The 57,231-nt window shown below is 46.9% G+C and carries 56 protein-coding genes (2 of these 56 cut by a window edge); 34 read left to right on the top strand and 22 right to left on the bottom strand.

Translation table 11 applies throughout. The features are described 5' to 3' along the window. A protein-coding gene (locus ACMQ5W_RS07080; protein WP_419024493.1) for an HD domain-containing phosphohydrolase crosses the window boundary here: on the top strand, positions 1-1,124 show its end. It extends 1,387 nt beyond the left edge of the window; only the last 1,124 of its 2,511 coding nucleotides appear in the window; the start codon falls outside the window, past its left edge; it ends in the stop codon at positions 1,122-1,124. A gap of 113 nt (positions 1,125-1,237) precedes the next feature. On the opposite strand, the gene ACMQ5W_RS07075 is transcribed toward ACMQ5W_RS07080, so the two are convergent. Then, complete coding sequence (locus ACMQ5W_RS07075; RefSeq protein WP_419024491.1) at positions 1,238-1,657, bottom strand: DUF4430 domain-containing protein; 420 nt, start codon at positions 1,655-1,657, stop codon at positions 1,238-1,240. A 60-nt stretch (positions 1,658-1,717) separates the two neighbouring features. Beyond that, positions 1,718-3,109 (bottom strand): amidohydrolase family protein, encoded by a 1,392-nt coding sequence (locus ACMQ5W_RS07070; RefSeq protein ID WP_419024489.1) that lies wholly within the window; start codon positions 3,107-3,109, stop codon positions 1,718-1,720. A 66-nt stretch (positions 3,110-3,175) separates the two neighbouring features. Here ACMQ5W_RS07070 and ACMQ5W_RS07065 point away from each other — a divergent pair, with 66 nt between their 5' ends. Continuing rightward, positions 3,176-3,697 carry a DUF2284 domain-containing protein gene (locus ACMQ5W_RS07065; protein WP_419024487.1) on the top strand — a complete coding sequence of 174 codons (522 nt, stop codon included), beginning with the start codon at positions 3,176-3,178 and terminating at the stop codon, positions 3,695-3,697. Here ACMQ5W_RS07065 and ACMQ5W_RS07060 read toward each other — a convergent pair. Beyond that, a complete protein-coding gene (locus tag ACMQ5W_RS07060) occupies positions 3,694-4,467 on the bottom strand; it encodes an HAD-IIA family hydrolase (protein WP_419024485.1) in 774 nt (257 codons plus the stop codon). The genes ACMQ5W_RS07065 and ACMQ5W_RS07060 overlap by 4 nt on opposite strands. Positions 4,468-4,693: 226 nt before the next feature. Here ACMQ5W_RS07060 and nhaC point away from each other — a divergent pair, with 226 nt between their 5' ends. Together nhaC and ACMQ5W_RS07050 are read left to right on the top strand one after the other, a co-directional pair. Continuing rightward, complete coding sequence (gene nhaC / locus ACMQ5W_RS07055; protein ID WP_419024483.1) at positions 4,694-6,214, top strand: Na+/H+ antiporter NhaC; 1,521 nt, start codon at positions 4,694-4,696, stop codon at positions 6,212-6,214. A 6-nt stretch (positions 6,215-6,220) separates the two neighbouring features. Next, positions 6,221-6,724: a hypothetical protein gene (locus ACMQ5W_RS07050; RefSeq protein WP_419024481.1), complete on the top strand. Its 504-nt coding sequence runs from the start codon at positions 6,221-6,223 to the stop codon at positions 6,722-6,724. 29 nt (positions 6,725-6,753) lie between these two features. Here the strand turns inward: ACMQ5W_RS07050 and ACMQ5W_RS07045 are convergent, their stop codons facing one another. From ACMQ5W_RS07045 to ACMQ5W_RS07020, 6 genes are all read right to left on the bottom strand, one after another. Further along, positions 6,754-7,218, bottom strand: a complete 465-nt coding sequence (locus tag ACMQ5W_RS07045; RefSeq protein ID WP_419024479.1) for a hypothetical protein — start codon at positions 7,216-7,218, stop codon at positions 6,754-6,756. After that, positions 7,203-7,658, bottom strand: coding sequence for a hypothetical protein (locus ACMQ5W_RS07040; RefSeq protein WP_419024477.1), 456 nt, complete (start codon positions 7,656-7,658; stop codon positions 7,203-7,205). Before ACMQ5W_RS07040 ends, ACMQ5W_RS07045 begins: the two co-directional genes overlap by 16 nt. A 182-nt stretch (positions 7,659-7,840) precedes the next feature. Continuing rightward, the gene (locus tag ACMQ5W_RS07035; protein ID WP_419024475.1) at positions 7,841-8,422 is read right to left on the bottom strand and encodes a 2-oxoacid:acceptor oxidoreductase family protein; all 582 of its coding nucleotides are present in this window, start codon (positions 8,420-8,422) and stop codon (positions 7,841-7,843) included. Further along, positions 8,422-9,243 carry a thiamine pyrophosphate-dependent enzyme gene (locus ACMQ5W_RS07030; protein ID WP_148490570.1) on the bottom strand — a complete coding sequence of 274 codons (822 nt, stop codon included), beginning with the start codon at positions 9,241-9,243 and terminating at the stop codon, positions 8,422-8,424. Before ACMQ5W_RS07030 ends, ACMQ5W_RS07035 begins: the two co-directional genes overlap by 1 nt. A 1-nt stretch (position 9,244) precedes the next feature. Beyond that, positions 9,245-10,387, bottom strand: a complete 1,143-nt coding sequence (locus tag ACMQ5W_RS07025) for a 2-oxoacid:acceptor oxidoreductase subunit alpha (RefSeq protein ID WP_148490571.1) — start codon at positions 10,385-10,387, stop codon at positions 9,245-9,247. 1 nt (position 10,388) lies between these two features. Further along, positions 10,389-10,589: a 4Fe-4S dicluster domain-containing protein gene (locus ACMQ5W_RS07020; RefSeq protein ID WP_148490572.1), complete on the bottom strand. Its 201-nt coding sequence runs from the start codon at positions 10,587-10,589 to the stop codon at positions 10,389-10,391. Between the two features lie 550 nt (positions 10,590-11,139). On the opposite strand from ACMQ5W_RS07020, the gene ACMQ5W_RS07015 reads away from it, so the two are divergent. The 20 genes from ACMQ5W_RS07015 (at position 11,140) to ACMQ5W_RS06920 (ending at position 32,195) form a co-directional block, all read left to right on the top strand. Then, positions 11,140-11,340, top strand: coding sequence for a 4Fe-4S binding protein (locus ACMQ5W_RS07015; RefSeq protein WP_419024473.1), 201 nt, complete (start codon positions 11,140-11,142; stop codon positions 11,338-11,340). A gap of 18 nt (positions 11,341-11,358) precedes the next feature. Beyond that, a complete protein-coding gene (locus ACMQ5W_RS07010; RefSeq protein ID WP_148490574.1) occupies positions 11,359-12,408 on the top strand; it encodes a 3-methyl-2-oxobutanoate dehydrogenase subunit beta in 1,050 nt (349 codons plus the stop codon). Further along, positions 12,409-13,146: a thiamine pyrophosphate-dependent enzyme gene (locus ACMQ5W_RS07005; RefSeq protein WP_419024471.1), complete on the top strand. Its 738-nt coding sequence runs from the start codon at positions 12,409-12,411 to the stop codon at positions 13,144-13,146. It abuts the gene before it with no gap. A gap of 2 nt (positions 13,147-13,148) precedes the next feature. Next, positions 13,149-13,679 carry a 2-oxoacid:acceptor oxidoreductase family protein gene (locus tag ACMQ5W_RS07000; RefSeq protein WP_148490575.1) on the top strand — a complete coding sequence of 177 codons (531 nt, stop codon included), beginning with the start codon at positions 13,149-13,151 and terminating at the stop codon, positions 13,677-13,679. 27 nt (positions 13,680-13,706) lie between these two features. Continuing rightward, on the top strand, positions 13,707-15,806 hold the full coding sequence (locus tag ACMQ5W_RS06995; protein ID WP_419024469.1) for an acetate--CoA ligase family protein: 2,100 nt from the start codon (positions 13,707-13,709) through the stop codon (positions 15,804-15,806). A gap of 11 nt (positions 15,807-15,817) precedes the next feature. Then, the gene (locus ACMQ5W_RS06990; protein WP_419024467.1) at positions 15,818-17,071 is read left to right on the top strand and encodes a pyridoxal phosphate-dependent aminotransferase; all 1,254 of its coding nucleotides are present in this window, start codon (positions 15,818-15,820) and stop codon (positions 17,069-17,071) included. A 66-nt stretch (positions 17,072-17,137) separates the two neighbouring features. Further along, positions 17,138-18,568 (top strand): sodium:solute symporter family protein, encoded by a 1,431-nt coding sequence (locus ACMQ5W_RS06985; RefSeq protein ID WP_419024465.1) that lies wholly within the window; start codon positions 17,138-17,140, stop codon positions 18,566-18,568. Between the two features lie 94 nt (positions 18,569-18,662). Continuing rightward, positions 18,663-19,892 (top strand): MFS transporter, encoded by a 1,230-nt coding sequence (locus ACMQ5W_RS06980; RefSeq protein ID WP_419024463.1) that lies wholly within the window; start codon positions 18,663-18,665, stop codon positions 19,890-19,892. An 11-nt stretch (positions 19,893-19,903) separates the two neighbouring features. After that, a complete protein-coding gene (gene hpdB, locus ACMQ5W_RS06975; protein WP_419024461.1) occupies positions 19,904-22,537 on the top strand; it encodes a 4-hydroxyphenylacetate decarboxylase large subunit in 2,634 nt (877 codons plus the stop codon). A 4-nt stretch (positions 22,538-22,541) separates the two neighbouring features. Next, positions 22,542-22,811: a 4-hydroxyphenylacetate decarboxylase small subunit gene (hpdC, locus tag ACMQ5W_RS06970; RefSeq protein ID WP_419024459.1), complete on the top strand. Its 270-nt coding sequence runs from the start codon at positions 22,542-22,544 to the stop codon at positions 22,809-22,811. After that, positions 22,804-23,742, top strand: a complete 939-nt coding sequence (hpdA, locus tag ACMQ5W_RS06965) for a 4-hydroxyphenylacetate decarboxylase activase (protein ID WP_419024457.1) — start codon at positions 22,804-22,806, stop codon at positions 23,740-23,742. The genes hpdC and hpdA overlap by 8 nt, the downstream gene beginning before the upstream one ends. Positions 23,743-23,759: 17 nt before the next feature. Then, positions 23,760-24,599, top strand: coding sequence for a MurR/RpiR family transcriptional regulator (locus tag ACMQ5W_RS06960; RefSeq protein ID WP_148490583.1), 840 nt, complete (start codon positions 23,760-23,762; stop codon positions 24,597-24,599). Positions 24,600-24,611: 12 nt separating this feature from the next. Then, positions 24,612-25,445, top strand: a complete 834-nt coding sequence (locus tag ACMQ5W_RS06955; RefSeq protein WP_419024455.1) for a MerR family transcriptional regulator — start codon at positions 24,612-24,614, stop codon at positions 25,443-25,445. 207 nt (positions 25,446-25,652) lie between these two features. After that, the gene (locus ACMQ5W_RS06950; RefSeq protein ID WP_148490585.1) at positions 25,653-26,354 is read left to right on the top strand and encodes a DUF5058 family protein; all 702 of its coding nucleotides are present in this window, start codon (positions 25,653-25,655) and stop codon (positions 26,352-26,354) included. A 20-nt stretch (positions 26,355-26,374) separates the two neighbouring features. Beyond that, complete coding sequence (locus tag ACMQ5W_RS06945) at positions 26,375-27,127, top strand: hypothetical protein (RefSeq protein ID WP_148490586.1); 753 nt, start codon at positions 26,375-26,377, stop codon at positions 27,125-27,127. Next, on the top strand, positions 27,117-28,292 hold the full coding sequence (locus tag ACMQ5W_RS06940; protein WP_419024453.1) for a M20 family metallopeptidase: 1,176 nt from the start codon (positions 27,117-27,119) through the stop codon (positions 28,290-28,292). The genes ACMQ5W_RS06945 and ACMQ5W_RS06940 overlap by 11 nt, the downstream gene beginning before the upstream one ends. A gap of 279 nt (positions 28,293-28,571) precedes the next feature. Further along, a complete protein-coding gene (locus ACMQ5W_RS06935) occupies positions 28,572-29,405 on the top strand; it encodes a MerR family transcriptional regulator (RefSeq protein WP_419024451.1) in 834 nt (277 codons plus the stop codon). A 118-nt stretch (positions 29,406-29,523) separates the two neighbouring features. Next, the gene (locus ACMQ5W_RS06930) at positions 29,524-30,225 is read left to right on the top strand and encodes a DUF5058 family protein (protein ID WP_148490589.1); all 702 of its coding nucleotides are present in this window, start codon (positions 29,524-29,526) and stop codon (positions 30,223-30,225) included. Between the two features lie 18 nt (positions 30,226-30,243). Then, positions 30,244-30,987: a hypothetical protein gene (locus ACMQ5W_RS06925; protein WP_067534200.1), complete on the top strand. Its 744-nt coding sequence runs from the start codon at positions 30,244-30,246 to the stop codon at positions 30,985-30,987. Further along, entirely contained in the window at positions 30,987-32,195 is a 1,209-nt protein-coding gene (locus ACMQ5W_RS06920) for a M20 family metallopeptidase (RefSeq protein WP_148490590.1), read from the top strand. Before ACMQ5W_RS06925 ends, ACMQ5W_RS06920 begins: the two co-directional genes overlap by 1 nt. Before the next feature lie 429 nt (positions 32,196-32,624). On the opposite strand, the gene ACMQ5W_RS06915 is transcribed toward ACMQ5W_RS06920, so the two are convergent. Beyond that, positions 32,625-32,891, bottom strand: a complete 267-nt coding sequence (locus tag ACMQ5W_RS06915; protein WP_419024449.1) for a Txe/YoeB family addiction module toxin — start codon at positions 32,889-32,891, stop codon at positions 32,625-32,627. Further along, positions 32,885-33,145 (bottom strand): type II toxin-antitoxin system Phd/YefM family antitoxin, encoded by a 261-nt coding sequence (locus ACMQ5W_RS06910; protein WP_419024447.1) that lies wholly within the window; start codon positions 33,143-33,145, stop codon positions 32,885-32,887. Before ACMQ5W_RS06910 ends, ACMQ5W_RS06915 begins: the two co-directional genes overlap by 7 nt. 207 nt (positions 33,146-33,352) lie before the next feature. Between ACMQ5W_RS06910 and ACMQ5W_RS06905 the strand changes: the two genes are divergently transcribed. Together ACMQ5W_RS06905 and ACMQ5W_RS06900 are read left to right on the top strand one after the other, a co-directional pair. After that, the gene (locus ACMQ5W_RS06905; RefSeq protein WP_148490592.1) at positions 33,353-34,060 is read left to right on the top strand and encodes a response regulator transcription factor; all 708 of its coding nucleotides are present in this window, start codon (positions 33,353-33,355) and stop codon (positions 34,058-34,060) included. A gap of 55 nt (positions 34,061-34,115) precedes the next feature. Continuing rightward, the gene (locus ACMQ5W_RS06900) at positions 34,116-35,357 is read left to right on the top strand and encodes a sensor histidine kinase (RefSeq protein WP_419024445.1); all 1,242 of its coding nucleotides are present in this window, start codon (positions 34,116-34,118) and stop codon (positions 35,355-35,357) included. On the opposite strand, the gene ACMQ5W_RS06895 is transcribed toward ACMQ5W_RS06900, so the two are convergent. Both ACMQ5W_RS06895 and ACMQ5W_RS06890 read right to left on the bottom strand, forming a co-directional pair. Further along, on the bottom strand, positions 35,338-35,526 hold the full coding sequence (locus tag ACMQ5W_RS06895) for a type II toxin-antitoxin system YafQ family toxin (protein ID WP_419024443.1): 189 nt from the start codon (positions 35,524-35,526) through the stop codon (positions 35,338-35,340). The genes ACMQ5W_RS06900 and ACMQ5W_RS06895 overlap by 20 nt on opposite strands. Before the next feature lie 48 nt (positions 35,527-35,574). Beyond that, on the bottom strand, positions 35,575-36,174 hold the full coding sequence (locus ACMQ5W_RS06890; protein ID WP_419024763.1) for an SOS response-associated peptidase: 600 nt from the start codon (positions 36,172-36,174) through the stop codon (positions 35,575-35,577). A 311-nt stretch (positions 36,175-36,485) separates the two neighbouring features. Between ACMQ5W_RS06890 and ACMQ5W_RS06885 the strand changes: the two genes are divergently transcribed. From ACMQ5W_RS06885 to ACMQ5W_RS06875, 3 genes are read left to right on the top strand one after another with little or no spacing between them, the layout of a single operon-like run. Beyond that, a complete protein-coding gene (locus tag ACMQ5W_RS06885; RefSeq protein WP_419024441.1) occupies positions 36,486-38,936 on the top strand; it encodes a YfhO family protein in 2,451 nt (816 codons plus the stop codon). Further along, positions 38,933-39,331, top strand: coding sequence for a GtrA family protein (locus ACMQ5W_RS06880; RefSeq protein WP_419024439.1), 399 nt, complete (start codon positions 38,933-38,935; stop codon positions 39,329-39,331). The genes ACMQ5W_RS06885 and ACMQ5W_RS06880 overlap by 4 nt, the downstream gene beginning before the upstream one ends. Next, entirely contained in the window at positions 39,324-40,265 is a 942-nt protein-coding gene (locus ACMQ5W_RS06875) for a glycosyltransferase family 2 protein (protein WP_419024437.1), read from the top strand. Before ACMQ5W_RS06880 ends, ACMQ5W_RS06875 begins: the two co-directional genes overlap by 8 nt. Here ACMQ5W_RS06875 and ACMQ5W_RS06870 read toward each other — a convergent pair. Next, positions 40,236-42,239 (bottom strand): thioredoxin domain-containing protein, encoded by a 2,004-nt coding sequence (locus tag ACMQ5W_RS06870; RefSeq protein WP_419024435.1) that lies wholly within the window; start codon positions 42,237-42,239, stop codon positions 40,236-40,238. The genes ACMQ5W_RS06875 and ACMQ5W_RS06870 overlap by 30 nt on opposite strands. A 293-nt stretch (positions 42,240-42,532) precedes the next feature. Here ACMQ5W_RS06870 and ACMQ5W_RS06865 point away from each other — a divergent pair, with 293 nt between their 5' ends. Together ACMQ5W_RS06865 and ACMQ5W_RS06860 are read left to right on the top strand one after the other, a co-directional pair. Beyond that, positions 42,533-42,655: a hypothetical protein gene (locus ACMQ5W_RS06865; protein WP_419024433.1), complete on the top strand. Its 123-nt coding sequence runs from the start codon at positions 42,533-42,535 to the stop codon at positions 42,653-42,655. A gap of 543 nt (positions 42,656-43,198) precedes the next feature. Then, positions 43,199-44,392, top strand: a complete 1,194-nt coding sequence (locus tag ACMQ5W_RS06860) for an MFS transporter (RefSeq protein WP_419024431.1) — start codon at positions 43,199-43,201, stop codon at positions 44,390-44,392. Positions 44,393-44,441: 49 nt separating this feature from the next. On the opposite strand, the gene ACMQ5W_RS06855 is transcribed toward ACMQ5W_RS06860, so the two are convergent. Beyond that, the gene (locus tag ACMQ5W_RS06855) at positions 44,442-45,812 is read right to left on the bottom strand and encodes an NCS2 family permease (protein ID WP_419024429.1); all 1,371 of its coding nucleotides are present in this window, start codon (positions 45,810-45,812) and stop codon (positions 44,442-44,444) included. Between the two features lie 244 nt (positions 45,813-46,056). Between ACMQ5W_RS06855 and ACMQ5W_RS06850 the strand changes: the two genes are divergently transcribed. Then, positions 46,057-46,782: a TIGR01906 family membrane protein gene (locus ACMQ5W_RS06850; RefSeq protein ID WP_419024427.1), complete on the top strand. Its 726-nt coding sequence runs from the start codon at positions 46,057-46,059 to the stop codon at positions 46,780-46,782. A 1-nt stretch (position 46,783) separates the two neighbouring features. Here ACMQ5W_RS06850 and ACMQ5W_RS06845 read toward each other — a convergent pair whose 3' ends face one another. Beyond that, positions 46,784-48,142, bottom strand: a complete 1,359-nt coding sequence (locus ACMQ5W_RS06845) for an NCS2 family permease (protein ID WP_148490606.1) — start codon at positions 48,140-48,142, stop codon at positions 46,784-46,786. Between the two features lie 237 nt (positions 48,143-48,379). Continuing rightward, positions 48,380-49,561, bottom strand: a complete 1,182-nt coding sequence (locus tag ACMQ5W_RS06840; RefSeq protein WP_419024425.1) for an iron-containing alcohol dehydrogenase — start codon at positions 49,559-49,561, stop codon at positions 48,380-48,382. A gap of 160 nt (positions 49,562-49,721) precedes the next feature. Here ACMQ5W_RS06840 and ACMQ5W_RS06835 point away from each other — a divergent pair, with 160 nt between their 5' ends. Beyond that, positions 49,722-50,186: a hypothetical protein gene (locus ACMQ5W_RS06835; RefSeq protein WP_419024423.1), complete on the top strand. Its 465-nt coding sequence runs from the start codon at positions 49,722-49,724 to the stop codon at positions 50,184-50,186. 226 nt (positions 50,187-50,412) lie between these two features. Here ACMQ5W_RS06835 and alr read toward each other — a convergent pair whose 3' ends face one another. From alr to purB, 3 genes are all read right to left on the bottom strand, one after another. After that, on the bottom strand, positions 50,413-51,552 hold the full coding sequence (gene alr, locus ACMQ5W_RS06830) for an alanine racemase (protein WP_419024421.1): 1,140 nt from the start codon (positions 51,550-51,552) through the stop codon (positions 50,413-50,415). Between the two features lie 28 nt (positions 51,553-51,580). Continuing rightward, the gene (locus tag ACMQ5W_RS06825; RefSeq protein WP_419024419.1) at positions 51,581-52,870 is read right to left on the bottom strand and encodes an adenylosuccinate synthase; all 1,290 of its coding nucleotides are present in this window, start codon (positions 52,868-52,870) and stop codon (positions 51,581-51,583) included. Between the two features lie 144 nt (positions 52,871-53,014). Beyond that, positions 53,015-54,448 (bottom strand): adenylosuccinate lyase, encoded by a 1,434-nt coding sequence (gene purB / locus ACMQ5W_RS06820; protein WP_419024417.1) that lies wholly within the window; start codon positions 54,446-54,448, stop codon positions 53,015-53,017. Positions 54,449-54,602: 154 nt separating this feature from the next. On the opposite strand from purB, the gene ACMQ5W_RS06815 reads away from it, so the two are divergent. Then, positions 54,603-55,475 carry a hypothetical protein gene (locus ACMQ5W_RS06815; protein WP_419024416.1) on the top strand — a complete coding sequence of 291 codons (873 nt, stop codon included), beginning with the start codon at positions 54,603-54,605 and terminating at the stop codon, positions 55,473-55,475. Between the two features lie 208 nt (positions 55,476-55,683). Here the strand turns inward: ACMQ5W_RS06815 and ACMQ5W_RS06810 are convergent, their stop codons facing one another. Then, the gene (locus ACMQ5W_RS06810; protein WP_419024414.1) at positions 55,684-57,123 is read right to left on the bottom strand and encodes a Na+/H+ antiporter NhaC family protein; all 1,440 of its coding nucleotides are present in this window, start codon (positions 57,121-57,123) and stop codon (positions 55,684-55,686) included. Between the two features lie 22 nt (positions 57,124-57,145). Beyond that, positions 57,146-57,231: the final stretch of a hypothetical protein gene (locus ACMQ5W_RS06805; protein WP_419024412.1), read on the bottom strand. The gene runs 637 nt beyond the window's last position; 86 of the gene's 723 nt are visible here — the last part of the coding sequence; its start codon lies beyond the right edge, outside the window — the gene reads right to left on this strand; the stop codon is at positions 57,146-57,148.

Raw genomic sequence — 57,231 nt, 5'->3', positions numbered from 1 at the left:
GAAAGGATTATCTGACAGGGGTTGCTAACCGTAAATGTTTCTATGAGACGATGCAGTCCTGCTGCTCGCAGGGAAATTATGCTTTCGGAACACTGCTGGTGATCAACGTAGATGATTTTAAGCTGTACAACCAGCTTTACGGCGATGAAGCCGGAGATGAAGCGCTGAGAAAAATTGCGCGGATTATACAGACGGAGATTACTGGGGAGTGTGTTATCGCCCGGTTCAGTGGAAAGGAGTTTGCCGTTCTTTTGCCGGAGCGTACTACCGATGAGGTAAAAGCCTTAGCGGAGGATATTTCCTTAAAAATAAGAGAGATGAATCACACCGCAGATAAAGCAGGAGAATATGCGCTGAAAGCGTTGACCGTCAGTTGTGGCATCGCGACGGGAGTGTGCCCCCTGGACGATTATCACGAACTGATCAACCACGCCAATATGGCGGTATATTATGCAAAACAGGCTGGGAAGAACAGAGTGATGGTTTACAAGGAAGGACAGAACGGCAGCGAGGATAAATCCTTTGAGATGACTTATCAGCCGGGGATTTATTCGGAATATTCTACGACAATCTATGCTCTCACTGCCGCGATTGACGCCAAGGACCACTATACGTTCAGCCATTCTGAAAATGTGGCTTATTATTCGCGAGAGCTGGCAAAGGCGTACGGCATGAATGAAGAAGGGATTAATGTTGTCTATGAAGCAGGGCTCTTGCACGATATTGGTAAAATCGGCATCAACGAAGAAATTCTCAACAAACCAGGCAAGCTGACAGAGGAAGAGTACGAGGTTATGAAGACGCATGTGAGTCTTTCTATCGGCATTATCCGCCATCTGCCATCCTTGGATTACGTAATTCCTGCTGTCATCGGGCATCACGAGCGATATGACGGTCAGGGATATCCCAGAGGCATCGGAGGCAAAGATATCCCGCTTATGGCAAGGATTCTTTGCATTGCAGATTCTTTCGACGCCATGGTATCGAAGAGAAGCTATAAAGAGGAAATGGCTGTGGACAGAGCACTGCATATTATCACAAATGAAGCTGGCCGCCAGTTTGATCCCCAGTTGGCACCGATTTTTGTAAACCTCATCAAGAATAAAACCATAGAAGTGAGATAGAACCGCTGCTATAAAAATACAGAGCCGATAACTGACAGTTAGAACTGTAGTTACCGGCTCTGTATTTTTGAACTCTTATGATCATTCATGAAGATTCGTTGACAACGGAAGGGCTACTTTTTGAAGACCCATTCCAAGGTATCCCCATCCTTCAATATTTTTTCGTTTTCTGGGGTTTTGCACAATTCGCCGTTGATCTTATACTGCCAGTGCCTCTTGGCGGCATAATCTCCGTTGGTTACGCCGTTGATGCCCTGAATAGAAGCATCGGTTGTTTCAACTGTTACAGGGAGCTCGTTGACATTGCAGTAAAGCTGGATTGCGTCCAGCACCGTAGAGTCTTCCTCGATTTTAAAATCAGCTTCTTCCACGTCCTCAATTCCAGCCTTTGCTGGATAATCTATACTGAGGGTTATTCTGATTGGATGTACGATTGGTGTCTCTTCCTTTTCCTTTCCACAGCCCGTGATGAGGAAAATAGAAGAGATCAATAACATGCATATTATTAAATTGGTCAAAATTTTCTTTTTCATGTCCGTCTCCTCGCGCTCGGTTAGAAATATTTATACTAGTATAACATAAAACGAAGAAGATTATAACCGCATAGATAAAAGTAGATCACACATTTCTTCCATGCATTCTTCATCTACATCATAAGCGATTTGACTGTCGATTACTGTCAAAGCAGCGTGCATCTTTGAAAAATTTTCTAAATTACTGTCAAATGGGTTTTCTTCAAAGACGGTGAAATCTGCAATCTTCCCCTGCTCAATGCTGCCAAACTCGTCACTTCTGCCGAGGATTTCGGCAGCTTTTGTGGTCAGTTGATCGATGGCATCGCTGACGCTGTGGCAATGGGCAAAAACGGATTCGTTGAGATAATCGGTAGGCCAAGTGGTAATGTAAGGCGCATCTTCTTCTGCAGATTGATCGCAGGCGATGATCAAAGTATTGTGCTTGCATCCTTTTGAGCGAACATAACCAAAGCTGTCTGCTGCTTTGTCAAAGGACTCCTGGTCCAACGCGTCCAGATGAATGTGATAGCCTTTTTCAGCGGCAGCCAGACAGATCGTATCCAGTGCCTCCTGAGAGAAATACGCTTGTTCTTCGTCCTGGTTCACTTCTAATTTCAGATGATCGAAGGTAATCAGACCGCCTAGTTCTGTACAGTTGGTTTTTCCTGTGGAGAGTTTATGTAAGATGAGTTCAGGATTGAGCGGTCTGTTTACGTAGAGGCTGCCTGCAAAACGCTGTTTTATGGAGATGCTTTCGCCGATCATGGCAACCAGGCAATCCTGATAGAGCATGCTGAGATAGTCAGGGACGCAGAGATTCATCACAGATGTAATGCCTTTGTCCGCAAGATCTTCTTCGTTTTGTAGGACAGCTTTTTCAACCTCCTCAAAGTCAAAGGGTGAGAGAAAGTTGAGAATATAATCTGCAGAGATATATTCCAGCCCTTCATCTTCGGCAGCCTCCGTGACCATGTCACTAGCCAGCGTATTGATCCAACAATGGACGCCGCTGATTCCCAGCAGCACAACTGGGCGGTCATGGACTGCTTCGTCCAAAAGTCTGTGAGCGTCCTCGGGATCGTCATAGTCAGAGAGGATATTTTCGTTGTAACCATAGGCAAAGATGACTTCGTTCTCGCAGGCTTCTGCATAGTCGGAAACCGCTTCTAAAACTGTGTCCAGGTCCCAGACCGGATCGATGGAGAGATACTTGTCCTCAAAGACCTTGAGGACTGGTGTTCCGTGAACGTCGATAAATCCCGGGAACACATATTTTTCTTCCAAATCATAGACGACAGTGTCCTCCGAGATAATCTCGTCCATGCCATCAAAATCTCCTACGGCCAAAACTCTGCCCTCTCGGCAGGCGACGGCTGAAGCCCACGGAAAGGCTGGATCCTGCGTGTAAATGTGTCCGTTGATATATATGATATCTGCTGTATTCTTTTTCTTGAAAATGCCAAAAGCCATGACATACCTCCTGCTCATTTGATAAAACTATTTTACCACAAAAACGTTTTGTGGTAAACTTGGTATATGAAGATTGAAACATTTGAAAAGACCATAAAGGTCGACGAATTTGTCGAAGGTTATGTCAATGTGGAGGAGTTTTTAGAATGCTGCAAGGCATGCGAAAACTACGAACAGGTGTGGTCCTGCCCCACATATGACTTTGACCCGGTAGACTTTTGGAGAGGGTTCGAGAATCTCTATGTCGTGGGAAAAAAGATGATCCTGGAGGAGGAAGAAAAAGAAAACTGGGAAACTCTCATGACGCAGGTCAAAGAGGATTTGACAGAAACCCTCTACGTTTTAGAAGGACAATATCCCCACAGACAATCCTTAAGCGCTGGCAACTGCAAGATCTGCGGTGAGGGAAACTGCACACGAAAAACTGGCGAACCTTGCAGGTACCCAGAAAAAATGAGATATTCTATCGAATCCCTGGGAGGGAACGTTGGATTGACCGCCAGTAAGCTGTTGGGAATCGACTTGCAGTGGATTGCCGAAGGGCAGATTCCCGATTACTTCGTGCTGGTAGGCGGTCTCCTGTACTAGTCGGCAATTTCGCCGATGTTGTTCAGCACCAGTCGCGGCCGGTAAGGGAATTGGTCGATTTCGTCCCGGCTGGTAACGCCTGAGAGTACGAGAATCGGGTCCAGACCACTCTCAACACCGCCGATAATATCTGTATCCATACGATCACCGATCATAGCAGCCTCTTCAGAATGTACACCCAAAAGGCGGAGTCCTGTTCTCATCATCAGAGGATTTGGTTTCCCGATGAAGTAGGCCTGCTTTCCTGTTGCCATTTCGATAGGAGATATCAATGCCCGGCAGGCAGGAATGATACCTCTGCTGGAAGGTCCCGTCAGATCAGAATTGGTACCTATTAGTTTTGCGCCTCCCCGGACCAACGCGACAGCCTTGCAGATGGCCTCGTAGTTATAGTTGGGACTTTCGCCGACGATGACATAATCAGGTTCTTTATCTGTAATCGCTACACCGCACTGATAGAGCGCACCCACCAGTCCCGGCTCTCCGATGACATACGCGCTGCAGTGATGGGTCTGCTCGCTGACGAATTTTGCTGTAGCCAGCGCACTGGTGTAAAAGTGCTGCTCATCGATATCCAGCCCCATCGTCTTTAATTTCAGACGCAGTTCTAAGGGCGTCTGCCCGCTGTTGTTGGTCAGGAATAGAAACTCCTTATTTTCTCTATACAGCCAGTCTACAAATTCTTTTACGCCTGGCAGCAATCGTCCTCCCCAATAGATGACACCATCCATATCACAGATAAATCCTTTTTTTGCTCTTAATTCCTCCATAGCGCCTCCTTTCATTACTCCTATTATAAACCATTAAGGTTAAATTTAGTATCTTGTTTTTGTTAAGACCTTGTATCTTGTGCAAAATATTGTCGAATTTTGTAATTATAATGACAATACCAGTTTACATGGAAATAATCATAAAAGACCTCGAAGGTTTGGATTACAATAAAACTGGAAGCGAGTACTTCGCGCCGAGCGTTTATTTTATTATAGGAGGTAGATTATGACAGAAGCAAAAAAACCGCGTCTTCCCAATAAGTTTGAGGCGTGTATTCCAATCATCGTACTGCTGGGTTTGATGATTTGCAATTACTTATTAGACTGGGGTCAGGACCCCCATATACCGGTATTATTAGCGGCCTGTGCCGCCTGCTTTGTGGGCAAGTTCTGCGGACAAAATTTTAAGTCCATGTTAGCAGCAGGCATCGACTCCATCAGCCAGTCTATGGAAGCATTTTTGATTCTGCTTTTTGTAGGATGTCTGGTAGGTTCCTTTGAATGGTGCGGAACCATTCCAGCTCTTGTGTTTTACGGATTAAAGCTGCTTACCCCGGTTATCTTTTTGCCAGCAGTATGTCTGCTATGCGCCATTGTCGGTTTGTCCCTGGGATCAGCATACACGGTATCTGCGACTCTGGGCATCGCCTTTATGACCATCGGTCAGACTATGGGCATCAATCCGGCATTGATTGCTGGTGCAATTCTTTCTGGTGCCTGCACAGGAGATAAGTTCTCACCATTATCAGACTCCACCAACTTGGCAGCAGCATCTGCACAGACAGGACTGTTTGACCACGTAAGAGCCATGACCATGACCACCTTCCCTGCGTTCATTCTGGCACTGATTGGATTTACGGCAGTCGCCATTTTCGGGGAAGCCGGCGAATACGATCCTACCATGGTAAACGGGCTGGCAGATGCCATTGAAGGGAATTTTAAGTACATGAGCCCTGTCCTGCTCCTGCCTATTCTGGTCATCATCCTCGTAGCCGTGATGAAGATGCCGGCTGTCCCGGGCGTGCTGCTGGTATCGGCGGTAGGCTGTGTATTTGCAGTGCTGTTCCAGGGTGCATCCTTTAATGACTGCATCACCATGGTCCACTATGGATATACGGCAGAGACAGGTAATGAACTGGCTGATACCCTTCTCAACAGAGGCGGGATGGATTCGATGCTGTGGACGATCAATGTAGCTCTGATTGCCATCGGCTTTGGCGGTATCTACAGTCAGATTGGCGCGGTAGAATCTTTACTGGGAAGATTTATCAGGAGAGTGCATACACCGTTCCAGATGGTGCTTACCACGATTCTGACGGCGATGTTCTGTATTGCGACCATGTGCGACCAGTATCTGGGTCTGATTGTACCAGCGGCTATGTACAAAGAAAAATATGACGACTTGGGCCTTTCCAGAAATCTGCTTTCCAGATCCATGGAAGACGGCGGGACTCTGTGGTCACCGATGATCCCTTGGTCATCCTGTGGCGCATACCACTCCAGCATGCTGGGTGTAAGCACGCTGTCCTACATACCGTTCTGCTTTACAAATATACTAAATCCAATCATTTCTATTGTTACAACAGCATGGGGCGGCAATATCCTATATGCTGATGGAACGTTTACCAACTTCTTTGGCAAACTGAAAAAGGGCAGTCCAGCTGCGGCCCCTGAAGAGGCCCATGAGACGGCGATGGAAAACCTTGCTGAACTGCGGAAAAACGGAACTTATAAATCCCTGGAGTAATTCGTTATGATATATAAAGGCATAATACAGTCGCGTTCACTGTATAGACGAATTTTGATACTGATTGCATGCGCAGTACTGTTATATCTTGAATTCGTGAGAGGACAGTATCTTTATATCGTGCTGACTCTGCTTCTGGTATTGGCGGTATTTCATCATAAGGAACACATTGTGTCAGAAGAAGGGGTGGACATCAAGTATAACCTCTTCGGCTTTACGACGACCAACAGGTGGACCTGGGATCAGATTACGGCGGTCCAGCCCGATTATATCAAAGAGCGTCCCAATGCAAGGGTTCTGTTTGAAAAAGATGCAGTAATTCGATCCTTTCTGTTTACTGCCGCAGATTGTCAAGCTGTGATGAAATTGGCAGCAAAGATGAATCCGGAGGCATTCGTCGATGATTATACAGCAGAAGAACAGGAACAGATGGCAGAAGAAAAGCGCAAGAAGCAGGAGCAGCTGCGTGCGCAGAGAGTCAAGGCTAGAAAAGCTAAGAAGAAAAAGTAAATAGGCGTTACATAGAGAGAGGGCAGATTTTAATCTGCCCTCTCTAATATATTGCGTGCCTGTTCAATTATATTCTTATCACATTTTGTCAGTCTGATAATTTCTGCTTCGCTGATGCCATTTTCCAACATGTTTTTGATGACTTCGGTCACACCTTGTTCTATGCCCAGCTGACGCCCGGTTTCCAATCCATTATTAAAGGATTCCTTGGCCGCGTCCTTGGCGCGGATTTCTGCAAACTGTTCCCATGTGATTTCTTCAAACAACATATTTCCCACCTCCTGGCTGTATTTCCGTAAAAATTCAGCGTTGAAGTTTTCTGTGATGCAGCGCTTGATCGCAAGATTGATGGAGTCATGCAGGCTGAGACATGCTTTCAAGTTATCCCTGGTGTAAAAGATGAGCCTGCTGTAGCCCTCCAGCGTTCTGCTGCGCTTCAATATCTCATTATCTTTATTATACTGCAAATTGATGATTTTTACCACCAGTTCCATGGAATTTTCCGGTGGCACAGCTTTGAAACTGTCGGAGAGGCGTAGGATTTTTGCGTTCCATTCTGCTTGCCTGTATATAGGACGAAGAATTCAGGAACGGGGATATCCTGCCTTGTCTGGCTGTAAATGGCTGAAGTAAGAATCAGGTGCTCCAGGGTTCTCCCCATATAGACTGTTTGTCTGACGGGCATGTTGGGATTGATAGAAGCCTGATGTTCCGCCAGAACCACGAAGCGGTCGTCAATAAGGAAACCCAGATCATTTTTCCGGTCTATGTAGGCCACATCTTCCAGAGTGGTGATTTCTACAGGGGTGTCGGGTCCATAATGGGAGTTTTCCAAAGCGTTATACAGCTCAATGATCTTGTCTTTTGTAGAGAACAGTTTGCGGAACAGAGAATCCTGATAGACCCTGTTAGGCAGAGTGTTGTTTGTCGTCATGATTTTACCTCCTAGCTTATCATGGCATATAAAAAGCGCAGCAGCCTGACACGAATTTATGCCAGGCTGCTGCGCGGAACCAAAAAAGAGAATGGCAGATGCCATTCTCCATAAATGCAGGCGAAGTCCATTTCGCCTTTACCATAATTATACAGGGCAACGTTCCCTATTGCAACGGCTATTTATGCATGGGCCTTTTTCCCTTCACCTTTTTTGTCTTCTTCTCGGGCTTGCTTTACCAATTCGGCTCCCAGGTGCATCGCTTTGATATTCAGCGCTTCCGTTCCCTTCGGAATGTGGTTGAGCACCGCTTCCTCCAGGGATTTGACAGATGCAATCCGCAGGGCTTCGTTGACAGCGCCGACAGCGATGATATTGGCAGCCATCGGGTTTTTGATCACTTCTCTTGCGGAGCTGAGAATCGGCAGGGACAATACCTCGTGCTTTGCCCGCAGTCTCAGCGGCACGTCAATCTCCTCGTCTACAATGATGACGGTGTCCGAACCAATTTTCTTGGAATATTTGTTAAAAGAAATCTGCGTCAGCGATAAGAGCAGAGAAGGAATTTCCACCTTCGTGTAGTTGATTTTCTTTTCGTCTATGATTGTCTCAGCTTTGCACATGCCGCCTCTGGCCTCCGGTCCGTAGGATTGAGATTGGACGACCTTTTTCCCGTCGAGGAATGCGGCCTCTGCGATGATGATGGTGCCGAGGATGACCCCTTGACCACCGGAACCTGTGAATCTGAGTTGTTCTTTAGCCATTATTTTGCACCTCCAGCTTTGCGAATGATTTCGTCATAGAGTTCTGTATATTCAGGGCGAACCGTGTGGGACATTTCGCCGATGAGGATTTTGCCTTTTAATTCATCAGGCGTCATCTTTTCCGCCTTCTTTATGTCTATGCAGTTCTGCTCCTGCCAGTGCATCATCTGCACTGCGCTGCCTTTCTTGTTTTTACGGCCGTAGTAAGTCGGACAGATGCTGACGCCTTCAATGATTGAAAAGCCTTTGTTCTTGATGCCGTTTTCAATTAGTTTGATCATCTGCGGGACATGATAGCAGTCGCCTCTGGCCGTATAAGTGGCACCAGCGGCTTCTGCCAGCTTTGGAATATCAAAATCTCCGTCGATGTTTCCGTACGGAGCTGTTGTCCCTTTCTCACCTGTCGGTGTTGTCGGCGAATACTGCCCGCCGGTCATACCGTAGATGCTGTTGTTGAATACGACTACAGTTAAATCTATATTTCTTCTGGCTGCGTGGATCAGGTGATTGCCTCCGATGGCAGTCGCATCGCCGTCACCAGTGATGACGATGACGTGCATATCTGGCTGCGCCATTTTGATTCCGGTAGCAAAAGCAATGGGCCTGCCGTGGGTGGTATGGAGCGTATTGTAATCCATGTATCCGGCGGCCCGTGATGAGCAGCCGATGCCGCTGACGATGCTGACCTTTTCTCTTTCTAGACCCAGGTTTTCAATTGCCTGGCAGACATCTCTCATCAAAATGCCATGTCCGCATCCCGGACACCAGATGTGAGGAAGTCTCTTTGTTCGCATTGTGTTTTGTACTAGTTGGCTTGGCATGTTATTCTTCCTCCTCTACTATTTTTCTGAAGATTTCTTTCGGGGAAATGGTAGTGCCGTTGACCTTGCCGATGAATTCAACCTTCGTATCGCCTTTGATAATTCCCTCCACAGTGAGTAAGACCTGACCGTAGTTGTGTTCTACGACGATGAGCCTTTTCAGCTGTTTTGCACGTTCTACCAGCTCGTGCTCTGGGAAAGGCCAAAGGGTGACCGGACGGAACATGCCGACTTTGTAGCCTTCTTCTCTCGCCATTTCGATTGCACCCTGGACGGCTCTGGTCGTACCGCCGTAGCAGACGATGCCGATTTCAGCGTCTTCCATCTCTTCTTCTTCAAACTCCAGAATGCCGCTGTATTTATAAACTTTGATCTTTTCCATCAGTCTTGAACCTTCTTCGCCAGCGATTTTGTTATCGTTGGTCGGAAAGCCTGCCGCATCGTGGAACAGCCCTGTGATGTTGTAGAGGTTGCCTTTGCCGAAGGAAGTCATATGAGGCACATACTGTCCCTCGCCGAAGGCATAAGGCATGGAACTGATCATGTTGGTATTTCTGTTGTGAATCTCCAGTTCCTCTGTCGGAATCAATTCGCAGCCCTCTCTCATGTGACCGACGATTTCATCCATCAGCAGGATAACCGGAGTTCTGAACCGTTCAGCCAGGTTAAAGGCTCTGACCGTCTGGTTGTATGTATCTTGAACGGAACAAGGACAGATTGCAATGACAGGATGGTCACCGTGCGTACCCCATTTTGCCTGCATTACGTCGCCCTGAGAGGGGGATGTTGGCAGCCCTGTAGAAGGACCGGACCGCATGACGTCGACGATAACGATGGGAATTTCGGCAATGGTTGCATAGCCGATATTTTCCTGTTTGAGAGAGAATCCCGGACCGGAAGTAGCAGTCATCGCCTTCATCCCTGCCACTGATGCACCGAGGGCAGCAGCAATTCCTGCAATTTCATCTTCCATCTGCATAAATTTACCGCCTACCTGAGGAAGTCTTACTGCGCTTCTCTCTGCAATTTCGGTGGAGGGTGTGATTGGATATCCGGAATAAAATCTCATGCCGGCAGCGATGGCGCCTTCAACACAGGCTTCGTTGCCTTGGAGCAATTGAAATCTCTTCTGTTCGTTTGCCATGTTACATCGCCTCCTTTTCTACCCAGATCGCGTAGTCAGGACAGCGCTGCTCACATAAACCGCAGCAGATGCAGCCTTCAGGGTTTTTTACTACAATTTTTTCATGCTCTAATACCAGTACTTTCTTTGGACAGAACTCGACGCAGTATCCGCAGCCTTTGCACCATGCGGGTTCCACGACGAGTCTTTTACCATTCGCCATTTCTTTCACCTCTTAGTTCGTTTTCATTTATAAATATACCTTCAGAGGAAGGTGTTCATGTATGAATATAGCACAAATTCTTGAGAAATAGAGGAAAAAACATTTTCTGTACGATTATACATTATACGAAATTTGTGACGGTTTTTCACCACACAAGGAAAGGTCTGGCGCGGGTAGACAACGAGAAAAGACTTATGGCAGATTTTCGTCGGAAAAAAATTGTGCACGGTGACATATTTATAGGGACTTAATTCATAAAATAGCAGAAAAAGAACTTTCTGATAATTTTGTATAGTGAAAATATTTTTTCTGAAAAATTAAATATGGGTAATGTATTCTCTTTAAAAACATAACAATTGCAATGTATCCGGAATATAACAGAAAATTTATAAAATAATGAAAACTTCTCTTTTTTGCTTGACAATTATCAAAATGAAGCATAGAATGAACTTGAAATTAATATTTCTAAAATATATTATTTTTGAAATTTTTTTAACACAATTTCGAAATGTAATAATCACATAATTTAAGATTGCGGGAGGAAAAAACTATGGCGACATTGAACTTGAACGTCGAAAGGTGCAAGAGCTGCAGTTACTGCATCATCTCTTGCCCGAAAAAAGCGCTGCAACTTTCCGGCTCACTGAACAAGGAAGGTTACGACTACGTTATTGTTGAAGATGACAAATGCATTCGGTGCGGAATCTGCTATACAGTCTGTCCGGATAATGTATTTGAAATCGCTGAGTAGGTGTTGGAGGTGAACGACATGAAAAAAATGTGGAAAGGCAATCACGCCATTGCCGAGGCAGCGCTGAGAGCGGGCTGCCAGTTTTATGCAGGATACCCTATCACACCGCAGACAGAAGTGGGAGAATATCTATCCAGCAGAATGCCTGAACTTGGACGGACGTTCCTGCAGGCTGAAAATGAGATGTCCGCAGTCTATATGATCTTCGGTTCTTATGCCTGCGGCATGCGATCCATGACCAGCTCATCTGGTCCGGGATTTTCCCTGAAACAAGAAGGTATCGCATATATGTGTGCCAACAATTATCCGGCAGTATTTGCCAACGTTCAGCGCTGGGGTCCGGGACTTGGGACGCTTGATTCTGCGCAGACAGATTATCTGAGAGATACGAGAGGCGGAGGCAACGGCGATTACAGAGTCATCGTCTATGCACCGAACAGTATCCAGGAAACCGTAGATTTGATGTACAACGCATTTGACGTTGCAGAAAAATATAGGAACCCAGTAGAAATCATGTCAGAAGCGGCACTCGGGCAGATGATGGAACCAGTCGCATTCCCTGAATTTAAAGAGAGAACGGAGGATCTGGGCTGGACCTTTGACGGCACCAACAGACCGCATGGGAGAATTGAGAATCCAGAGAAGCCAGGCTTTGTAAGAAACAAGATCAAGACCATGGAAGAAAATGAGCAGCAGTGGGAGAGCTATATGGTAGAGGATGCAGAGTACATATTTGTAGCTTTCGGATTGCCATCAAGAACGACGAGAAACGCAGTAGAGCAGCTGAGAGCAAAGGGCGAGAAAGTGGGACTGATCAGACCAATTACCGTCTGGCCGTTCCCGGCAAAGGCCTTTGCAGAAGCTAAGGGAGATATCAAAGGTCTGATATCCGTAGAATCCACTGACGCAGGGCAGCTAATTGAAGACGTAGCTCTGACAGCAAAGAAGACGGGGCACGGAAATGCACCTGTATATGGATTATTCTCAGGCCAGAATATTCCAAAGACAAAAGAAATCATTGAATACTTTGAAGGAATCAAAGCAGGACAGATCAAGGAGGTGTTCTAAGTGGCAGTATTAACAACACCAAAAATGGTGAGCATTCCGAACTCATTTTGTGCAGGATGCGGGCATGGCCTCCTGAATCGTCTGATTGCGGAGGTAATTGAAGAGAACGGGTACGAGGACAAAACCATTGTTACTCTCGGCGTAGGCTGTTCTTGCAATATGAACCACAGCTGGAACGGAGACAAAATACAGACGGCGCACGGCAGAGGGGCCAGCACGGCAACGGGTATCAAGGTGGCAAGGCCAGACATTTTATCCATTGCCTATCAGGGCGATGGCGACGCCTATGTTATCGGTCTCGCTGAAACACTGAACGCAGCTTATAGAAATACCAACATTACCGTTTTTGTCGTCAACAACAACAACTTCGCCATGACTGGCGGCCAGATGTCCTGGACCACCATGCCGGGACAGAAGACTACCACCAGCGAAGCAGGCAGAGACCCACAGACGACAGGTTTTCCAATCAAAGTGCCTGAAATTGTTGCCGGCTTTGACCAAGTGGCTTATGTAGCCAGAGGGTCTGTACATAGTGCAAAGGAAATAAACAATCTGAAAAAATATGTCAAGAACGCAATCGAAGCGCAGCTGCAGAACGAAGGATATTCACTAGTAGAGGTGCTGGCACCATGTCCGACCAACTGGGGCATGAACTTGGAAAAATCCATCGCCTGGATGGAAAAGGAAGTTCTTCCGTATTATCAGGTTGGAGAATTGAGAGAAAGGACAGGGAAATAAGTATGGAAATAGTATTTGCAGGTTTCGGAGGACAGGGAGTTCTCACTTCCGGATTAATCGTTTCAGAAATGGCCCTGCAGGAGGGTATGAATGTTACCTGGATGCCTGCTTATGGACCTACCATGCGAGGCGGCAAGGCATACAGCGTTGTAAAATATTCAGACGGTCCTCTGGGCGGTCCTGATATGGAAGACATGGATATTCTCGTAGCTATGAACCAGCCATCTCTGGAATACATGAAATACATGAAGGACGGCGGCTTAGTCATTATAAACAGTGACAATGTGGCAGATGATGTGGAAATCGATGATAAATATGATTCCGTCAGGATTCCGTGCATGACATTGGCGCTCAAGGTGAATAACCCGAAAGCGGCAAACATCGTCGCCATCGGGGCCATGATTAAAAAATGCGGGTTATTTGAGGAGGAAAAGGCAAAAGCTGCTCTGAAAAAAATCTTTGAAGAAAAAGGAAAAGGCAAATTCACGGCAGCAAATGAAGCAGCCTTTATGGAAGGCTATCACGGCCTGTAAGCAGGGGCTTTGACGGAGGAACGAAAAATGAATTTAGAAAAGCTAATCAAGCCAAAAAGCATTGCCGTTGTGGGAGTCAATGATAAGCCGGGCTTTGGCAGCGGAGCAGCAAAAGGTGCATTGGGAAGCCGCAATGCAGATCGTGCCTATTTTGTCCATCCAAAAAGAGAGGAACTGTTTGGCAAGAAATGTTATCCGTCCCTTTCTGATCTGCCAGAGGTTGTGGATTGTGCCGTACTCTGTACGCCCGCAAAGACCGTCAACGCTCTGGTAGAGGAAGCCGGCAGGTGCGGTATCGGCGCGGCCGTGGTCTTTGCCAGCGGTTTTTCAGAAGAAGGCACAGCGGAAGGAAAGCAGATGGAGGAAGAGCTGAAAGCAATCGCTCGCAAATATGATATCTGCGTTCTGGGACCCAACTGTTTCGGCATGCTCAACAACGTGGATAAAGTCAACATGTGGGGCGGCCATACTTTCTGGGACTTGGACGACGATTCCCATGGCATTGCCATCATCGCCCAGAGCGGATTTATTTCAGCAGAGATTCTGAACACTGACTTTTTCAACGTCTCCTATGCAATCTCCTCTGGAAATGGAAATATCGTGACATTGGAAGACTTCATGGAATTTGTCATAGAAGACGAAAGTGTATCAGTGGTGGCCATTTATCTGGAAGGCGTGAGAGACGCTGAGCGGTTTATCTCTTCCCTGAAAAGGGCGGCAGAAATCAGAAAACCGGTCATCATCCTCAAATCGGGAAGGTCAGTCAAGGGAGCCATCTCAGCAGCCTCTCATACAGGCAGCATGGCTGGTTCCAACAAATCCTACATGAGTATCTTTGAGAAATACGGTGTGATTGTGGCGGATACTTTGGAGGAATTCATGTGTCTGGCACAGACCGTCAGCGTACTGGACGGCACCTTTCCGACCAAAAAAGAATACGCAGTCATCAGTTTCTCTGGCGGTGAAAGCACGCTCAGCGCAGATATTGCCGAGGAAATGGGCGTAGAGTTGGCAGAAATTTCGGAAGAGACCAAAGCGGAAATGCAGAAATATATTCCGGATTTTGCCCAGGCAAAGAATCCATTGGATGCGACTACTTCTCTCTTCCGCGATGACGAGAAGACCATCGGCCTGTTGAAGGCCCTCAACGACGACCCGGCTGTCGGCGCCATTACCGTCGGCACCAACATCAAAAAGGACTTCGATGATACGACAGCTTCCCTGTGCGGCGCTATTGCCAAGGCAAAAGCGAGAGGTGTAAAGAAACCGGTACTGGCGATTCCTTCCTTAGAGGGTTACCGTTTCCGTGAGTCGAGAAAGATTTTGGAAGATGCAGGCGTACCGCTGATGTCCTCCATGGGAACCTCTTTCCAGGCCCTTGCCAAGCTGGCGAAATTCTCAGAATATGACTACAAAGCAAGAACCTTAGAAAGTGCAGTACCGGCCGTTCACGGTGAAAAGACAATGGCTCTGTCGGAATTCGACTCCAAGGCGGAAATGAAGGCCAACGGTGTTCCTGTTCCCGCACAGGCAATTGCCAGGACGGATGAAGAACTGATTGATGCAGTGAAAGTGATGAATTTTCCGCTGGTCATGAAGATCAATTCCTCGGAAATTCTTCATAAGACCGACGCCGGCGGTGTAAAACTCAACATTATGAGTGAGGAAGAGGCGTTGGCAGCAAGCAAGGAGATTTACGCCAATGTTGCAAAGTCGATGCCAGGTGCTTCCACGGACGGAATTCTGGTTCAGGAAATGGCACCTGCTGGCGTAGAAATCATCATCGGTGTGACCAACGACAAGCAGTTTGGCCCGATGCTCCTGGTGGGCCTGGGCGGCGTGTTTGTAGAAGTATTCAAGGATGCAGCACTTTATCCGGCACCATTATCCAAGAACGAGGCGCTGAATATGCTCAAGGAGCTGAAATCCTTCAAGATGCTCACTGGTTATCGCGGATCAAAGCCGTGCGACATTGATGCCTTGACAGATATGATGGTAAAAATTGCAGACTACGCATACAAGCATAAGGATGAAGTCAAAGAGATGGACCTTAACCCTGTATTCGTATACCCAGAGGGTGAGGGCGTCTGCGCAGTAGACGCTTTGATCGTAAAATACACCGATTAGGAGGGTGAAAAATGGCAGTAAAGACAATGACCGCTTCCCACGCAACCGGGAAAGGTAAACCGGATGCCAGCTTCAGTTCCGCTGGCAAAGGAAAAGTGGCAATCGCAAAATATGGAAAAGAAAAAGTAGTGGACGCCACCTTGGGCGTCTTGAAAGATGACAATGGCGACTTTCTAACGCTGAAGGGCGTAGAAAAGATCTATCGGAATCTTCCCGGCAACGAGCTGATGGATTACGCGCCCATAGAAGGACTGCGCGAATTCCTCGATGCTGCAACAGAATGCATCTTTCAGGGACATCAGCCGGAGCGCACTTTTACTTCTGCCGTGGCGACACCGGGAGGAACAGGCGGCATTCACCATATGATCTTCAATTATGTAGAAAAGGGAGAGACCTTTCTGATTCCGGAATGGCATTGGGGTCCTTATAGGGAAATTGCAACTGAGGTCGAAAAAAAGTGGGAACTCTATCAGATGTTCGATGAAAAGGGAGATTTTACTCTGAAGGACTTGAAAGAGAAAGCGAGGAAACTTCTCGAAACCCAGGACAGCATCATGACCATTTTCAACACACCTGCCCATAACCCGTCCGGTTATACCATGACTGACGAAGACTGGCAGGAAATCATGGACTTTTATAAAGAGTGCGCCAAAGACGAGCGTAAAAGGATCATCGTCATTTGGGATATGGCCTATATAGACTACGCCGGAGATCCCGACGAGCTGCGGACCTTTATGAAGGCTTTCGAGGATATGCCGGAGAACATTCTCGTCGCCATCGCTTACAGTATGTCAAAGTCCTTCCTGATTTACGGAATGCGGTCAGGCGCCCTGGCGTGTCTGACTTCAGCAAAGCACATTGCCGATGAGTTCGAACAGGTGAATACCTATTCCAATAGGGCGACCTGGTCAAACGGCTCACGGGGCGCACAGCGGTTACTTGCAGAAATTGTAAAGGACCCGGCGCTGAAAAAAGAAATTGATGAAGAACGCCTGCAGTACAAGGTAATGCTCGAAAAACGAGCGGCTATCTTTGTAAAAGAGGCTGCGGAGGTCGGACTTAACATTCTGCCTTACAAATCTGGTTTCTTCATCACATTACCGGCAAAGGATTCAGCAGCACTTGCTGAAAAACTTGCAGAAGACAACATCTTTGTTATCCCCCTTGCGAAAGCAATCCGTTTTGCCATCAGTGCAGTACCGACTTTCCAGGTGCCGGGTTTAGCAAAGAGGGTCAAGGACGTATTTGCAGGGCACGAGGTGTAGTCCAGCAAATAGGTTTTAGAACAGAGAATCAAAGCAGTTATTGTTATGATACGAGAGGAGAAGAAAATGGAACATAAAAATTACATACTCGTAGTAGCTGCAATTTATCTGTTAGTGCTTCTTGGAATCGGTTTCTGGGCAAAAAGAAGAGCAAAAAAAGTAAATGACTATCTAGTAGCTGGTAGAAAATTAGGACTACTGATGACAGCCTGCACAATTGCAGCAGTACAAATTGGATCAGGTGTAGTTGTCGGAGGCGCCACTACAGGTGCGGACTCTGGCGTATGGCCGGGCATGTATTATGCGCTGGGATGCGGTCTGGGATGCATTTTCTCAGGTCTGTTTATCGCAGCAAAGATGAGGGCGGCAGAAGCAGTCGTTCCGATGGATTATTTTGAACTTCGTTATGGCAACAAAAAACTGGTCCGCGCATGGGCGTGGTTCAGCAACGTCCCTTCCATGCTGGGAATCTTTGTAGCACAGCTCCTCGCATGCGGAAGTATTTTATCCGCCTTCGGCATTCCGTTCTGGTTAGGCGTCGTTGTATGCGCAGGGGTCATCCTGATTTACAGCTCCATGGGCGGTATGTGGTCCGTCGTGGTGGGCGATACCGTACAGGTCATCATCATGATGGTCGGCGTGCCAGTCGCCGCAATTACGGCCTTAGTGGCACTGACCAAAGCCGGTGTTTCACCGTTTGAAGCGGTCTACGTGACCCCGTTCATTCCGAGCGGAATGTTTACCAAGTTCGTTTACATGATTTCACCGATGTTAGTATCTATCGCAGTATCTTATGATGCATTCTTAAGATACCAGTCGTCAAAAGATTGGCAGACCGCAAAATGGGGCTGCGTCTGGGGCGGCGTTATCACCATCGTCATCGGCACGCTTGCTTCGACTGTGGGAGCTGCAGGACGTATTCTGTTCCCGAACGTTGGAAGCGACGGAATCTTTGCCTATACCGTAGGCGAAATTCTCGGCCCGATTATGGGTGCGATTGTCATCACTGCTGTTTTGGCAGCGGCAATGTCATCAGGCAACTGCCTGCTGTTGAGCATGGGCGCATCCTTTTCAAAGGACTTGTACAACAAGGTGCTCCATCCGGAGTCAAAGCTGGAGGATCTTCCACACAGCAAAACCATTGCAACGTGGACGATTATCATCGCCAGTATTCTAGGTGTACTGATCACCTTTAAACTGACGAATATCTTGGACGCAATCATTCTATTCAACTATCCGTATATGGGCAGTGTGATTATTCCGCTATACTGTGCGGTGCTGTCCAAAGGGGCAACGCCAAAAGGCTGTTATGCCGGCATGATTACTGGTGCTATCGTGGGAATCATCTGCTTCCTGGCCGGATTGGGCATCTTCGGTTTCAATGCTGACATGGGATTGTTCGCAGCCTATGTAGTATCAGGTGTCACCATAGCTGCATTCAGTGCGAGGGATAAGAACAAATTCCCGATGGTACAGCAGGATCAACACGTTGCTTAGAGAATGCAAATAAAAATTATAGTGAAGATGAACAGTGTCTGGCATTGCAAATACAGCGGTGCCAGACACTATATGCTAGTAGATAGGAAACGTTATGAAGAATAAAAAAGTATTCTATGGCTGGCTGCTCTGCGGCGCAAGCCTTCTGATGCTCATGGGCGGCACAGGCATCGTGATCAATTCGGCGAGCCAGTTTCTAAAACCAGTGACAGAAGCCTTGGGTGTGACCCGCGGGCAGTTTTCCCTATACATCACTTTTGTTTCCGTATCCTCCATGGCCCTCAGCCCCTTCGTCGGTAAGATCTATACCAAGTTCAGTCCGCGAATCGTCACCCTGGGCGGAGCGGTATTCATGGCTCTTGGCTGGATCTGCCTGTCCTGGGCCAAAAGTATTACCTTGTTTTATGTACTGGGATTGGGTATCGGTATCGGTTCTACTTTATCCGGCATGATTGCCGTCAGTGTCATCATGAACAACTGGTTCCACCTGAGCAAGGGAACTGCCATTGGCATCGCCTCTACCGGCTCGGGCGTCGGCAGCATGTTGTTTAACCCTATTGCCAGCAAGCTGATCGTGGCACTTGGGTATCAGGCGGCATACCGCTGGCTAGGCCTTTTCTCCATTTTATGCCTGCTGCCGATGATCTTTTTGTACAGATATAAACCGGAAGACATTGGAATGAGAGCGCTTGGATCTGAACTGGCGGCAGAGGAGGGCGATGCAGTCAGCTACGCAGAGCCAGAGGGCATCATGCGAAGCGAGGCTGTAAAAACGCCAACGCTGTGGGGTGTATGTTTTATCGCTTTTGCTCTGAGCGCCAGCTGTCAAGGCGTTTTTTCCCAGGCGCAGGCCTATTTTACAGATATCGGCTACAGCCCGGGAAAGGCAGCGGTATTTGTCAGTCTGATCAGTCTGTCCATGGCTCTCTGCAAGGTGCTCTTTGGATTTCTCGACGATCACCTTGGAACAAGAAAAAATTATGTTATAATGGTAATAGTATCCATAATTGGAATATTGCTGATGGAGCTTGCTAAAAATCAGGCAATTGTCTATTTGTCAGTCGTGGTATTCGGCTGTACTTTGGCTGCGACCTTTGTGCTTTGCCCGATGATCACGATCTTCACCTTTGGTCCGAAAGATTACGCCAGCATTTACGGTCTGGTCACGTTTTTTATCTTTCTGGGACCGGCAGTCGCACCGCCGCTTTCCGGCTTGATTTACGACATCAACGGCAGTTATACTCTGGCGTTTATCATATATGCACTGTTATTGGCTGCAGCCCTGGCAGTCGGAATCGTTATTTTAAAGAAGAAAAGATATTAGGAGGGAAAAATATGAGCAAAGAAGATTATATGCCGACGGAAAGAGCGGTAAAACTCATGGATATGTATTATCATTCCATGGCCTCCACTTCCATGGAATGGACTTATTGGTATACAAGAAAATACAACCAGGAGGAAGGAGAGCTTCCTCTCGTACGGCGGGCGAAGGCTCTTGCCTGCGCCTTTGAGCACGATACGCCTGTCATCTATCCCGGTGAGCTGCTGGTGGGCGCAAAGACCGGTTATCTGCGGGGAACCTTCCCTATGCCGTGGCTGATCCAGTCCTTTTTCGTATCAAAGAGCAGCGAGCTTTATGGAAAATACAAAGAAGATGCTATGGCCAGTAATGCGGTGGATGCCAAAGCAAAGATCGGTATGGGCGGAGGCAACGTGACGGAGGATCAGCCGGGTATCATCTCTCTGGCTGGCAAGTTCGGCCTGCGGGCAAAGGAAGTACCGGTGCTCAACAAGATTACAGAGTTTTGGTCGGGCAAGACGGTAGAAGAAATCGGTGAACGGCACAGCAAGTGGGTGCCGGAGTTTGACGTCAAAAACAATCTGAAACGAACCCTTACCTCCAGAGCAGATTCTGCCTATACCGTTCCCGTAGGACGTGATGTAGTCAGTTATTACTATCCGCTCCAGTACGGCTTGGATGGCATCATTGCATTCTGCGAGGGAAGAGCGAAAGAAGTTGCAGGCAATGCCGACGGAGACGGTCTGACCGGCATGGATCGTCTCTACTTCTACGAGTCCGTCGCTATTCTGACCAAAGGTATCAGCAAGTGGATTGAAAACTACGCAAAAGAGGCAGAGCGCAGGATTCCTTTGACCGAAGCAGAGCAGCAGAAAGCGGAATACCAGCAGATTGCCGACATCTGCAGGTGGGTGGCCCACCATCCGCCGAGAACCTTCAGAGAAGCCCTGCAGCTAACCTACTTTACCCATCTGGGGCTGCAGAATGAAGAAGTAGCCTCTGGTGTAGCGCCGGGCAGGCTGGGTCAGGTTCTCTGGCCTTGGTACGAGCAGGATATCGAAGCGGGGAGAATCACAGAGGACGAAGTCCTGGAACTGCTGGAGCTGCAGCGGGTGAAATTCACGGCAATCGATCTCTTCGTAAGTTCTGGCTCCAACAGCGTGCTCATGGGCAACACCTTTAACAACCTGTGCGTGGGAGGTCTGACGAGAAAGGGCCTGCCTGCCTGCAACAGATTGGAAGAACTGATTCTTGAGGCGGGAAAGAGGCTGCCGTCTCCGCAGCCGACTTTAAGTGTGCTGTGGGATGAGCGGCTGCCGGAGCAGTTTGTTCTCAAGTGTGCAGAAGTGGTGAAGACCGGCACAGGATATCCGGCCTGGATGAACAACCGAGTCGCTACAGACTTTCTAATGCAGCAGTACGGGGATGAAGGGATGACCGTAGAAGAAGCCAGGGCCTTTTCCATCGGCGGCTGTCTGGAGACAGCACCGGGATGCTGGAAAGAGTTGACACTGAACGGGAAAACTTATGAGATTCCTGTAGGCGCCAGCAACTCCACCTCTCTTGGCGTACACTTTATCTCCAACCCAAAGGTTTTGATGCTGACCTTGTTCAACGGAAAGGATCTCAAAAACGACCTGCAGATTCTGCCGCCGCACAACAAAACCCTTGAAACCTATGAAGAACTCTGGGCGCAGTACCAGGCGTATTACGAGTACATCATCGAGGTACAGAGAAAGTGCTGCAATATTCAGCACGATATCTGGCGAAAGGTCAATATTCCAATCTGGCAGTCGACGCTGAAACCGGATTGCCTGGAGAAAGGCCATCACGCTGGGGATATGGGTTTCCGCTACAATGCTACCTATAATATTGAAACCACAGGAACCATCAATATGGTCAATTCCCTGGCCGCCTTAAAAAAGCTGGTTTATGAAGATAAGAAATACAGCTTGGAAGAGATGAAACAGGCCCTCAAAGATAACTTCGGATATTATGAGCCGTCGGAAACGGAGGATAACAATGCATCCATCACAGAGCAGAAGCGGAAACCGGACGGTACCAAATACGATCAGATTCTGGGTGACTGTCTGGCTGTGAATAAGTACGGCAATGACGACGATTACACCAACGCCATTCTTTACGATTACGAGGACTGGATCTGCAGTGCGGCGAGAAAGTTCGAGTCTCTCTTCGGTAAGAAGATGTACGCTTGTCAGATTTCTGTATCCAGCCATGGCCTCCTTGGTTCGGGATGTATGGCCACGCCGGACGGGCGGTTGTCAGAGACCACCTTTGCCGACGCCTCCATGTCAGCCTTCCCGGGTACTGATAAAAACGGCCCTTACGCCCTCTTCGAGTCGGCTACCGGTTGGGATCACAGCCAGTCTCAGAACTCGCAGATGAACTTGAAGATTCATCCGAACGCGATTAAAGGTGACGTCGGTACAAAACATTTGGCTGACTTGGCGCAGGCTTACTTGAGAAGGGGCGGCTTTCATATCCAGTTTAACGTGGTCGACAACAAGACACTGCATAAGGCCCAGGAAGCGCCGGAAAATTACAGAGACTTGATGGTGCGCGTGGCAGGCTTCACCCAGTATTGGGTTGAAATCGGAAAACCGATTCAGGATGAGGTTATCGCTCGTACGGAATATGAAGGAGTGTAAGACTATGGAAAAATGCAAGCACAATGACTGTCTGAACTGTGAAAGTGTGGATGTGATGAAGGGGCTGTGTCTCCTCGATGAGCAGTTTGTCCCTTTTGATGGGGATGGGTGCCCTCGCTTTGTCAAAAAACCAAAATGCAAGTTCTGCTCTCACTATGAAGCGGGTGAGGAAGCGGATATGGGTATTTGCAAAGGTTTAGGTGCTCCTTATTGGATTTCCGGGGAAATGATTGCCAAGACCTGTGAAAGCTATGTGGAGAAATGCGATGGATGACAGGAAAGGTCTGGTTTTTGATATACAGGGTTTTTCTGTCCACGATGGTCCAGGGAGCAGGACGACCGTTTTTTTAAGCGGTTGTCCGCTTCAATGCAGGTGGTGTGCAAATCCGGAAGGCTGGAAGGTCAGGCAGCGGCTGATGTACAGCAGACAGAAATGCCGCGCTGACCAGGAAGACTGTCGGCGTTGTATTGAAGCTTGCAGCAGGAATGCAATCGGCAAGGCTGACGAAGGAATTGTCATCGACAGAGCCCTTTGCGAAAGCTGTGGGGATTTTTTCTGTACACAGAGTTGTTTTAAAGAAGCGCTGCGGCTTTCTGGCAATTGGTATCTGCCTGAGCAGCTGATGGAAATTCTTGCGCGCGACCGCAATTACTGGGTCGGCGGCGGTGTCACCTTTTCCGGCGGGGAACCTTTGATGCAGAAGGCGTTTATCCTCGACGTTTTGAAGAGATGTAAGGAGGCGCGTATCCACACGGCTGTAGAGACTACCGCCTTTGTGGAACCTTCGTTTTTCTTAGAAGCGATGTCATATGTTGACTTTGCTTTTATAGACATCAAACATATGGATGAAACGATGCACAGAGCACAGACCGGCGTCTCCAACCAATTAATATTGTCAAATATCAAAGCCCTTGCACAGTCAGAGTGGCAGGGAAGATTCATATTGCGAATTCCGGTGATTAAGGGGTATAATGACAGTAAGGATAATATCCAAAAAGCAATAGACTTTATGGAAGAGACAAAACTGCAGGAAATCAACCTCCTCCCTTTTCATCGTATGGGCGATTCTAAGTGGAGCCAGCTGGGGGAGCATTATGACTATAGAGATGCTGAGGCTCCAAGTGATGAAGAACTGCAAGAGATGCAGAAGTTGTTTTCTCAGAGAGGACTTTCCTGTTATATTGCCGAGGATGTAAATTACTGACGCAGGAGGATTGCACTATGAGCAGTATTACTGAGAGGATGCAACAGGCAAATCTGACGAAAAAAGAGCGCACCATCATCGAAAAGATCACCAGAGATATTGAGAAGACTGCATTTCTTAACGGAATTGGGCTAGCGGAACGATATGATGTTTCGGCGACATTTATTACCAGGCTGATTCAAAAACTGGGGTACGAAAAGTTTGCAGACTTTAAAAAAGAGCTGCGCGACCGTTATCAGAGAATGACCTTTCCGAAAGATATGTACAGACATTTTCTGGAAGGAGGCGGCGGCAATATTGTCAAAGCGTCCATCACACAGGATGTACAAAACATCTCCAACATGGAAACCCTGTTGGATAAGAAGGTGCTGAACAAAGTCGTCAGCGCCATAGAGAAGAGTGACACGGTATACATGGTCGCCATGTTCGGCAGTGAGGTGGCTGTCGACGCCCTCTTTTATTATCTGGGCAGACTGGGGATGAAGCGCCGGAAGGTAAAAGGAGTTGGACTATCTAAAAAAATTGAATTCACCAACATCGGCAAGGACGATGTGTTAGTGGCGTTCAGCAGCCAGAGAATCGTAAAGGAGGTTGTCGCCGCAGCGGAATATGCGCGAAAGCAAGGGGCAAAGACAGTAGCGATTACTGACAACGCCACAAATCCTCTTGCCTGTGCCTGCGATTATACGCTTCTGTCGCCAGTCAAGGGGGTGGCTATCGACTACACCAATGCAGCCAACATTGCCATGATCAACGTCATCGTCAATTGCCTGGCGGAGAGAGATCCCGAAAAAGTACAGGCCCAATTGGAAGAGGATGAAAGATTCTGGAAGAACAAAGATATTTTCTGCATGTAAATAGGTGAAACCATGAAAATAAAAGCTGATAACTATACGATAGGCGATCTTGCTAAATTTTATGGGGTCTCAACGGACACCATAAGGCTGTACGACAGAAAAGGCGTCCTCCTTTCACAGAAAAACGACGAGAATAACTATCGCATCTACAGCAGAGATGATATGATCATGATGGATTTTATCGTCAAGCTTAGAACGCTGGAGATTCCGCTGACCGACATCAAAAAAATAACAGGAGATTTCAGCATCAAAGAAACTCGTAAATACTGTCTGCATAAAATAGAGCAGATTGAAGAGGAAGTTGAGAGACTCTTGAACTTAAAGATGAAAACAGAAAAACTGCTGGTATCTGTAGAGGCGATCGAGAATCATCTGGACAAGATTACGATTTGTGAAAGCCCGGTATTTATTTTACGAGATGTCAAGGACGGTATTGCCGCTGCTAACGAATCTCTTCAACGACTCAATCTGGATACCCTTCCCATGCTGACCGTTTATGGAAACAATGTTTTTTCTCCGGAAAGGATGAGAATGACTAGAGCAATCGGAACCAGGGCATCTGTCGCAGACTATTATATCAGCAAGGAGGACGACAGGGGGGTAACGAAATGTGACGACTTCCCCTATGAGGATTATATCGTTGTACCGTCGAAACTGGGCATCCGCACCATCATCAAAGCGCTGCCTGAGCAGGAGTATGATTTTCACTATAGAATCGAGGAATATGCAAAAAAACATTATTTTAAGCTAACTGGAAAAGTTCTGAATAGAACCCTGCTGGCCAAAAGCAAGGGCGTTTACTGTGCAGATTACTACGAATGCTGGTATTTCATCGAGGAAGATTAGACCTTCAAAACCTTGGATGTGGTCAAAGGTTTTGATGAAATAGAGCGGAGGGAGTCCCTGCGAAAAAGAAAATAACAGAGAATTTACGCAAAATTCAGCCAGATAATGGCTGAATTTTTTGCTTTTTTGCTCTTGACCTTTGACTAGGACAAAGATTTAATCTTGAATTAACGAAAAAATCAGAAATCATGAAAGGTTGGAATTATTATGAGTTTTAAAGAAATCTCTCAAAGCGGCGTCTTATACGCCTGTGTAGCCGTGGGGCTTTTGACAGTGGTTGCCATATCTGTTCTCTATCTGCGGAAGAGCTATAACCATGCCATTGCCTGTGGCGTGTCAAAAGAAAAGATGAAGGGCATTATCAAATCCTCTATTTCTTTTTCCATCGTACCGTCTATTGCCATCATTGCTGGGTTGATTTCCCTGGCGGCAGTCATCGGCCTGCCCTATTCCTGGTTCAGACTTTCCGTACTGGGATCGGTGACTTATGAACTGATGGCTTCTAATATGGCACTGTCCTCTTTGGGGCTGGATCTGAGCAATGCCACCGGGTACGCTTTTGGTCTGGTCATGTGGGCGATGTGCCTGGGCATTACTATCGGAAACGTTTTCAACATCTTTATGTGCAAGAAAGTCCATCTCGGCCTCAAGAAGCTGGGCGGCAATGACAAGAAATGGGGCGTGCTTTCTCAGTCTGTCTTTATGAATGCTCTGTTTTTAATTATGATCGTACCGATGATTGCAGGAGGCGGTGCCAGCCTGCTCACCTTGATTACCAGCGCATGTTTGGGTATTCTGGTCAGCCTCATCGTGGAAAAGACCAATATGAAATGGCTGGGGAATTTCACTTTGGCAATCAGCCTGATTGGCGCCATGGCAGCGTCGATCTTCTTTGACAGCCTATTTTAGATATAAGGGAGGAAATAAAAATGAATAATAACGTGGATGCTAAAGCTTACTATGACGGTATGCACAGGTTGGGCAAGTGGATGACCTTTATCACCTTGATCGTGTTCTGCGGCGTGCCCTTTGTGGTCTGCATGGTTTATGGAATTATGCCAAAGGTTTCTGATGTTCTTTTGGCTTCTGGAGGATTACTGGCAATTTTTATTCCAGCAGCGATTGCGGAACTGATTGCCGATACACCTGTCATGGGTACTTCTTTTTACCTGTCCAGCATCACAGGGAACATCATGAACCTGAAACTGCCAGCAGTGCTTAACGCCCTTAAGATTGCGGATGTCAAACAGGGAACCCAGGAAGCAGATGCGGTTTCCGGTGTAGCTGTAGCTGTGTCATCCCTTACGACTATGATCATTATCGCCGTCGGGGCGTTGCTTTTGACGCCGCTGAAACCGATTTTGGAACTGCCGCAGGTGACTACGGCAACGCAATATGTCTTGCCGGCTTTATTTGGCTGTCTGATGCTCTCCATCTTCAGCAAAAACGCAGGAGGCGGCACTGTCTTCCACGGCCATCTGAAGGCGCTGATCATTCCTTTCATTATCGCTGCCGCCCTGTATTTGTATATCATCCCGGAATATTATGAGTTGTACCAGGGTTTCATCATTATCGGCTGTATTCCGCTGTTGTATGCCATCACCAAGATCATGTACAAAAAAGGGATTATAAAAGTTGAGATGAAAGAAAATCAGGAAGGAGATCAGGAAGATGCAGCATAGAATCGACGAAATCGTAGAAGGACTGAGTCAGGAACTGCGTGACTTGACTTTGGCGATACATGGGAATCCAGAGCTTGGATTAGAAGAATTTGAGGCCTGCGCATTACAGGTCCAGCTGCTTAAAAAATACGGGTTTATCATAGAAGAAAAATACTGTGGCATGGACACTGCCTACAAGGCTTCTTATAAAAGCGGAAAGCCAGGACCGAAAATCGCGATGCTGGCGGAATACGACGCTCTGCCGGGCCTGGGCCATGGCTGCGGTCACAATTTAATCGCGATGATTGCGGTAGGATCTGGCATCGCCATGAGAGAATTTGCCGATATGTACGGCGGAGAGATTCACGTGTTTGGAACGCCGGCAGAAGAGTCCATCGGAGGAAAAGTAATCATGGCGGATGCAGGGGCATTTGATGATATGGATGTCGCCATGATGAGTCATCCTTCCCATATGGATGCAGAATCCATGAACACCCTGGCGATTGACTCCTACAAGGTCAGCTTTCACGGGAAAACGGCCCATGCCGCGGCGGCCCCTCATGAGGGAGTCAATGCATTGGATGCGGTTATCAACTTTTTCAACATGATTAACGCGCTGAGGCAGCAGACCCAGGAGGACGCCCGCATTCACGGCATTATCACCAAAGGCGGCGAAGCGCCCAATATTATTCCCGATTACAGCGAAGCGATCATTGAGGCGAGAGCGGCAAAGATTGACTATTTGGAAGACCTCTGCCAGAAAGTTCTGCATTGTGCAGATGCGGCAGCCATGGGGACTGGCTGCACGGTAGAAATCGGTCCTGGAGGCGGAAAGTTTCTGGATACCAACAGCAATCTCGCTTTATCTGGGATCAATGCCAGGCAGATGAAGGCTCTGGGGCTGGACCTGCTGCCGCCATCATCAACTCCGTTGCCAGCTTCTTCGGATTTGGGCGATGTCAGCTATCGCTGCCCTGCGATACAAAACACCTTTGCGATGATAGATAAGGCTGTCGGCGGCCCTCACACTGCTGCGTTCGCGGAAGCGGCAGCCAGCGACAGAGCCATTGAAAGAGGATTGTTGTTTATCAAGGGTTTTGTCTTAACGGCCATTGAACTGATGACCAAACCAGAAGAACTGGAAATGATTCAAACTGAGTTTAATAAAATCAGCAGAAGACCTTGACTGCGATTCCTTTCAACCTTTGCCATTTCGTCTCAAAAATGCTATATTTGTTATATCATGACGATTCCTCTAAAAATGGAATCGAACGTCATGATTCAATGAACGCTTCCATGCAGCGAAGCTGTAGGATCGTGCGTTCATTATATCATGTGCATTCCCTTGAAAATTAAATCGTAGCACATGATTCAATAGTTCCTACATTGCGGCAACGCCGTGAGATCATGGAACTATTATATCACAATTATACCTTATAACATTTAGATGACGGAAGGTGCCGCTATGAAATACAAGCTGGACAACTACAAAGTGGGAGAAGTCGCGAAATTTTACGGTGTTTCGGTGGATACCGTCAGGTTCTATGACAGAAAGGGCGTGCTGAAACCAGAAAAAAAGGGCGACAACAACTATCGCACCTATAACAAAGAAGAATTTATCTCTATGGATTATATCATGAGACTGCGTAGTCTCGGCATTTCCATTGAAAATATTAAAAAAATGGCCTCCAATGTATCACTGGAAGAATCCCTGGAAGTGGTCAGCGAAACAGAACGTGAAATTGAAGCGCAGATCAGACAGCTGGAAAATCAAAGGCGGATGATCAAAGGGTATAAGGCGAAGCTGAAAGACTGTGCGGAAAGATATGGCATAGTCACGATGGAACAATCTCCCGCCTTTATCATCAAGGACATCAAAACGACCATGAAAGAAACGATGGACGCTTTTGAAAAGCTGGAGCTTTCCACGTTGCCGCTGCTGGGGATTCTGATTGACAGCGAGCGCTATGACGATATGGAACTGTATAACTGCTTTATCGACCGTACCCAAAGACAAAAAATCTGCAATTATATTGTGGCCGCGTCAGACTATGAGGGAATCAGTAAAAAGCCGGGTTTCCCAATGACGGAATTTGAAATTATCCCGCCTAGACGATGTGTGCATATCATAGGAATGGACTACACCAATATCGATTATTCTTCTATCAAGCCGATATATGACTTTATCGAAGCCAATCATCTGAAAATCATCGCACCGCCTTTTCTTCGCATTCTTGCTTTGGAAAACAGAGGAGATGCTGGTGTAGAATATACGGAGATGTGGATTCCAGTGGAGTAAAAAACTGTCTGATTTTGCAGGCAGTTTTTATACTTTTTGTATTGACCCTTGACCAGGTTCAGGGTTTAAAATAAGGTATACAGAAAATTCACATAAAATGTAAAAGGAGGAATTATCCATGAGTTTTCAAGATATTGCAAACAGCGGCTTGATATGGGGCTGCGTCGTTGTCGGAATTATTCTCGTTGTCTTAATTACACTGTATTACATGGTAGTCTGTTACAGACATGCTATCAAGGTAGGCGTCGCAAAAGAGACTGTCAATGCAGTTGTAAAATCATCGGCGACTTTTTCTATCGTACCGTCTATCGCCATCGTCGCCGGGCTGGCGACCCTGGCAGTGGTTATCGGCCTGCCCTACGCCTGGTTCAGGCTGTCGGTATTGGGTTCTGTTACATATGAGCTGATGTCTGCCAATCTGGCGCTGAAGGCTTTGGGCCTGGATGTAGCGACTGCCGATGCTTATGCCTTTGGGCTGATGGCATGGGCGATGTGCATCGGAATTACCGTAACACTGCTATTTAATATCTTTTTTGCAAAAAAAGTGCACTTGGGTACTTTGAAGCTGGGAGATAAAGATCAGAAGTGGGGCGCAGTCTCTCAGACGGTTTTCATGACAGCTTTATTGTGCGCACTGATCGTACCGATGATCTTTGGCGGTATCGTCAGCCTGCTCACCTTTGCCAGCAGCGCGCTCATTGCCATATTGATTACAACTGTGGCAAAAGTGGCAAAAGCTGACTGGCTCAATCAGTTTACGCTGGCGTTCAGCTTGATCGGCGCCATGGCGCTGTCAGTGGTTTATGACGGATTGTTTTAGCAGAGAAAGGAGAGAAAGATGAAATCTAGCGGAAATACTTACTACGATAAAATGCACAGATTGGGAAAATTTGTGACAGTAGGGTCTATACTCGTGTTCTGCGGCGTACCCCTTGTCGTCTGTCTATATTATGGCATCATGCCGAAAATCGGCGATTTGCTTCTGGCAGCCGGTGGACTGTGTGCGATTTTTATTCCGACTGGTGTGGCGGAGGCCTTTGGAGAAATACCTGTCATGGGGTCTTCTTACTATGTCGCTAATGTTACAGGAAATATTTTGAACTTGAAGCTGCCGGCAGCTCTCAATGCGCTGAAAGTGGCCAATGTCAAATCAGGTACGGAAGCAGCTGATGCCATTACAGGCCTTGCAGTCGCCGTTTCTTCGCTGGTGACTCTGGTGATGCTGCTTTTGGGTATGCTGCTGATGACACCGTTGGAACCGTTCCTGTCGTCTCCAGCCGTTTCAACGGCTGCAGGCTATGTTCTGCCGGCTCTGTTCGGCTGCCTGGTCTTGAGTTTCCTCAGCAACGATGTGGGCGGCGGCGTAATCGTAAAGAAAAGACTGCTTGCTGCCATTTTCCCTTTTGCACTGTGTATCATATTGTATCTGATTATTCCAGATTATTACGATCTGGGACAGGGATTTGTCATGGTCATCTGCATCCCTATCGTATATGTAATCACCAAGATCATGTATAAAAAGGGCATTATTACAGTAGAAATGCCAGAAGAAGAAAAGAAAACAGAGGAGGAACATGCATAATGGATAACAGAGATTTTGATAGAATCGGGGAAATCGTCACCGACCTTACGCCGGAGCTTCAGAAACTTGCGCTGGATATTCACGGCAATCCGGAGATGGGACGAAAGGAGTTTCAGGCCTGCAAGTGGCAGATGGAATTACTTCAGAAATATGGATTTGAAACCGAAGCGAACTTCTGTGACATCGAAACTTCTTATAAGGCGGTATATAAAGGTGCTGGTCCGGGCCCGAAGATTGCCATGCTGGCAGAATACGATGCGCTGCCAGAAATCGGACACGCCTGCGGGCACAATCTGATCGCCATGATTTCCGTCGGTTCCGGCATTGCAATCAAGGAATTTGTCGACAAATACGGCGGAGAAATCCACGTCATCGGCACGCCGGCGGAAGAAACCCAAGGGGCGAAGGTGGAGATGGCGCAGAAGGGAGCGTTTAAGGAATATGATGTCGCGATGATGGCCCATCCTTTTGAACAAAACGGCAGTTCCATCAATACGATGGCTGTATACGCGCGCAGATTTGAATTCTTCGGCAAGACAGCACATGCTGCTGCCTCCCCTCACGAGGGGGTGAATGCGCTAGATGCCATGATCAACTTTTTCAATATGGTCAATGCGCTGCGTCAGCAGACGAAGCCAGATGCCCGCCTGCACGGGGTCATTCTCAACGGAGGAGTCGCACCAAATATCATTCCCGACTATACCGAAGCATTGTTCTATGTGCGAGGTAATAAGGTCGCCTATGTGGAAGAACTGCTGGAAAAGGTCATTGCCTGTGCGGAAGGTGCGGCAAAGGGCACTGGCTGTACATACAAAGTCAGCAAAGCAGAGGAAGACTTCAAGGATACAGACAGTAACATGGTTCTTTCAGACCTTGCCTGCGATCAATATGAAAAGCTGGGGCATCAAATTCTGCGTGCAGGAAGAGCGGTTATGCCGGGCTCTTCTGACCTGGGTGATGTCAGCTACGAGTGCCCGGCAATTCAGCTGATGTGCGGCATGGGACCTCTGGAAGACGGAAGCCACTATGGCGCTCACACCGTCGAGTTCGAGAAGAAAGCTTGCTCTCCTGAAGCCCTTGCTAACGCTTTGGAATTTGTCAAAGCCTTTACCATGACAGCGGTAGAACTGCTGACAGAACCAAGCCATCTGGCCGCCATTAAAAAAGAATTTGAGACAGAGAAGGTAGATTCTATTTTGCCGATATAAGAAGGTGCCTTATGATAAAGAACGTTAAAAAGGAAATTTGTAAAGCCTGTTTTCATTGTATGCATTGCAATGCTGGTGATTGCGATGGTACCGACGGAAGCACAGGCAGCAATCAACAAAGTGGCGAAACCCGTCTCTTGTAAATAATCTGCTTTCTTCCAACGGCTTGAAACACGATTTTGTGCGGGTCTCTGCTGATGGCGGACAGCTTCACGATGTACCGAAATGGCGCAACGAAATCGGAAGTGTTCTATAAGAATGCAAATTTCCGCGTAAAGAACGGGAAGTTTAGCCTTTTGCGGTTTAACACTATTTTGATCCAACCATCGAACAGCTTTCTACCTTTCATGTGACCTACGAAATCAGAACATAATAAAATTCAAATATTTAGAGACCGGATCAAAGCGTTCCGGTCTCGTGTCTATTTATCTATTCATAATATGTCCACATTCTCAGGATCCTGATAATGTGCTCTGATTCAAAGACTTCATATACAATACGATGTTTGATATTGATGCGCCTTGAGTAAAACCCACTTAAATTCCCTCTTAATGTCTCATATGGCGGCGGTGTAATGTACGGATTTTCAACCATCTTGTTAAGAATCGCTTTCGCTTTATTTTCAAGCCCGGCTTGTTTAAGCAAGTTTTTATCTTTTACAGCTTGCTTACTGAAGACGATCTTATACCTTACCATGCCTCATCCTCTTGATATTTTGAGGCCTCATCCAGAGGTTCCTTTGACGCCGCAATGATACTTTCGGCCATTCCTGGAATCGAATTGAAAAAGAGCGTTTCTTTTATAGCATTCCAATCGTCCTCAGAAATAATGACGATGTTATTTCCAGTGGCAGAATTCAGCACAGTTACTTCCTCGTAGCTTTCATTTACCTGGCTTGCAATGTTATAAAACTCTTTGCGTGCTTTTGTAATATTCATTGTTCGCTCCATTCCATCATCCCCCCTTTAGATGCCATTATAGCGTACTTGATTAAGTACGTCAAAAAAGTCTGTCTGACCTCCCATTGCTTTTCAATCCATTTCAATCATTTGCATTTACAAAATAGATATGTTAAGATTTTTTTAAGACTTTTATTGAGGTTTTTTTAAACGAATGCGTCTATACTGAGGCTATCAATCGGGAAAGGGATATATATAATGAATGCGGAAACAATTTTGGTCGTTGATGATAACAAAGAAATCGTATATTCACTGGGTGAACTTTTAAAATATGAGGGTTACGAAATCATCGCCGCCTATGACGGCATGGAAGCACTGGAATGCTTGGAGAAACATCACATCGATCTGATTCTGCTGGATGTCATGATGCCTCGTCTCAACGGTTTGTCTGCATTGATGAAGATTCGTGAGAAGTACAAGATACCGGCAATCATCTTGTCTGCCAAGACGGAAGAGAGCGACAAAGTATCGGGTCTGATTCTGGGAGCAGACGATTATATCAGTAAGCCCTACAATGCAGCTGAGCTGATTGCCAGGGTAAAGGCGCAGCTGCGGCGATACAATACCTGGGGCGGAAGTGCGCCAAAGGCTGACGACGATACCATTGTCAACGGCGGCTTGGTTCTCGACAAAAAGCAGAGGATCATCGTAGTGGATGGCAGAGAAGTCAAGCTGACCGCCACTGAATATAAGATTGTAGAGCTGCTGATGTCAAATACGGGACAAGTATTTCCCGCAGAACAGATTTACGAGAGTGTGTGGGAGGAGACCGCCGACTTTACGGTGGAGAACACGGTCATGGTGCACATCCGCCATATCCGTGAAAAGATAGAAATTGATACAAAAAATCCGAAATATATAAAGGTGGTGTGGGGCATTGGTTACAAGATGGAAAAGTACAATTAGTACGATCATTTCGTTCATACAATCTAATAAAAGACTGTTTTTAGGAATCGGTAGTGTGGTAATCGGTGCAGGCATAATCTATGCGTTATTTGGCATGGCATATATCTATGGCGGCATGTCCACGAAACAGACTTGGTTCATGGGTGCGGTTCCAAATCTCTTCTTCGGTTTTGGTGTCTGGCATATTGTCAGATACATCTTGCAAAAGGTGTATGGTGACTGGATTCCAAAAGACGAGGCCTTCTATGAAGAGTGGAAGGACAGATGGAAGAAACAGCAAAGAACCATCGCTATCGTTACTATCGGGACGCTGCTATTTGCATATCTAATGTACTCTTCCAGTGAATACAGATATTATGCTTATAACTTTGCATATATGTATCTTTTATATGCTACCGTATTGATACAAGGCATCATCAGCGAAATCTGCATCATAGAATTTATGAAGAAGCAGCTGAACCTTTTGATGGAACGCATGACGGAAATTAATCGAAAAAACCTGGAAGATGCGCTGAAAATTGAACGCGAGAGCATTGAAAAGGCTGCAAAGAGTGAACAGCTGAAAGTAGATTTGATTTCTAATGTATCTCATGATCTGAAGACGCCGCTGACTTCCATGGTAGGATATATCGAACTGATGAAAAAAGAGGACTTGGATGATACCATGCAGGATTACGTGGAGGTTTTGTCTGATAAGGCGGAGAAGCTGAAAGTCATGATAGAGAGCCTTTTTTCTCTGGCAAAGGCCAGCAGCGGTAATATTAAGATGAACATGGAACTCATCAGTCTCAACCGTCTCATCGATCAGCTCCTTGCCGACCTGGAAGATCGGATTAACGCTTCGGGACTGCACTTTGTCAAGATCATGACGGAAGAAGACACCCACTTTATCAGCGATAACCTGCATATGTACCGCATCTGTCAGAATCTCATCGAGAACGCCCTGAAATACTCTGCCAAGGGCACTCGTGTCTTCGTAAAGACCTATGTAGATCAAATCAACGACAAAGAGCGGGTCTGCCTGGAAATCACCAATACGGCGGGCTATCTGATGGACTTTGATAAGGAAGACATCATCGAGCGTTTCGCCCGTGCCGACAAAGCCCGTACCAGCGATGGGAATGGTCTGGGACTGGCCATCGTCAGTACCTATACCAGCACATTAGGCGGGGCCTTTGATATCAGCATTGACTGTGACCAATTCAAAGCGACGCTGTCTTTTGAGAGGGAGGAAATCGCCGTCAGCGAGCTTGCGGATACAGCGGAACTTTTGGGCATCAAAGAATACTTGGAGTGATAGAAAAGAACGTATTTCCGGTAAGACTGTGATTTTTATACCTTGATGGAAGAGGGCATTCATTACATAAAATGTCTAAGACTTCTTCTAACGGTCGAGGGTCATAACCACGCTTGATATTGGTTTTGTAATCCTTTTTGAACTTAGCAGAATATCTGATACTAATCATTTAGATCCCCCATCAAGTCGGTAACACTATGGAATGGCTTCCTTGCTTTTACAATGTCAGTAAATTTATTGACATTGTCTGCTGCTCCTCTTCTCGGACACTGCGCAGCAGCGGAGAGGGCTGTGCCAGCATCTGCAGCGCGGCTTTTTGATCGTAGATCCAGTCCCTCAATTGATTCTCAGGAAGAATGAGCGGCATTCGGTCATGGACCGGCTGCATGGATTCGTTTGCCTGGGTGGTGACGATGATAAACCGATCGCCCTCTTCGAACCGCCTGTAAAACCCCGCCATAAAGAGGGGGCTTTTGTCCTCATATCGGAAGGCTACTTTGTTCTTGTCTCTGTCCCACTCGTAGAAGTGCCTTGCGGGGATGATACAGCGGTGATGGAGCACGGCATCTTTGAAAGTCTTTTTCTCTGGTGCCGTCTCAGCACGGGCGTTAATCAATAGCCCCTTTCTATCAAAACGCGGAAAGCCCCAGTGCATCGTCTCTGCATAGAAGTCCGGCTCCCTGCCGCTGAGAATCAGCGCCTGCTGAGAGGGATAGATGTCACCTGTTTTCGGTATGTTCACTTCTCTTGCTGTTCCTCCTGCCATTCGCAGGATGCTTTCTGCAATTTCTTTATCCGAATAAAATCTGCCGCACATGATTACCAAACCTTTCTCTCTTTCTCATAAAATCATACTCCGAGAGGAGTATTGCTGTCAATTGCGATTATCGTCACTTTTCCTGTAACGAAACCTTTGATTGGGAGATATATAGATAAAAGCGGCGGAAAGTCTCAAAATTGTTATTTTTTTGAGACCGCCTTGAGATATTAAGGTGCTATAGTTAGCGGTATAGAGGAAAACCTTAAGAATATTTAAGAAAAGTTTAAGAATTATACCTTTGAATATTAAGAATTTAGATGTATTATTAATTATGTTAGAAGAAGGTATTACAAAAGAAAGGATTTGGGATGGAACGCAAGCATATCGTAAAACTTCACATCATGTTGACTGCGCTGACTTTGGCAATCCTTCTGCTTCCAATGGAAAAAGGGGTATTCTTTGGTTCTGAGGGGGATTGGTACAGCCAGCACGTGGGAGCCGCTGAAAATCTCAGGCAGACCATGCTCAGTACGGGTTCCTTGTTTCCGCAGTTTTCTACTGGCGGAGGAGGCTGCAACATCTACGACCTGGCGTATTACGGACTGCTCAGACCCGATGTGCTTTTTTCTTGCCTGGTGCCAGACCTGGAAATGAAATACATCATAGCCGGTTATGCGATCTTGGGCGTCTTAGCCAGCATCAATCTGTGTTTCTTCTGGCTTCGGCGGCAAAACCTCAACAAATGGTCTGCCTTTGGGGGAAGCGTGCTGATGGCGGCTGCCACTTGCTTCTTTCATACACACCATCAGATTATCTTTGTGAATTACATGCCTTTTCTAATATTGGCACTGATGGGGATTGATAAGCTTTTAGAAAAAGGGAAGATTTTGCTCATGACCGTCTCCCTCTTTCTGATCTACATGCACAGCTTTTTCTACGCGTTTGTCTGCTTAGTAGTCTGTCTCATCTACTATCTATACAAAAGCGACTGGAGACCGGAGCTGCGCACCTTTGGCAAAGCAATTCTCGCAGTGTTCCTCTCCATCGGAATGGCGGCGGTGCTTCTGCTGCCCACGGGGCTCAACATCCTGTCTACCTCAAAGGATGCCGGCGGGTTCATGTCTCAGCCTATGGATGTGTTGGACCTGAAGCTGGGGGGACTCCTGTACTATCCTTATGGATGCGGGATGACTATGCTGGCGCTGTATTGCCTGCTTCTCTCACTGACAAAGAAGAAAAAGCGGATTTTGGCTATCATGCTGTTGCTCTGTGCTCTGATTCCGGCAATCTCCCTGGTGCTCAACGGATTCCTTTACCCGAGAGCGAAAATCCTGATTCCTTTTGTGCCCCTCATTGTGCTGCTCTGCGCGGACACGCTGCAGGAGCTTTATGAGAGGAAACAGAAGTGGTTTCTCATACCAGCGTTGCTCTGCTTTCTGCCAGCGGCATTTTCTCCTTGGCAGGAGTTGATGCTCATGGATGCCTGTATTTTGCTGGTCTGGGTCTTGCTGCAGAAGTTCCTGTTCAAATCTGTCAGGAGCAGGCAGGGGGCTTTTGCTCTGATTCTCCTGGTTCCCATCATCGTCAGTGTGGGCGTCAACAAAGAGGAGGACTATCTACAGGCCGATGACGACCGGCAGAGCCATTTTACTTTTGCGGAGATTCGAGAGGTGGTCAACGACAGGCGATACCGCTTCGACGTGCTCAGCAACAACTACGTCAACAGCAACACCCTGCCGGGGGACGGCATCAGCAAGACTGCCATGTATTCCTCCATCGAAAACAAGCTCTATGCCGATTTTTACTACAATGAGATGCACAACCCGATCAGCCTGCGAAACCGGGTGGTGCTGATGCCGAACAAAAATAGCTACTTCAACTATTTTATGGGTATTCGATATCTTCTGACCGACGTGGACAACCTGCCCTACGGCTACCAGACAGTTCTGCAGAAGGGGAACTATGTCATAGCCGAGAATGAAAATGTGCTGCCTATGTGCTATGGAACAGATCAGCTGTTCCCGGAGATCGTTCATGAGGACCTGGCATTTCCTTATAACTTGGAGGTTCTCTGCTCATCAGCGGTGATACCGGGCAATAGTGATGCTGAAAGAGGATTTATGCCCCATATCAAAGAAGAAACCCCGGAACTGCTCGGGGTGGACAAGGTGTTTGCCAGTGAGACGGGAGGACTTCTCTCCCTAGACTCTGCCGAGAGTCATACGCTGAAGCTGTCGAAATCTCTGAAGAAAAAGATTCTGATCATCAGCTTTCAGGTGGAGAGCAAGTCGGGCAGAGAGGTAATCATCGAAGTCAACGGCATGAGGAACAACCTGTCTGCAGAGAGTGCGCCTTATCCCAATGAGAATCATACCTTCACCTATGTGCTGCCAGCGGAAGAGAACATGGAGGAATTGGAGCTGGAATTATCGAAAGGAAATTACAACATCAGCGGCTTACAGATCTATACCATGGATGTGCAGTATCTGCAGCACGATGGAATCTCCCTGCCGTCCCTGGCGCAAGAAGGGGAGAGAGACGGCAAAACCGTGTTCAAGGGGGACATCGATATGAACAAAGATGGGTATTTTATCACCTCCTATCCTTACCGCAAAGGTTATCAGGTCTTCGTGGACGGAAAAGAAGTGAATTACGAAAAGGTAAACACTGCCTTTGTCGGGTTTCCATTGTCAAAGGGGAATCATCAAATTGAGATTAATTACTTTGCACCGGGATTTAAGGCAGGACTGGCCATCAGTATCCTGTCCCTGCTGATCCTATGTTTTATCACATTCAGAGAAAGGAAGAAAGCTTTATGAAAAAATTACAGAACTCACAGATTTTCCGCTACGTCATGACAGGGGGAATGACGACGGTAATCAACTACATCATCTATATCCTGCTGACGGCGTTATCGATAGACTACTTGGTGGCCAACAGCATCGCATGGCTGGGGGCTGTAATCTTTGCTTATTATGCCAACAGGCACATGGTCTTTCACTCTGAAGGTGATAAAAGGCAGGAGTTTATGCAGTTCTTTGGTCTGAGGCTGGCGACGCTGGTAGTAGAAAATCTGCTCCTCTACCTATTCGTAGGATATGTGGGCGCGGCAGAGCTGCCGTCAAAAGTCATGGTCAGCGTTATTACGGTCATACTCAACTACTTTGCTTGTAAGTACAGCATTTTTAAAGAAGGAGGCGTCTCTCATGAATGAAAGAAAAGATAAGATCAGCATCATCGTACCCTGCTATAATGAAGAGGAGTCACTGCCGATGTTTTACATGGAAACGACAAAGGTACTGCTGACTATGAAAGAGGTAGATTATGAGTTTGTCTTTGTTAACGACGGAAGCAGTGATAAGACTCTGGAGATTATGAAAAAGCTTCACGATGGGGATGCCCATTGCCGGTATGTGGGGTTTTCCAGAAACTTTGGAAAAGAAGCGGGCATGTATGCGGGATTAGCCGAGGCAGAAGGGGATTATTGCGTGATTATGGATGCAGACCTGCAGCATCCGCCGACCTTACTTCCGGAAATGTACAAAGTGGTCAGTGAAGAGGGATATGACTGCTGCGGGGGACTGCGGCAGGGGCGTGAAGGGGACAGCGCCTTGCGCGGCATCTTTTCCAGGGCGTTTTATAAAATCAGCAAAGGGCTGACCCACATGGAAATGTCAGACGGTCACGGGGATTTTCGCATGATGGCAAGACCTATGGTGGACGCCATTCTCAATATGAAAGAATATAACCGGTACATGAAAGGGCTCTTTTCTTTCGTCGGCTTTGATACCAAGTGGATTCCATATGAAAGTGTAGAGCGTGCCTGCGGTGAGACGAAGTGGAGTTTTAAGAGCCTGTTCGCTTACGCTTTTGAGGGAATCTTGGCCTTTTCAACAGCACCCTTGAAACTGGCGGGTCTCATAGGGTGCCTGTTATTTCTGGCCGGGCTGCTGTTTATCGGTGTCAATCTGATTCAGAGTATCTGGCTGCCGGGTGCGGTCAGCAGCTTTGATATCATCATCACGGTGGTGCTCATGTTGGGCAGCCTGCAGATGTTGTTCCTCTATATTTTAGGTGCTTATCTGTCCAAAGACTATCTGGAGAACAAAAAGCGCCCGCTATATATTGTCAGGGAGAGAAGCCAATAGCTTTTTTAATTCTTCAAGAGATTTGACTGGCTCGTGACAAGTCTGTCCCTGACAGAGATAATATTCGGCTCCACTGAAGGGGATGGGATAGTTTTTTAGGAATGGCGCGATTTCCTCTATGGAAGTCGCGTCTTCTTCTGTCTTGACCAAAATATCCATCTCGAACTGCCAGAGATCCTGTAGGTCGAAGGCGGAAGAACCGCTGCAGACGCAGATTAATTGCCCTTTATCGGCCAGTTCTTCGGTCATCTGCCAGAGAAAGAAACTGTGACCGGCAGGATATTGTTCCGCCTCACCCATCAGAAAGTTCGCCTGTTTTTCGAAAGCCTGCTTCCAAGCTTGCTCTCCAGTAAGGAAGGCCAGTGCGTTCATGACCAGAGCGGCTACAGAATTACCAGATGGAAGGGCGCCGTCGTAAGTCTCTTTCGGACGCATGAAGAGCTGTTCACTATCATTGGCATAGAGATAACAACCGCCTTTTTCTCTATCAAAAAACAAGTCCATGATTTGATTGGACACCTTGACGGCCTTCTGGAGATAAGAGGGATCAAAGGTGCTTCTGTAGCATTCAATCAGTCCCCAGGCCAGATAAGCGTAGTCTTCCAGGGTTCCAGGGAAAGCGGCTTCGCCCTCTCTGAATCGGGCAAGAAGGCGGTTTTCGCCAGTGCGGAGCTGTTCCCATAGGAAATCGACTGCATTCAGTGCCGCAGACAGATAATCTCTGCGATCCAGCAGACGGGCTGCTTTTGCCAGGCTCGCAATCATCAGCCCATTCCAACTGGTAAGAATTTTATCATCTCTGTGAAGTGGGGTTCGCTGCATCCGATAGCGGTATAGCTTCAACAGCATATACTCCTCAGGCATTTCCCCATACACTGGATTTTTGATGAGATTGGGAATCCCTTTGCCCTCAAAATTGCCTTCTTCGGTAATATCATAACGCCGACAGAATTCTGCACCGGCTTTTTGACCCAAGACTTCCCGTACTTCCTGTGGTCTGAACAGATAGAACTTCCCTTCTACGCCGTCACTGTCCGCATCCTGACTACAGTAAAACGCACCCTCACTGTCTGTTAATTCCCGCAGTACATAGCGCACCGTCTTTTCTGCAATGTCTCTGTATATTGTTTTGCCGGTTTCTTTGTAAGCCTGGCTATAGGAGAGAATTAACAGAGCGTTGTCATAGAGCATCTTCTCAAAGTGAGGAACCAGCCACTTGTCATCAGTGGAATAACGGCAGAATCCGCCGCCGATGTGATCGAAGATGCCGCCCCGATACATCTGGACAAGTGTCTTTTCTGCCATGGCAAGAGGGGCCTCCTGTTTTTGTGCCATGAGGAATAAGAGGTTATGGGGGGATGGGAATTTGGGGCTTTGCCCGAACCCTCCGTACTCGGGGTCAAAACTCTGCCTAAATGATTTCATCGCTTCTGTTATTAATTGCTTTGGATTTATGTTATCGCAGCCGCCTTGCTGCGTCCGTTCGTTGAGAAAATTTATGATCTCATCGCTTTGACGCAGCAGCTGTGTTCTGTCCTGCTTCCACTTTGAAGATACTGCCGTGAGCAACTCTATTAGGCCTAAATGGCCGTATTGGCTTCTCTTTGGCAGATAGGTAGCCGCAAAAAAAGGTTTTTTATCCGGGGTCATGATGATGGTCAAAGGCCAGCCGCCGGAACCTGTTACAGCTTGACAAAACGCCATATAAACGGCATCTATGTCTGGGCGTTCCTCCCTGTCGACTTTGACAGCGACGTAGTTTTTGTTAATCAGTGCGGCGGCTTCTGCATCTTCAAAAGATTCGTGCGCCATAACGTGGCACCAATGACAGACAGAATAACCGATACTTAAAAAGATCGGAACGTCTCTTTTGGCGGCCTCGCTGAATGCTTCCTCGCACCATGGATACCAGTCCACGGGATTGTCCGCGTGTTGCAGAAGGTAAGGTGATTTTTCCCGTTCTAATCGATTCATAGATTTTCCTCCGATCATTCCTTTGCTAATTAAGGTTTATAACAAATAGTATGGACAATTTTGCTGTGTCAGATACTTTTTTAGGAAAAAATATGTTTTGAAGGGCGCGCGGCAGGCGTTCGTTACGCAGGGAAGCGTTCCTGCGGCGAGTATGCATAACAGAAACAGGGGTTTTGGGCGAATATGCGTAACGGAGGCAGCGACAGAGGGGGTCTGTTACGCAGAGAAGCGTTCCTGCGGCGAGTATGCATAACAGAAACAGGGGTTTTGGGCGAATATGCGTAACGGAGGCAGTGACAGAGACTGTAACAGAGGCAGCGACCGAGACTGTCACAGAGGCAGTGACAGAGTATGCAAGAAAACTGGTCGAGCAGGCAGATGGAGCAAATCAGCGCCCATTGACTTGGGCAGATTGATGTGCTATCATTAAAATCTGATAAAGGTGGAATAAAAATGAATAGAATCGTAATAGATGAACTGAAGAGACGAATCTGCTCTATGCAAATGGTACCGATGAAACATTGTATAGAGCTATAACAGAAAGCATAGGATGCGTTTTAAACCAGCCATGGGCTGGCGAATGTCAGCAGTCAATTGCAACCTGACAAGTCCGGGCAATTGCTGCATAAGGTCTTTCCTGCAATTCACTACATGAATTGGGGCAAGCAGCATCAAGCATAAATTCTGTCTTGCAAATTGAAGTCCTAGCCCGGTTTGGATAAGCAAACCGTGGCAGATCTCATGTAACGAATTTGCAAATTTTGATTTGCTGAATTCGACTGCCTCTTTTCGGCGCTGTGGACAGAATGTTATGGACGCTTTGTATTTCATCGGGAAATGAGATGAAGACGTATGACAGAATACGTTCATTTTTGATACTCATTTTCCCGTTGATAAAATCTATGTGGCTGTAGGCAATGTTTTGCTTACAGTTTTTTGTTTGGAAAGGAATTTGTCTTATGAAAAATATAAATTGGAAGATGACGATTGCAAAGTTTTTAACTGCGCAGATGATTTCCTTGCTGGGATCGTCATTGGTGCAGTATGCCATTATTTGGCATATCACGCTGTCGACTTCATCAGGAAGAATGCTCTCGATTTCTACACTATGCGGATTTTTACCGCAGATATTGATTTCTCTCATTGCCGGTGCGTGGATAGACCGATACGACCGCAAGAAACTGATTATGGCTGCAGATGCCGCTATTGCTGTGTCAACGCTGTTCCTGGCAGTCGCATTTTTGGCAGGATATCGGTTCAATTGGGCGTTGTTCACAGTGCTGGCCATTCGCTCTGCTGGCACCGGGATTCAGTCCCCCGCGGTCAATGCGATCATCCCTCAGATCGTTCCCCAAGAGAAACTTCTGAAAATCAATGGCATCAACAGCACCCTGTCTTCTCTGATGATGTTCCTGTCTCCGGCAGTCAGCGGAGCAATTTTGACCATTGCATCACTGGAAGTGACGCTGTTTATTGACGTAATCACCGCGATCATTGGCATCAGTATTACTGCTGCAATCTATATCAGGCCGTATGAGCAAACAGAAAAGAGCGAAGGATCCAGCCTCAAAGAAATTAGGAAAGGATTTTCCTATCTGAAGGAAAATCGATTTATCAAAAGGCTGCTCGTTTACCAGCTTCTCATTCTTTTTTTAATCAGCCCCTCTGCGTTTCTGACACCTCTCATGGTGAGCAGAACCTTTGGACTGGAAGTGTGGAGGCTGACTGCCAGCGAAATGACCTATAGCCTGGGAATGGTACTAGGAGGTTTACTGATCGCCTCTTGGGGCGGTTTTCGAAGAAAAATCAATACGACCATGCTTGCAGGTGCAGTTTACGGCGTGTTGATGATTGGCCTAGGGAATGCACCTGGTTTTCTTTGTTACCTGATGTGTAACACTTTGATTGGCATCACAGCGCCTTGCTATAATGGACCGATTACGGTCATCATTCAAGAGAAAGTAGAGCCTCATATGCAGGGGCGGGTCTTCAGTTTCATGCAGATTGCGACTTCCTGCGCTTTGCCTTTGGGAATGGTTTTTTTCGGACCGTTGGCAGACTTGATCTCTGTACAGGTTCTCCTATCTGTAGCGGGCTTTTTCGTGGCCGGTCTGACAGCTGCAGTTTGGAAGCAAAAGTATTTTAAAGAATAGATGTATTAAAAAGAGGCCGTCTTGCGGCCTCTTTGCGTTTGCGTTTTAATTAAGCTGTCTGCTGCATGATAAGTGTGGCGACACGCAGACCGAATAAGATGGCTGCGATCCACATCACAGCAGGAATATCCTTCACCTTTCCAGTCAACACTTTCAGGATGACCCATGCCAGAATTCCAAACATGATTCCGTTGGCGATGGAATAAGTGAACGGCATCATGATTAAAGCGAGGAATCCGCCAACTACATCAGCGATGTCTCCATCAAAATGCATGTTCCTTACAGCTCCGATCATCAGAAGGCCAACCCATACCAGCGCAGGAGCGGTGGCAAAGGAAGGGATTGCCAGGAAAATCGGTGAGAAGAACAGCGCGACGATGAACAACACGCCGGCAGTCACTGCAGTGAGACCAGTTCTGCCGCCATTAGCGACACCGGCACTGGATTCTACATAGCTTGTGACAGTGGATGTACCGATGCATGCACCGACGATCGTACCACAGGCGTCGGCCATCAAAGCCCCTTTTGCTCTAGGCAGATTTCCATTCTCATCTAAAAGATTTCCCTTTGAGGCAACACCGATCAGCGTACCGACCGTGTCGAACAGATCCACATATAGGAACGAGAAGACGATGACGATAAACTGAATGATGTTATCTGCAATCCAGGCAAAGTCAAATTGGAAGAGAGCCGGTTTTGCCGGAATAAAGCTTGCTCCGCTGAAGCTTGGGAAGAGGGAGTAAACCCCTGCTTCTGGGTTTACCACGTACCAGCCAGTGGCTTCTGCAATCATGCCTAAACCCCAAGTTACCAGGATACCGATCAAGATGTACCCTTTGATATTGAAATGATATAAAACTGCTACGATGATGAGGCCGACCAGAGCCAGCACAACCTGAGGTGAGCTGAAAGAACCCAGGTTTACTAACGTAGAAGCGTCGCCGATGACGATGCCGGCGCCTTTGAGGCCAATCAGAGTGATGAACAGTCCGATACCTGCAGTGATGGCGTATTTCAGATTGGCAGGCACATCATTGACCAGTTTTTCTCTAAAATTGCAGAGTGAAAGGAGTACAAATACGATACCTTCCACTAAGACTGCAGCTAAGGCAATCTTCCAAGGATCCGTTACGCCTTTTGCGGCCAGGTCTCCACATACAGTAAAGGCGAAGTATGCGTTCAGTCCCATGCCGGATGCCAGGGCTACCGGATAGTTTGCAAAGAATGCCATAAATAGTGAGGCTACGGCGGCAGAGACTGCAGTTGCAGTGAAAACGCCAGCACTGTCCATACCTGCTGCTGCCAGCATACCAGGGTTTACTGCTAAGATGTAAACCATGGATAGGAATGTAGTAGCGCCGGCGATGATCTCTGTTTTGACATCAGTGCCGTGCTCTTTGAGTTTGAATAGTTTCTCCATGTTAAACAATTCTCCTTTTATCCTTCATAATGAAATAAAATTACATTTTATATTATATACGTTAATGGACAAAAGTCCAAGATTTTGTTCAGTTATGTGTCGAAGAATTTTGTTAAATAGAGGTGATATTGGGGATAATCGGATTAAATGGCGAACATAAAGAGGAGATTGCATATAAAAAGTTCATTTTGCCATTGACAGTTTTCAAAGCGGAATATATACTTTCCTCAAAAGGAGCAAACAGATGAGAGTTTTACATTTTTTATTGGGATTGTTTTTTTCGATGAGCATCATCCTGGTACTGCTGGTTACATCCATAGAAGCAGTGCTGTATTGGTCTCCGGATTATTTTGAACGTGAATATGATAAATACGAGGTGACTGACGAAGTCAATATGGAAATGGACGACCTTCTTCATGTTACAGACGTGATGATGGATTATCTGAAAGATAAGAGAGAGGATCTTCAGGTGGTCACCAGAGTTGACGGCGCATGGAGGACTTTTTTCAGTCAAAGGGAATTGGATCACATGGTCGACGTAAAAAATCTGTTTCTCGGCGGACTGGCTTTGCGGCGAATCTGCCTGCTGATTGTAGTGTGCAGTGCAGGTCTGCTGCATCTTCTAAAAGGGCGGTTATCCGCGATTCTTCCCCGCGCCATGTGCACCTGTACAGGGGTGTTTTTCTCTGCGCTCTGCCTGATCGCTGCCGTAGCAGCGACGGATTTTACAAGGGCATTTACCATCTTTCATGAGATTTTCTTTGATAATGATCTCTGGCTCTTGAACCCCAGGGAAGATCTTCTGATCAATATTGTTCCCGAACCTTTCTTCGTAGATACGGCTGTCCGCATTGCTGCTGTTTTTGGCGGCAGCGTCCTCCTGATTCTGGCAGTCTGTCTGCTCAGTCTTTATCACGGAAAACGGAGGAACCGCCGTCACCAAAATGACTCCATAGGAACAGCAATTTAGTCTAAACGACCAGGGTGATGATTCTCAGTACAAATAGAACACTGGAGATCCACATGACAGGCGGGATCTCCTTTATTTTGCCTGTAATCAGTTTGAGGAAAACCCAGGTGAGGATTCCGAACATAATGCCGTTAGCCACTGAATAGGTGAAAGGCATCATAATCATAGCAAAGAATCCACTGACTACATCGGCGATATCGCCCTCAAAATCAATCTTCTTGACACAGTCCATCATCAAAAGGCCTACCCAGACCAAGGCGGGAGCCGTAGCAAAAGATGGGATTGCCAGAAATACTGGTGAAAACAGCAGAGCGGCAAAGAAGAGGATGGCTGTGGTTACAGAAGTAAGACCGGTTCTTCCTCCATTGACGACACCAGCGCTGGATTCAATGTAGCTGGTTACGGTAGAGGTTCCCAGGGCGGCACCAGCAATGGTACCGCAGGCATCAGCCAAAAGTGCACCCTTTGCCTTTGGCAGATTGCCGTCTTCGTCCAGCATGTCCCCTTTTGACGCGATACCGATGAGGCCGCCTACCGTATCAAAGAGATCTACATACAAAAATGAAAATGTAATGACGACAAAATGGATGACGTTTCCAGCGACCCAGCTGAAATCAAAGGCCAGAAAGTTGGGTGCTGCCGGAAGGGAAAATCCCGCAGACAGGTCCGGGAAAAGGGTGAATACGCCGGCTTCTGGATTCGGTACATACCAGCCAGCCGCTTCTGCCAGCATGCCCATAGCCCAGGTAGCCAGAATGCCGATTAAGATATACCCTTTGACATGGAATCGATATAATACGGCGACTAAGATTGTACCGCCGATAGCAAGCGCGAATTCCGGCGAATCGAAGGTGCCCATGTCCACCAACGTAGAGTCGCTTTTGACGATGATTCCTGCTCCCTGCAGCCCGATAAAAGTTATAAAGAGGCCAACCCCTGCAGTAATGGCGTATTTTAAATTTGACGGCACATCGTTGATGAGCCGCTCTCTAAAATTGCATAAGGAAAGAATGACGAATACAATCCCTTCCACAAAGACGGCCGCCAAGGCAACGCGCCAAGGGTCGGTGATACCCTCTGCGGCAAGTTCCCCACAGACGGAATAGGCAAAATAGGCGTTGAGGCCCATGCCTGATGCCAGGGCGATGGGATAGTTTGTAAAGAAAGCCATAAACAGTGTGCTGACTGCAGCGGACACTGCTGTGGCAGTAAACACGGCAGCGCTGTCCATACCGGCGTCAGCCAGCATGGCAGGATTTACTGCCAGTATGTAGACCATGGAAACGAAGGTTGTTATCCCTGCCATGATTTCTGTCTTGACATTGGTTCCGTGCTCTTTTAATTTAAATAGTTTTTCCAATTCTGATCTTCTCCTTTGCTGATACTAAATTCGCTAGACAATATTATACATAGAGATCTGGTCAAATCCTATAACCAGTTTTGGCTTTCTTGATAACTTTGTAAGAATTTTATTGATATACTGTGATAAAGTGAAGAAATAACGAACAAAGTAGTGAAACGATTCCATAATAGTTCAGAAAAAAGACTTCCGCCGCACCAGGTGTATAAGCCCAGTTAGGCGAAAGCCATGAAGTAGTTAAAAATCTATCTTTCTTCCATAGTAAACGCATTCCAACAGTTTTTCCATCTTTTCATCGTCGATGGCTCTTGGATTGGAACCTGTGCAGGCATCAGATACGGCATTAGCAGCGATGGCTTTTTTCTTATTGAGGAACTCTTCCTCTTCAATACCGACCTCTTTCAGCGTATGTGGGATTTCCATTGCTTCATTGAGGCTGATGATCAGATGACAGAGCCTCTGAATTTTTTCCTCTCTTTTATCCCCTTCAATTTTTAGATAGTCGGCGATTTCCTCGTATCTCTTTGCAGCGGATAGCTCTTCTGCGTTGTAAGTGATTACATACGGCAGATACATAGCATTGGCAAGACCGTGGACTACATGGCCTGTGTGGAAAGCTGCTCCCGTTTTGTGGGCCATGGAGTGGACGATACCAAGCAGTGCATTGGAAAAGGCCATACCAGCTAAGCACTGGGCATAATGCATCTGTTCTCTGGCGCATTTATCTCCGTTGTAGGACTTAATCAAGTTATCCTTGACCATTTCTATGGCGCGCAGTGCCAGCGGATCTGTAAAGGCATTGGCGGCTGTGGATACGTAAGCTTCAACGGCGTGGGTAAAGGCATCCATTCCGGTGCAGGCGACCAGCGACGGCGGCATGGTTTCTGCCAGATCAGGATCTACGATGGCAACGTCCGGTGTCAGATTATAATCTGCCAGAGGATATTTGATTCCACTGTCGTAATCCGTGATGACAGAAAAAGCTGTGACCTCTGTAGCCGTGCCGGAAGTAGAGGGAACCGCACAGAACTTCGCTTTTTTGCGAAGGGTAGGCAGGGCGAAGGGTTTAGCTGCCTCTTCAAAGCTGAGATCTGGATATTCGTAGAAAATCCACATCGCCTTTGCAGCATCAATTGGAGAGCCGCCGCCGATGGCAACAATCCAATCCGGCTTGAATTTCCTCATATCCTCTGCACCTTTTTTCACTGTTTCAATGGACGGATCGGGTTCAACTCCGGCAAAGACCTTTAACTCCATACCGGCTTCTTTCAAATATTCTTCTGTTTTCCCTAAGAAACCAAAACGCTGCATGGAGCCTCCGCCAGTGACGATAAACGCTTTCTTGCCCTGCAGATCTTTTAAATGGGACAGAGATCCTCTTCCAAAATAAATATCTCTGGGTAATGTAAATTGTGACATATGTCTCCCCTTTCTAATTAGCAATTATTTTTCGTTAGTATGTCCTGAGAAGGGATGTTTTACTCGAAATACTTAGACGAGAAAAGAAATGACATCAATTTTACCATATGATAAAATAATGGTAATTTAGACAAATATAAGAGAGAAAAGGTGAAAACAGATGGAAAGAAATAAAAAAATTGCAGTCTTTTTTGCAGTTGTCTTATTGGCAGCGGCGATGAGCGCATGTTCAACCCATTCGAGCAAATCGTATACTTTTAAGGTTGAGACTGGCGACAACATCAAAATCGAAATGGACACGTCTGGCGACTATTCCTTTGCCCAGGAAAAAGGGCGCTTCCGTGTTGAAAAAGGAGAGGATGAGATTCTGCAAGGCATGTTTATGACCAAAGAAGGTTATGATCAGTATCAAACGTTAAAGGATTCGAAAGAAGTAAAGATTCTAGAAGACGGGGAAAAAGACGGAAATACATATTTCTTCTATGAGTATGAGGGAGAGGCCGGAACGGAAACCAATTTTGTTCTCTGGATCAAAGATTCCAGCACGGGCATGCTCATCGGAAGCCTGGCAGGAGAAAAAGAGGCGAAAGCAGCCTTTGAGAGACTGACGATAACGTCGGAATAAATAGCGAGGATATGTAGTGACAAAGAATAGCAAAGATGCCCTTAAAGAACAAGCTATTGCACAGCTGCTTCTCGATCTTAAGATAGGAGAAGTTTCTACATGGTCAGGGACTGTCTGAATATCTGAAGAAGATGCGCAGAATCTGAAAGATAAAAGACAAAAGTAAGTATCCAAAAAATGCCCTTGCAGGAGGCAATTCCCGCAGGGCATTTTGTTTTGCTCACTTTTACTTTACATAGACCTTGGGCAGTCTCTGTCCAAAGGCACATACGATCTCGTAGTTGATGGTACCAGTAGCTTCTGCGATGTCGTCGGCCAGGATGGTGTTGACACCATCAGAACCCATGACGATGACCTCATCTCCGACCTTTACGTTCGGCACATTTGAAACGTCAATCATGCACTGATCCATACAGATGTTGCCGGCAATCGGGCAGACCACGCCATTTACTATGACTTTTGCCTTTGCGGAATATGGACGAGGATAACCGTCGGCATAACCAAGGGCAATGGTAGCGATTCTGGCAGGTTTTTCAGATATGTATTTTCTACCGTAGCCTACGGAGAAGTTTTCTGGTACATCTTTCAGATGAATAATGTTTGCCTTGATAGACATAACCGGCTTGATGGAAAGCTGTTTTTTGTCGACTTCGTTTGAAGGATAACATCCGTAGAGAATGATTCCCGGACGAACTGCATCGAAGTAGATACTAGGCAGTTCCATGATAGAAGCGCTGTTGGCAAGGGTTTTCATCGGAATGTGAATACCTGCCTTTGTCAGTGCCTCGTAGAAAGCATTGTACTTGGCCTCCTGCTCGTGAGAATAAGTCTTATCGGCAGCGTCAGCAGTGGACATATGGGAGAACATACCCTTAATTTTGAAATTTGGCAGCGCGGCAATTTTCTTGATATCTTCGACGGAGGTTTCGATTTCATCCGCCAGATAGCCGATTCTGCCCATTCCGGTGTCGACTGCAACCAGACCGAAAACAGTTTTGCCGGCCTTTGCAGCAGCATCACTGATTGCTTTTGCATTGGTAGAATCGCATACGACCGGTGTGATATCGTACTCTGCAATCACGTCGGCATACATGTCCGGTGTAAGACCCAGCATGATGATTTCTTCTTTTGCACCAGCATTTCTCAGGGTGATGACCTCTTGGAGGGTTGCAACGGCAAATGTCTTCACTCCGTTTTCTCTGAGCACATTTGCACACATGACACTGCCGTGGCCGTAACCGTCAGCTTTGATAACGCCGATAATTTGCTTATCCGCGCCAACCTTTTCCTTGATACTTTTGATGTTGTAGTCCAGATTGCTTAAATTAATTTCTGCCCAAACGGGTCTGATTGCTTCTTTATACATGGCTGTACAATACCTTCTTTCTTTAAAATTATATGAATGGTTCGCGTCTGATGATATCTTCTCTTCCCGGACCATTGGATACTAGGGTGATTGGAAAACCGATCTGTCTTTCTATTTCGTTTACATACTCCTGACATTCCTGCGGAAGCGCTTCCCATTTCCGGATGCCGCTGACATCACTTTTCCAGCCGGGCAGTTTCTTCAGAATCGGCTTTGCCTGGTAGAGGTAGGTAGTGTTAGGGAAATCCTGGTGTTCTTTCCCATTGATTTCATATCCAACACAAATGGGAATTTCGTCCAGATAACCCAGGGGATCGATGACTGTCAAAGCCACTTCTGTGGTACCCTGCATTTTGCAGCCGTATCTGGTTGCCACGGCATCGAACCAGCCTACACGGCGAGGTCTGCCTGTGGTAGCACCAAATTCTCCGCCGTCTCCTCCACGGCGTCTCAGCTCATCTGCGTCCTCTCCGAAAATTTCGCTGACAAAAGCGCCAGCGCCGACGGCAGAAGAGTATGCCTTGACTACTGTAGTGACTTCTTTGATTTCGTATGGCGGGATGCCTGCTCCCACTGCGCCGAAAGCAGCGAGTGTAGATGAGGAGGTCACCATAGGATAGATGCCGTGATCAGTATCTTTCAGTGCGCCTAGCTGGCCTTCCAGCAGAATGTTCCTGCCGTCTTTGATGGCTTCCTGCAGGAAAACGCCAGTATTTTCTACATAAGGTTTGATCATCTCTTTATATTCCATCATGGTATGATAGAGATCATCTACCTCGAGAGCGGGCTTGTGATAGAGATTTTCTATCACGACATTTTTTAGTGTGCAAACGTTTTCCAATTTTTCGCGCAGTACAGCTTCTGGCATGAACAACTCGTTGACTTGAAATCCGATTTTTGCATACTTATCTGCATAACACGGTGCGATTCCGCTCTTGGTCGAGCCGAAGGACTTTCCTGCTAAACGCTCTTCTTCATATTCGTCTAACAGAATGTGGTACGGCATGACGATGTGTGCTCTGTCAGAAACCAGCACTTTCGGCGCTGGTACGCCGCCTTCCACTAGGGATTTGATCTCCTTGATCAGGAAGGGAATGTTTAGGGCTACACCATTTCCCAGCACGCTGGTAGTGTGTTCATAAAACACGCCGGAAGGCAGCATGTGCAGAGCAAATTTGCCGTAGTCGTTTTTGATGGTATGACCTGCATTGCTTCCACCCTGAAATCTGACGATGATGTCAGAATGCTCAGCCAGCGTATCTGTGATTTTGCCTTTTCCTTCGTCGCCCCAGTTGGCGCCTACAATTGCTTTGATCATTTTGTTACCTCCTATTCGCTAACGTATAACTATTCTGCTTGTCTTGGCGCTTGATTATACGACAAACTCCAAGCCAGCCAAAGGCTGGGGAGTTTCAACATAAATTCTGCCAAGCAAATCGCCTGCGGCTTTTTGGGCAGAATGTTATACATTGATTTCAGCCATGAGGCCAAGCTGGTCCTCGTTGGCTGATAGAATAGGCTTTATGACCCCGTTAAGAAACTCAGTTGTCTGTTCTATTGATCTTCCAACATAATTTTCTGGCTTCAAAACCTTCTGTAAAGCCTCTTTTGTTATATGAAAAGCCGGGTCAGCGGCAATACGATCTAAGAGATCGTTTGGCTTACCCTGCTCTTTCACGACTTTGCCCGCATCCATGGAGTGCAGGCGGATGCGTTCGTGAAGTTCCTGTCTGTCGCCCCCCATTTTGACGGCATCCATCATGATGTTCTCTGTTGCCATGAACGGCAGTTCTGCCATCAGATGGGCTTCGATGACCTTTGGATAGACGACTAAGCCGTCTGCAACGTTGATATATAGTTCTAGAATGCCGTCGGCAGCCAGGAAGGCTTCGCTGACGGAAATCCTCTTGTTTGCTGAATCGTCCAGGGTTCTTTCAAACCACTGGGTCGCTGCGGTAATCTGTGGATTCATGGCATCGCTCATCACATAATTTGCCAGGGAAGCCATGCGTTCAGAACGCATCGGGTTTCTCTTGTATGCCATGGCGGAGGAACCAATCTGATGCTTTTCAAAAGGTTCTTCTACTTCCTTCATGTGCTGTAACAGTCTGATGTCGTTGGAGAACTTGTGGGCTGATTGGGCGATGCCTGCCAGCACGTTCAGCACTCTGCTGTCCACCTTCCGGCTGTAGGTCTGTCCGGATACGGGATAGCAGCCTTCAAACCCCATCTTTTCTGCAATTTTCTGATCTAGAATGCGGCACTTTTCGTGATCGCCTTCGAAGAGTTCTAAGAAGGATGCCTGGGTGCCGGTAGTGCCCTTTGAACCCAGCAGTCTCAGGGACTGGAGGACATAGTCCAGATCTTCTAAGTCCATGACCAGGTCATGAAGCCACAAGGTAGCTCTTTTCCCCACGGTGGTGGGCTGTGCAGCCTGATAATGGGTGTATGCCAATGTAGGCAGTTCCTTGTATTCTTCTGCAAATTTGGACAAGGAAGCGATGGTGTTGATCAGCTTTTTTCTGATTAGGCGCAAGGCTTCGCTCATGATGATGATATCGGTATTATCGCCGACGTAGCAGGAAGTGGCTCCAAGATGGATGATGCCTTTTGCATCGGGGCATTGCTGGCCGTAGGCGTAGACGTGGCTCATGACGTCGTGTCTGACTTCTTTTTCTCTCGCTTTTGCCACATCGTAGTTGATGTCGTCCTGGTGCTGCTTCAGTTGGTCGATCTGCGCCTCTGTGATGGAAAGTCCTAATTCTTTTTCGGACTCGGCAAGGGCGATCCAAAGCCGTCTCCAGGTTCTGAACTTCATATCAGGAGAAAAGAGAAACTGCATCTCTTTACTCGGGTATCTTTCTGAAAGGGGACTGGTATAGTTGTCGGTTGTCATATGGAACCTCCTTGAAATATATGTAAATGTCCCAAAAGAGACTTTAAATTCATGAAAAAATCAACATAATATTATAGCATTTTGTATGCAAAATATCAAGGGCAGAGGCCAATAGGAGCATAACATAAGTCGTAAAAAATAAAAAGGAGAAGAGATGAAAAGGAAATTATTTATAACAGGGGCCATTTTTGCAGTTCTATTTGTTTTTTTATGTCTGCCGCTATCCCGTTATCCAATCAGTCTGGCGGTGATGAAGATTTATAGCGGCCTTCACGAAAGAGACAGCCTGATGGAGAAAAAAGGAATCTCTTTGGAAATCCCCGGCGGCGGAACAACAGAAGAGAAAGATTGGTATCCATTTGTCATGACCTTTAACGACAGCGCAGGATTCCGCCAATTTATTAGGGAAAAGGATGGAGAACTGCCCTACGAAATGGAAAACCCGTTGGAACTGACCATTCTCTATAACTTTCCGGCTTTTGACGTTTTCAAAGGATGCAGCGATCTCTATAATCCCCAGTCACCATACTATAATAGTTTTTATGGCGCTTACTTGGTTTCGGGTCGTACCGCAGAGGGCAGACCTTATGGATTCTCTGCTGATGGCAGTCTAGATCTTGAAGCCACTTCACAGGTTCCACAGTTTGACTTTCAAAGGCTAGTGCTAACTCACTTGGGGATTGGGTCGAGGCAGCAGCTCTTCGATTGGAAAATTCAATCGGTTCGTAAAAATGTGGATTATGGGGGCAGTAGTGGCTGGACCAGAGTGGATGCAAGCCTTATTACTAATGGAGTCATCCACCGCCCTGAGGGTTTCCAAAGATCTTATTTGCAGTATGGCAGTTGTGCTTATGTACCGGAAGACTATGGGATGGACTCCTTTGCCCCCGTCAGTATGAGAGGAAGGCTTTACGGAAAATATTTTGCAGACTGGGATACCAGCATTTTCTTTTATATCATGGCCGCCGATGAGGATGTTCTGGAAAGCTGCGACGCAAAGATATTGTCGAAAAGTGTATTAAAATAAGACGCTGCCTGACAGTTTGTTGTGTACTTCTATTGCAAAATGGGTCTTTACGGACGCGGGGCCAGGTGTCTGCATCAGATCGGTTCTCCTGCGCGGCTGCAACCCAGTCCCACGATTTAAGAATGGCTGAGGAAAGTTTAGCTCTCTACACACAAGCTGGCATTGTCTTTTAACATTATTTATTATAACAGTTTGATGCAGGATTTATTTATAAAATAAATCCTGCAATCACATAGCATACCAGGGAAATCCCACACCAGATCAGGCCATATGGCATGACCGTCTTAATGTGGTCGTGCACGTCACAGCCGACGATACCGCAGGTCATGTAAGTCGTATCGGATATTGGCGATATGTGATCGCCGAAGAAAGCAGCACCCCAAACGGCAGCAATGCAGAGGGGCAGATTTGCACCTGCGGCGATGGACCATGGAATAGCGATGGGCATCATGGTAGATACATTTCCCATGGCTGAACCAGTAGCAAAACCGATCAAGCTGGTGATGAAGAATAAGATGGCAGGCAATAAAGACGGCGACATGATACCGGAAAACAAATTTGCCAGATATGTTCCTGTACCCAGGTCGGAAATCACATCTCCCAGCACGACAGCGGCGATGAGAATGATTAAAATCTGCATGGATTCACCCATGCCATTGATAAAGATATCGATGACTTCATTGAATCTGAACTTCTTTGATGCCATGTTCATGATGATGCAGATCAAAGATGATAAAACCATGGCGCAGAAAATGCCGCCGATGGCATCACCGTTGAGCATATTGCCGCCGCCGCTGTAGAACATATAGCCGATGGCAATGACAATAGAGGCGATTGCCGGTACAAATACGAAAGCGGCGCTGGTGCTTTTTTCAACTTCTTCTTCGGCCTGTTCTGCCAATTCGATGATTTCTTCAGGCAGTTCCTCCAAGACTGTATTTCCGTGATTAGGATTATCCAAAAGTCCGAATTTTTCTGCTCGCGCTTCGGCTTTTTTCAAACCGCCAAAATCTTTTCCCAGCCAAATGAGCACTAGAGAAGAAAATACCGCTAGAATACAGTAAAAATTCAGTGCGGATACCTGCAGCATGACCTTGGAAGGGTTAGCGATTTCTGCCGCTGTAATCAAGCCAAAGAGGATGCCGCCCCACTGTCCGAGGGGTATCAGTCCGCAGACGGGCGGACCGGTAACTTTGATGATAAATGCCTGTTTTTCATGAGAAACCTTTAATCTGTCGTTGAGGGGCTTCATGACAACACCAGTCAAGATGACGCTGAGGGTGGTATTGGTGTATAAAATCAGTCCGATTAACCAGGTCAGAAAACAGGAGCCCTTTTTCCCTTTGATGATTCTGTGTTTTTCTGTGAGAAATTCCACGAGGCCGCGGCCGCCGCCTGACTTTTCAATCAGACGAGACATGCCAAAAGCTAAGGCGATGCTGATAATGACAATAACCGCCCAGCGATCTGAAAATGCGGCGATGATGCCGTTCAGTATTTGGTCGAGTACCACCATCGGCTCTAAACCGTAGAGAATCATATAACCGATGATGACTGCAGCAAAAAGTGCCACAATCGCATTTTTTGCTATAAATGCCAGCAAAATAGCCACGACTGGCGGTAAAACTGCTAAAATTCCATAATCCATAATCCCTCTCCTTTCGGTTCTGTCAATACATTCTGGGAACAAGTGCGCGATACAATAAATTTGTTAAAGCGACAAAGTCAAAGACTGGCAGCCCAGTCACTTCTGAAA

It is taken from the genome of Emergencia sp., from assembly GCF_048465375.1.
GTDB lineage: Bacteria > Bacillota > Clostridia > Peptostreptococcales > Anaerovoracaceae > Senimuribacter.
This window is presented reverse-complemented; position numbering and strand designations above follow the sequence as displayed.

Excerpts from the sequence above, each read along its gene's own strand:
- ACMQ5W_RS06905 (WP_148490592.1), top strand. The coding sequence starts at position 33,353 with ATGAATGCGGAAACAATTTTGGTCGTTGATGATAACAAAGAAATCGTA.
- ACMQ5W_RS06985 (WP_419024465.1), top strand. The coding sequence starts at position 17,138 with ATGGAACATAAAAATTACATACTCGTAGTAGCTGCAATTTATCTGTTA.
- ACMQ5W_RS06955 (WP_419024455.1), top strand. The coding sequence starts at position 24,612 with ATGAAAATAAAAGCTGATAACTATACGATAGGCGATCTTGCTAAATTT.
- ACMQ5W_RS07060 (WP_419024485.1), bottom strand. The coding sequence starts at position 4,467 with ATGGAGGAATTAAGAGCAAAAAAAGGATTTATCTGTGATATGGATGGT.
- ACMQ5W_RS06875 (WP_419024437.1), top strand. The coding sequence starts at position 39,324 with ATGAATGAAAGAAAAGATAAGATCAGCATCATCGTACCCTGCTATAAT.
- ACMQ5W_RS06885 (WP_419024441.1), top strand. The coding sequence starts at position 36,486 with ATGGAACGCAAGCATATCGTAAAACTTCACATCATGTTGACTGCGCTG.
- ACMQ5W_RS06925 (WP_067534200.1), top strand. The coding sequence starts at position 30,244 with ATGAAATCTAGCGGAAATACTTACTACGATAAAATGCACAGATTGGGA.
- ACMQ5W_RS07000 (WP_148490575.1), top strand. The coding sequence starts at position 13,149 with ATGGAAATAGTATTTGCAGGTTTCGGAGGACAGGGAGTTCTCACTTCC.
- ACMQ5W_RS06895 (WP_419024443.1), bottom strand. The coding sequence starts at position 35,526 with ATGATTAGTATCAGATATTCTGCTAAGTTCAAAAAGGATTACAAAACC.
- purB (WP_419024417.1), bottom strand. The coding sequence starts at position 54,448 with ATGACAACCGACAACTATACCAGTCCCCTTTCAGAAAGATACCCGAGT.
- alr (WP_419024421.1), bottom strand. The coding sequence starts at position 51,552 with ATGTATAAAGAAGCAATCAGACCCGTTTGGGCAGAAATTAATTTAAGC.
- ACMQ5W_RS06945 (WP_148490586.1), top strand. The coding sequence starts at position 26,375 with ATGAATAATAACGTGGATGCTAAAGCTTACTATGACGGTATGCACAGG.
- ACMQ5W_RS06855 (WP_419024429.1), bottom strand. The coding sequence starts at position 45,812 with ATGGAGAAACTATTCAAACTCAAAGAGCACGGCACTGATGTCAAAACA.
- ACMQ5W_RS06860 (WP_419024431.1), top strand. The coding sequence starts at position 43,199 with ATGAAAAATATAAATTGGAAGATGACGATTGCAAAGTTTTTAACTGCG.
- ACMQ5W_RS06980 (WP_419024463.1), top strand. The coding sequence starts at position 18,663 with ATGAAGAATAAAAAAGTATTCTATGGCTGGCTGCTCTGCGGCGCAAGC.
- ACMQ5W_RS06995 (WP_419024469.1), top strand. The coding sequence starts at position 13,707 with ATGAATTTAGAAAAGCTAATCAAGCCAAAAAGCATTGCCGTTGTGGGA.
- ACMQ5W_RS06815 (WP_419024416.1), top strand. The coding sequence starts at position 54,603 with ATGAAAAGGAAATTATTTATAACAGGGGCCATTTTTGCAGTTCTATTT.
- ACMQ5W_RS06935 (WP_419024451.1), top strand. The coding sequence starts at position 28,572 with ATGAAATACAAGCTGGACAACTACAAAGTGGGAGAAGTCGCGAAATTT.
- ACMQ5W_RS06835 (WP_419024423.1), top strand. The coding sequence starts at position 49,722 with ATGGAAAGAAATAAAAAAATTGCAGTCTTTTTTGCAGTTGTCTTATTG.
- ACMQ5W_RS07075 (WP_419024491.1), bottom strand. The coding sequence starts at position 1,657 with ATGAAAAAGAAAATTTTGACCAATTTAATAATATGCATGTTATTGATC.
- ACMQ5W_RS06840 (WP_419024425.1), bottom strand. The coding sequence starts at position 49,561 with ATGTCACAATTTACATTACCCAGAGATATTTATTTTGGAAGAGGATCT.
- ACMQ5W_RS07070 (WP_419024489.1), bottom strand. The coding sequence starts at position 3,109 with ATGGCTTTTGGCATTTTCAAGAAAAAGAATACAGCAGATATCATATAT.
- hpdB (WP_419024461.1), top strand. The coding sequence starts at position 19,904 with ATGAGCAAAGAAGATTATATGCCGACGGAAAGAGCGGTAAAACTCATG.
- ACMQ5W_RS06950 (WP_148490585.1), top strand. The coding sequence starts at position 25,653 with ATGAGTTTTAAAGAAATCTCTCAAAGCGGCGTCTTATACGCCTGTGTA.
- ACMQ5W_RS06990 (WP_419024467.1), top strand. The coding sequence starts at position 15,818 with ATGGCAGTAAAGACAATGACCGCTTCCCACGCAACCGGGAAAGGTAAA.
- ACMQ5W_RS07015 (WP_419024473.1), top strand. The coding sequence starts at position 11,140 with ATGGCGACATTGAACTTGAACGTCGAAAGGTGCAAGAGCTGCAGTTAC.
- ACMQ5W_RS07020 (WP_148490572.1), bottom strand. The coding sequence starts at position 10,589 with ATGGCGAATGGTAAAAGACTCGTCGTGGAACCCGCATGGTGCAAAGGC.
- ACMQ5W_RS06850 (WP_419024427.1), top strand. The coding sequence starts at position 46,057 with ATGAGAGTTTTACATTTTTTATTGGGATTGTTTTTTTCGATGAGCATC.
- ACMQ5W_RS06930 (WP_148490589.1), top strand. The coding sequence starts at position 29,524 with ATGAGTTTTCAAGATATTGCAAACAGCGGCTTGATATGGGGCTGCGTC.
- ACMQ5W_RS07040 (WP_419024477.1), bottom strand. The coding sequence starts at position 7,658 with ATGACGACAAACAACACTCTGCCTAACAGGGTCTATCAGGATTCTCTG.
- ACMQ5W_RS06890 (WP_419024763.1), bottom strand. The coding sequence starts at position 36,174 with ATGTGCGGCAGATTTTATTCGGATAAAGAAATTGCAGAAAGCATCCTG.
- ACMQ5W_RS06870 (WP_419024435.1), bottom strand. The coding sequence starts at position 42,239 with ATGAATCGATTAGAACGGGAAAAATCACCTTACCTTCTGCAACACGCG.
- ACMQ5W_RS06920 (WP_148490590.1), top strand. The coding sequence starts at position 30,987 with ATGGATAACAGAGATTTTGATAGAATCGGGGAAATCGTCACCGACCTT.
- ACMQ5W_RS07030 (WP_148490570.1), bottom strand. The coding sequence starts at position 9,243 with ATGCCAAGCCAACTAGTACAAAACACAATGCGAACAAAGAGACTTCCT.
- ACMQ5W_RS06880 (WP_419024439.1), top strand. The coding sequence starts at position 38,933 with ATGAAAAAATTACAGAACTCACAGATTTTCCGCTACGTCATGACAGGG.
- ACMQ5W_RS06825 (WP_419024419.1), bottom strand. The coding sequence starts at position 52,870 with ATGATCAAAGCAATTGTAGGCGCCAACTGGGGCGACGAAGGAAAAGGC.
- ACMQ5W_RS06940 (WP_419024453.1), top strand. The coding sequence starts at position 27,117 with ATGCAGCATAGAATCGACGAAATCGTAGAAGGACTGAGTCAGGAACTG.
- ACMQ5W_RS07035 (WP_419024475.1), bottom strand. The coding sequence starts at position 8,422 with ATGGCTAAAGAACAACTCAGATTCACAGGTTCCGGTGGTCAAGGGGTC.
- nhaC (WP_419024483.1), top strand. The coding sequence starts at position 4,694 with ATGACAGAAGCAAAAAAACCGCGTCTTCCCAATAAGTTTGAGGCGTGT.
- ACMQ5W_RS07045 (WP_419024479.1), bottom strand. The coding sequence starts at position 7,218 with ATGGAACTGGTGGTAAAAATCATCAATTTGCAGTATAATAAAGATAAT.
- ACMQ5W_RS07010 (WP_148490574.1), top strand. The coding sequence starts at position 11,359 with ATGAAAAAAATGTGGAAAGGCAATCACGCCATTGCCGAGGCAGCGCTG.
- ACMQ5W_RS06915 (WP_419024449.1), bottom strand. The coding sequence starts at position 32,891 with ATGGTAAGGTATAAGATCGTCTTCAGTAAGCAAGCTGTAAAAGATAAA.
- ACMQ5W_RS07065 (WP_419024487.1), top strand. The coding sequence starts at position 3,176 with ATGAAGATTGAAACATTTGAAAAGACCATAAAGGTCGACGAATTTGTC.
- ACMQ5W_RS06910 (WP_419024447.1), bottom strand. The coding sequence starts at position 33,145 with ATGGAGCGAACAATGAATATTACAAAAGCACGCAAAGAGTTTTATAAC.
- ACMQ5W_RS06810 (WP_419024414.1), bottom strand. The coding sequence starts at position 57,123 with ATGGATTATGGAATTTTAGCAGTTTTACCGCCAGTCGTGGCTATTTTG.
- ACMQ5W_RS07050 (WP_419024481.1), top strand. The coding sequence starts at position 6,221 with ATGATATATAAAGGCATAATACAGTCGCGTTCACTGTATAGACGAATT.
- hpdA (WP_419024457.1), top strand. The coding sequence starts at position 22,804 with ATGGATGACAGGAAAGGTCTGGTTTTTGATATACAGGGTTTTTCTGTC.
- ACMQ5W_RS06960 (WP_148490583.1), top strand. The coding sequence starts at position 23,760 with ATGAGCAGTATTACTGAGAGGATGCAACAGGCAAATCTGACGAAAAAA.
- ACMQ5W_RS07025 (WP_148490571.1), bottom strand. The coding sequence starts at position 10,387 with ATGGCAAACGAACAGAAGAGATTTCAATTGCTCCAAGGCAACGAAGCC.
- hpdC (WP_419024459.1), top strand. The coding sequence starts at position 22,542 with ATGGAAAAATGCAAGCACAATGACTGTCTGAACTGTGAAAGTGTGGAT.